Origin of the sequence: Mesorhizobium captivum, assembly GCF_033977165.1 — a bacterium.
GTDB lineage: Bacteria > Pseudomonadota > Alphaproteobacteria > Rhizobiales > Rhizobiaceae > Mesorhizobium > Mesorhizobium captivum.
Genome location: NZ_JAVIJB010000053.1, coordinates 1 through 40,953, shown reverse-complemented (window position 1 = coordinate 40,953; position 40,953 = coordinate 1). Strand labels below are relative to the sequence as shown.

Annotated in this window: 33 protein-coding genes and 1 pseudogene; 14 read left to right on the top strand and 20 right to left on the bottom strand. The window is 62.4% G+C overall.

Going from position 1 to position 40,953, the window contains the following annotated elements; all coding sequences use genetic code 11:
• Positions 1-395: 395 nt before the first annotated feature.
• Complete coding sequence (locus RFM40_RS29795; protein WP_320278771.1) at positions 396-1,463, bottom strand: M35 family metallo-endopeptidase; 1,068 nt, start codon at positions 1,461-1,463, stop codon at positions 396-398.
• A gap of 274 nt (positions 1,464-1,737) precedes the next feature.
• Between RFM40_RS29795 and RFM40_RS29790 the strand changes: the two genes are divergently transcribed.
• The 5 genes from RFM40_RS29790 (at position 1,738) to RFM40_RS29770 (ending at position 10,049) form a co-directional block, all read left to right on the top strand.
• On the top strand, positions 1,738-2,364 hold the full coding sequence (locus RFM40_RS29790; RefSeq protein WP_320278770.1) for a nuclear transport factor 2 family protein: 627 nt from the start codon (positions 1,738-1,740) through the stop codon (positions 2,362-2,364).
• Between the two features lie 48 nt (positions 2,365-2,412).
• A complete protein-coding gene (locus RFM40_RS29785; protein WP_320278769.1) occupies positions 2,413-4,275 on the top strand; it encodes a hypothetical protein in 1,863 nt (620 codons plus the stop codon).
• A 97-nt stretch (positions 4,276-4,372) separates the two neighbouring features.
• Positions 4,373-7,450, top strand: a complete 3,078-nt coding sequence (locus RFM40_RS29780) for an ATP-binding protein (protein WP_320278768.1) — start codon at positions 4,373-4,375, stop codon at positions 7,448-7,450.
• Between the two features lie 313 nt (positions 7,451-7,763).
• Positions 7,764-9,224, top strand: a complete 1,461-nt coding sequence (locus RFM40_RS29775) for a phospholipase D-like domain-containing protein (protein ID WP_320229888.1) — start codon at positions 7,764-7,766, stop codon at positions 9,222-9,224.
• A 24-nt stretch (positions 9,225-9,248) separates the two neighbouring features.
• Positions 9,249-10,049 carry an endonuclease/exonuclease/phosphatase family protein gene (locus tag RFM40_RS29770; protein ID WP_320229887.1) on the top strand — a complete coding sequence of 267 codons (801 nt, stop codon included), beginning with the start codon at positions 9,249-9,251 and terminating at the stop codon, positions 10,047-10,049.
• A gap of 36 nt (positions 10,050-10,085) precedes the next feature.
• On the opposite strand, the gene RFM40_RS29765 is transcribed toward RFM40_RS29770, so the two are convergent.
• The 3 genes from RFM40_RS29765 to RFM40_RS29755 all read right to left on the bottom strand — a co-directional run bounded on the left by RFM40_RS29765 (position 10,086) and on the right by RFM40_RS29755 (position 13,975).
• Positions 10,086-10,265, bottom strand: coding sequence for a hypothetical protein (locus RFM40_RS29765; protein ID WP_320278767.1), 180 nt, complete (start codon positions 10,263-10,265; stop codon positions 10,086-10,088).
• A 147-nt stretch (positions 10,266-10,412) separates the two neighbouring features.
• Entirely contained in the window at positions 10,413-12,923 is a 2,511-nt protein-coding gene (locus RFM40_RS29760) for a two-component system VirA-like sensor kinase (protein ID WP_320229885.1), read from the bottom strand.
• On the bottom strand, positions 12,920-13,975 hold the full coding sequence (locus RFM40_RS29755; RefSeq protein ID WP_320278766.1) for a cytochrome-c peroxidase: 1,056 nt from the start codon (positions 13,973-13,975) through the stop codon (positions 12,920-12,922). Before RFM40_RS29755 ends, RFM40_RS29760 begins: the two co-directional genes overlap by 4 nt.
• Positions 13,976-14,071: 96 nt before the next feature.
• On the opposite strand from RFM40_RS29755, the gene RFM40_RS29750 reads away from it, so the two are divergent.
• Positions 14,072-14,854, top strand: a complete 783-nt coding sequence (locus RFM40_RS29750; protein ID WP_320278765.1) for a response regulator — start codon at positions 14,072-14,074, stop codon at positions 14,852-14,854.
• Between the two features lie 42 nt (positions 14,855-14,896).
• Positions 14,897-14,989: pseudogene (locus RFM40_RS29745) on the top strand (endonuclease/exonuclease/phosphatase family protein); the annotation flags it as partial.
• Positions 14,990-15,051: 62 nt separating this feature from the next.
• Here RFM40_RS29745 and RFM40_RS29740 read toward each other — a convergent pair.
• Both RFM40_RS29740 and RFM40_RS29735 read right to left on the bottom strand, forming a co-directional pair.
• Entirely contained in the window at positions 15,052-15,483 is a 432-nt protein-coding gene (locus tag RFM40_RS29740; protein ID WP_320229882.1) for a YybH family protein, read from the bottom strand.
• Positions 15,484-15,674: 191 nt separating this feature from the next.
• Complete coding sequence (locus RFM40_RS29735) at positions 15,675-16,199, bottom strand: quercetin 2,3-dioxygenase (protein WP_320278764.1); 525 nt, start codon at positions 16,197-16,199, stop codon at positions 15,675-15,677.
• A gap of 75 nt (positions 16,200-16,274) precedes the next feature.
• Between RFM40_RS29735 and RFM40_RS29730 the strand changes: the two genes are divergently transcribed.
• Positions 16,275-16,892, top strand: coding sequence for a TetR/AcrR family transcriptional regulator (locus RFM40_RS29730; protein WP_126100592.1), 618 nt, complete (start codon positions 16,275-16,277; stop codon positions 16,890-16,892).
• Here RFM40_RS29730 and RFM40_RS29725 read toward each other — a convergent pair.
• Positions 16,889-18,865, bottom strand: a complete 1,977-nt coding sequence (locus RFM40_RS29725; RefSeq protein ID WP_320278772.1) for a BTAD domain-containing putative transcriptional regulator — start codon at positions 18,863-18,865, stop codon at positions 16,889-16,891. The genes RFM40_RS29730 and RFM40_RS29725 overlap by 4 nt on opposite strands.
• A gap of 166 nt (positions 18,866-19,031) precedes the next feature.
• Between RFM40_RS29725 and RFM40_RS29720 the strand changes: the two genes are divergently transcribed.
• Both RFM40_RS29720 and RFM40_RS29715 read left to right on the top strand, forming a co-directional pair.
• Positions 19,032-20,018, top strand: coding sequence for a DMT family transporter (locus RFM40_RS29720; protein ID WP_320229880.1), 987 nt, complete (start codon positions 19,032-19,034; stop codon positions 20,016-20,018).
• Positions 20,002-20,886, top strand: a complete 885-nt coding sequence (locus RFM40_RS29715; RefSeq protein ID WP_320278763.1) for a DUF1194 domain-containing protein — start codon at positions 20,002-20,004, stop codon at positions 20,884-20,886. Before RFM40_RS29720 ends, RFM40_RS29715 begins: the two co-directional genes overlap by 17 nt.
• 78 nt (positions 20,887-20,964) lie before the next feature.
• Here RFM40_RS29715 and RFM40_RS29710 read toward each other — a convergent pair whose 3' ends face one another.
• The 5 genes from RFM40_RS29710 to RFM40_RS29690 form a co-directional block, all read right to left on the bottom strand.
• Positions 20,965-22,956, bottom strand: a complete 1,992-nt coding sequence (locus RFM40_RS29710; protein ID WP_320278762.1) for a glycoside hydrolase family 127 protein — start codon at positions 22,954-22,956, stop codon at positions 20,965-20,967.
• A 28-nt stretch (positions 22,957-22,984) separates the two neighbouring features.
• On the bottom strand, positions 22,985-23,842 hold the full coding sequence (locus RFM40_RS29705; protein WP_320276362.1) for a carbohydrate ABC transporter permease: 858 nt from the start codon (positions 23,840-23,842) through the stop codon (positions 22,985-22,987).
• Entirely contained in the window at positions 23,842-24,768 is a 927-nt protein-coding gene (locus RFM40_RS29700; protein WP_320278761.1) for a carbohydrate ABC transporter permease, read from the bottom strand. The genes RFM40_RS29705 and RFM40_RS29700 overlap by 1 nt, the downstream gene beginning before the upstream one ends.
• A 183-nt stretch (positions 24,769-24,951) precedes the next feature.
• Positions 24,952-26,190 carry an ABC transporter substrate-binding protein gene (locus RFM40_RS29695; protein WP_430691750.1) on the bottom strand — a complete coding sequence of 413 codons (1,239 nt, stop codon included), beginning with the start codon at positions 26,188-26,190 and terminating at the stop codon, positions 24,952-24,954.
• 90 nt (positions 26,191-26,280) lie between these two features.
• Entirely contained in the window at positions 26,281-27,327 is a 1,047-nt protein-coding gene (locus RFM40_RS29690) for a LacI family DNA-binding transcriptional regulator (RefSeq protein ID WP_320278759.1), read from the bottom strand.
• A gap of 292 nt (positions 27,328-27,619) precedes the next feature.
• On the opposite strand from RFM40_RS29690, the gene RFM40_RS29685 reads away from it, so the two are divergent.
• Positions 27,620-28,543 (top strand): three-Cys-motif partner protein TcmP, encoded by a 924-nt coding sequence (locus RFM40_RS29685; RefSeq protein ID WP_320278758.1) that lies wholly within the window; start codon positions 27,620-27,622, stop codon positions 28,541-28,543.
• On the opposite strand, the gene RFM40_RS29680 is transcribed toward RFM40_RS29685, so the two are convergent.
• The 4 genes from RFM40_RS29680 to RFM40_RS29665 form a co-directional block, all read right to left on the bottom strand.
• Entirely contained in the window at positions 28,498-29,244 is a 747-nt protein-coding gene (locus RFM40_RS29680; RefSeq protein WP_320278757.1) for a DUF5131 family protein, read from the bottom strand. The genes RFM40_RS29685 and RFM40_RS29680 overlap by 46 nt on opposite strands.
• Before the next feature lie 143 nt (positions 29,245-29,387).
• Positions 29,388-30,002 carry a hypothetical protein gene (locus RFM40_RS29675; RefSeq protein ID WP_320278756.1) on the bottom strand — a complete coding sequence of 205 codons (615 nt, stop codon included), beginning with the start codon at positions 30,000-30,002 and terminating at the stop codon, positions 29,388-29,390.
• 30 nt (positions 30,003-30,032) lie between these two features.
• Positions 30,033-30,542, bottom strand: coding sequence for a hypothetical protein (locus tag RFM40_RS29670; protein ID WP_320278755.1), 510 nt, complete (start codon positions 30,540-30,542; stop codon positions 30,033-30,035).
• Between the two features lie 216 nt (positions 30,543-30,758).
• Positions 30,759-31,406 (bottom strand): class I SAM-dependent methyltransferase, encoded by a 648-nt coding sequence (locus RFM40_RS29665; RefSeq protein ID WP_320278754.1) that lies wholly within the window; start codon positions 31,404-31,406, stop codon positions 30,759-30,761.
• Positions 31,407-31,646: 240 nt separating this feature from the next.
• Between RFM40_RS29665 and RFM40_RS29660 the strand changes: the two genes are divergently transcribed.
• On the top strand, positions 31,647-32,717 hold the full coding sequence (locus tag RFM40_RS29660) for an aminopeptidase (protein WP_320278753.1): 1,071 nt from the start codon (positions 31,647-31,649) through the stop codon (positions 32,715-32,717).
• On the opposite strand, the gene RFM40_RS29655 is transcribed toward RFM40_RS29660, so the two are convergent.
• Positions 32,712-33,359: a class I SAM-dependent methyltransferase gene (locus tag RFM40_RS29655; protein ID WP_320278752.1), complete on the bottom strand. Its 648-nt coding sequence runs from the start codon at positions 33,357-33,359 to the stop codon at positions 32,712-32,714. The genes RFM40_RS29660 and RFM40_RS29655 overlap by 6 nt on opposite strands.
• A 369-nt stretch (positions 33,360-33,728) precedes the next feature.
• Here RFM40_RS29655 and RFM40_RS29650 point away from each other — a divergent pair, with 369 nt between their 5' ends.
• Positions 33,729-35,024: an outer membrane protein gene (locus RFM40_RS29650; RefSeq protein ID WP_320278751.1), complete on the top strand. Its 1,296-nt coding sequence runs from the start codon at positions 33,729-33,731 to the stop codon at positions 35,022-35,024.
• A 182-nt stretch (positions 35,025-35,206) separates the two neighbouring features.
• Positions 35,207-35,740, top strand: coding sequence for a dihydrofolate reductase family protein (locus RFM40_RS29645; protein WP_320278750.1), 534 nt, complete (start codon positions 35,207-35,209; stop codon positions 35,738-35,740).
• A gap of 41 nt (positions 35,741-35,781) precedes the next feature.
• Here the strand turns inward: RFM40_RS29645 and RFM40_RS29640 are convergent, their stop codons facing one another.
• The 3 genes from RFM40_RS29640 to RFM40_RS29630 form a co-directional block, all read right to left on the bottom strand.
• Positions 35,782-37,122 (bottom strand): HlyD family type I secretion periplasmic adaptor subunit, encoded by a 1,341-nt coding sequence (locus RFM40_RS29640; protein ID WP_320278749.1) that lies wholly within the window; start codon positions 37,120-37,122, stop codon positions 35,782-35,784.
• Positions 37,119-38,813, bottom strand: a complete 1,695-nt coding sequence (locus RFM40_RS29635) for a type I secretion system permease/ATPase (protein ID WP_320278748.1) — start codon at positions 38,811-38,813, stop codon at positions 37,119-37,121. The genes RFM40_RS29640 and RFM40_RS29635 overlap by 4 nt, the downstream gene beginning before the upstream one ends.
• An 82-nt stretch (positions 38,814-38,895) precedes the next feature.
• Positions 38,896-40,953, bottom strand: a 2,058-nt coding sequence (locus RFM40_RS29630) for an Ig-like domain-containing protein (protein WP_320278747.1), incomplete at its 5' end; no start/stop codon positions are given.

The window sequence follows — 40,953 nt, the reverse complement described above, 5'->3', positions numbered from 1 at the left end:
CCTGTGGCCCGCGGGTTCCTTCCTCGGGGACTTTCGTACGCCTGCCGGCGCCCGAAACTCTTCACGAGAGCGACCGGACCGCTTTCGGTTTGCGGGAGCGATAGCGGACATTCAACATGCGATCGCAATGTCTCGACCTGACCCGTTGCGATCATCAATTGGGCAACAAATGGCGTTCGCTAAGCAAGCGGACGATCCCAAATCTCACCGTCCAAATGATGATGCCGCGACGGCCCAGTAGCGATTGTTCCGAGTGCTCGTGGCGGCTCTTCTCCCAATTACCTTTCGCCGGAATGCTGATTTGCGTCAACGAGGCTGGATCCTCGGTGATCTTTGCTCATTTCCGATGGCAATACCCGCCGCATCCATGTTAGCTCAGTTGCGTGTCGTGTTCCTCACATCGGAAGCTCCGGGTTATCCTCCGCAAAGTATTCATGACTGTCAGCGTTTGATGTCGCTCTCGGCGGGTTGTCAACCGCGAGTACCTTGGCGGCATTCTGACCACCATAGGAATAGTCGCCTGTTGAAGCGACGACAAAAAAGTGACTAATTTCGTGTATAATCGTTCCAGACTTTGAATCCGTTCCTTTGATAGCGGCTAGCCAGAACTTGTGACAAACAAATATTCTGTAAGGTTGATCACGGTGCACATATGAATAGTCTCCTGGCTCGCACTCGCTGCCGTGGCATCCAAACGATATTGTTTTGTTTCCAAGAGCATCCAAAATCTTCGAGAAATTTCCGGTGACCTTTGCATACAGTCCTACGGTATGCGCCCCAAACCATGTCAGATATCGTTGGGAATTCGGCTGCTGGGCTGGAGGCGTGTCCTGCAAAACCTGCAGGGCAGCCGAGGCTATGTTGTTTGCTTCCGCCAGCGCAGCGCCAATATCATCCTGTTGAGAGCTGTCACACTGGTCGAATTTGGGCGCCGAGAGCGGTACCCGTTCCGGAGGAATTCGACCGGTGAGAAGCCTGAACGTGGCGGCGTTGCTCAAAACTTGGGCGCGTCTCAGGGCACCTGGACGACCAATCAGCAGACCCACTCCCTCTGTATCATAGGTAACCGCATAGTTCCCTGCTTCATAGATGGCGTAGTACAATGACAGATCGACGGGCACCGAAATCGATTGTCCGGGTTCAATATTGATAAAGTCAGCCTCTGTCGGTTCTCCACGCTTCACCAAACGGCCGATATACTGAATTGGCTGCGACCCTCTCGTCACAGAAAATATTTCACCCGAGACGCCGTTGATTGGCGTGGTCCAGCTGAGCACCCTGATCGGGCTGCGCGACCGGTTGGTGAGAGTAAAGTCAATAATAAGGGGGGTATCGTTTCCGTAAGAAGGCAGGCGCGATTGCAGAACTATCTCGATTTCCTGATTCTGCTGCGCGAACGCCAAAGGCACAACGCTAAAAAAACATGAAAGTAGCAATGCAATATTTCGGACGATACTCGGCATTTTATGCTCCTATATAACCACGCTTAGACTTTTTGCTTCGTCTACGTGAGTTTTTAGTTTGCGATAACATACCAGAAGCGCCCACGGCCTACCTTGCAAGTTAGGAATGAAATTGCTGCGGGCCGGGCATTGCAACTTACCGCAAATTCAAAAAAACAGGAACGCGAAATCATGTCCGTGGCCTTGCATGCCATCGATTTCGGCTGACACCTTTTTAGGGGTGGTATAAGATAGATAGGTACTTTCCCATCAAGCTCCATAAGAGGGGGCCAGCATGAGCGAGCGTTGGAAAGGCATAATCACTAACTGCGCGATTTTGAAGTATTTTGCCCTGATTTGTGGGTTCTGTTTAGCTTTCGGCGGCACTGCTCTAGCTGATTCATGCGGAACAGAGGCTCCTTATGGCTGGAATATCAAGAATCCTCCGGCCGAAGACCGCCAGGCAATTCTAGATCTTTTGTCCCGCTATGCCTGGACGATCGACGAAAGAAATGCAGCCGCGTTCGCTGGCCTATTTGCGAAACCGAAATCGTCTTACTACGAGATTTGCAGTACAAGCAGCAGTATCCTCAAGTTGACACTCGACCTTGGTCCGGAATCTCCAGACGATCTTCTTGAGCAGATGAAAATAATAGTTAAGAAACTGGAAACAGATCACCTCCAGACCCGGCATCTCGTGACCAACACCTTGTTCAATGTTGACGACACGGGCAAGACGGTGAACACCAAATCGATAGTCCTGGTCACTTTGCAGGACTCCCACTCTCCAGCACCGGTACTTGACTATTCGGCGGATGCCCGGGCGACTTTTGTAAAGGGCGACGACGACACGTGGCGATTTCAATCGCTTACAATCCACGCCGACTATGCTGCTGGCTCTGTCGCAGCCAAGAAGCGGTGACGCCCAGAGATCGGCTATGGGTTCACTGGCACGCTCCAGTGGGCTGAAATGCGTGCCGTTGCGCTGATCGCTGCTGTCCTCGGCATTGCGTTTCTCCTATTGTCCGGGACTATCGGGCTTCGACATGCAGCTTTCGTATCGACGCCGCGAGCCGGCGAGAGGCAAGGCTCCGATCAGGACGACGTGCATTCGAAGTCGTTCGCCAAAGCTGTTACGCGATGGAACCCTGACATCTTTTGGGCGCCGGCCTCGAAGAGCACCGACGTCATAACCAGGTCTGGCGATGAAGCGCGGGCGGTGTTCGGTCCTATTCCCGACGGCGATTGCGACAGCCCACAAATGAAGGTCATCCCACTGGAAGTTGACGGCAATGTCGTCGACCTCAAGCCCAATCCGACAAAACCAGGCTCTCCGCTGGAGTTCGAGCACAGGAACGTAAGCGGAGAGGTGGTAAAGTGGACGGCGACATTGCCCAAGTGCGACAAGCCTTCGCTGACTGGCAGCACGACCTACTGTGGGCTGAACTCACGTGTCGTAAGGGTCGTGCGCGGCAACGTTGAATGGCTGTTCCTCTGCAGAAAATCCAATATCAGCCAGGAGGTCAGCACCGATCCCTACTGGACGCGGTCGGATCCGAGGTTTTCTGTCTTCGGCACCATCGGGTTCAATCGGAAATCCGGAGAAATCGTCTTCTTCGACGGCCGCAAGGACCGGAGCGAGTTCGATTGGACAAAGCCCTTCGTTCCGCCGGGTGGGCGCAGCTATTCCGATGAAGTCGGACGGGCTGCGGCGGAGAAAATCTATGATCCGACGTTCCAGATCTCATGCCATGCATGCCATGACAACAAAAGCCCCTATGTGATCGATCCACACATTGCGCAGAGCAGGGTCGGTTTCCGTTCAGGCGGCGATTCCAGATCGACCGCCTTCAGCCTGGGCGATTTTCTACCGCGCCGGCCCCGGTTGCCGGGCGCGCCGTTCCGCGTGGTCGGCTCCGGCTACACCGGCACCTACCGCAATGAACTTAGCCAAGCCAGGACGGTCGAAGATCCGACGGGCAACTGCACGAGCTGCCACACGCTTACCACACAAGTCACGGGCCGCCGTTTTGCCGCGGACGCAGCGGGGTATGAGCCGACGGTCACGTTGCCAACCTGGGTTCAATTGCTCGAGTTGCACGAGGAACAGATCGTCTACGCCGAGATAGCCGCACACCGGACGGACTGGGCGGTCGGCAGCGGCGGCATCCATCCCTGGATGTTGCCGGGTTCCGGCAATGACCTGTCCTCCGGCACGCCGCGACTGAGCTCAGAAGACTGGCGGAAGCTGAGCGACTGTTTATGGGGAGCCGGCGGCTCTGGGTGCGGCTACCGCCCGCTCTACACTGGCTGCCCGGCGCCAGAGGCGGAGGATGGAGGCTCTTCGCTCGCCGATGCAAAGATTCAGGTTTTGCCTCCACCGCCCGGAGAGGGGATGAAGACGCGCCTCCTTCGCGTAAGCTGGACCTTTCGCAACAGCTACGGCGGTGTTCCGGAGCGCGACGATATCAGGATCAATGTGGCAATCAGCGCGGGCGCCATTCCGGCAACCGGGGATCCGCCGCAAAGCGGCGACTATCCGAGCATCGAGCAGGCAAAGGGCACCAGCATCGAGGCCATCTCCGGTCCAGTCAGCTCAGCCGGCTCCAGCTTGCTGATCCAGAACGTTTCGTTTGCCGGTCACACGAAATGGAGCGATCCGACGCCGTCGATGTCGCCGCGCACCTTCCAGATCGACCTGCCTGGTCAGTGCAACCGACGCACCTTGATCCGCTTGGTGCCCAAACGGTTCTGCTTCGACCAGAGCCAAGCGGCATTTAGCGAAGCAGATCATTTGATCTACGCCGATGTTCAGTGCGGCGAGCTTCGATGATCCGCTTGGCGCGATCGAAAGCGGCTGGTGAGCGCCGGGATTTGCGATAACATGACCGGGTGCTACATGGTCGCCGCACCAAGGAGGGTCCCGGAGCGTGACCACGCCGGATCCATTGGCTAGCCCGATTTTGCCGAGCAGCCCGGCGAAGTCTGTCGCAGAGCGGCGTTATCTCACCATACTGTTTTGTGACATGGTGGGATCAACCGAATATGCCGACCGCCTGGATCCTGAGGATTTCCAACGCCTGATCGAGAGCTTTCTGCAGACCTGCAGCAGCGTCGTCCGGCGCCGCAAGGGTGTGACAGCCAGTTACATCGGCGACGCCATGCAGGCCTATTTCGGCTATCCAATAGCTGGCGAGGACGACAGCGAGTTCGCAGTGCTGGCGGCACTCGAGATCGTCGATGCAGTGGCCACCATCTCGGCAAATCAGGGATATTCGTTGCAAGTGAGGGTGGGTATCGCGAGCGGCCAGGTCGTGGTGGGGGAGTTCGTCGGTGCGCCGAGCGGCGTGTCCACCGTCGCCTTCGGCCACGTCGCGCATCTGGCGGCGCGGCTGCAGGTACTGGCCAAGCCGAATACGATCCTTGTCGACGCGGCGACCTTCGAGGCCGCGAGCGGCGCGATTGATTTCACCAAGTTCGGCAAACATGAGCTGAAGGGATTCGCCGAGCCAGTCCAGGTCTGGCAGGTGCAACGGCAGCGCATGGTGCCGACCCGCTTTGCAAAGCGTGCGCATATGACCAAGCTGTGCGGCCGCAATGCCGAGCTGCGACTGCTGATGGAGCGCTGGGAGACCGTCGTACGCGACAGGCGCGGCAATGCGGTGTGGGTCTCGGGGGAATCGGGGATCGGCAAATCCCGGTTGCTCAACGAGGTCCAGCGGCGCCTGCGCAGCTTTCCGCAACTGACCATGCAATGTTCTCCGACCTTTGAGAACAGCACCCTTTATCCGTTCCTCGCAGAGTTGCAGAGGATCGCAACGATCGAGGACGGTGATTCGACGGAAGAAAAGCTGCGAAAGCTCAGCAACGGATTGTCGATCGGTTCGGTGTCCAGCGACGTCGCGCTGGCGATCTTCTCAAGCCTGCTCGGCATACCTACGACCAGGCCGGACAGGCTCGACGGAATAAGCGCCGAACGACAGCGAAACATCGCCGAGCAAGCGCTCATGGATCTGGTCAGTTATCTGGCGCGTACTACCCCGATCCTGATCCTGTTCGAAGATGAGCAATGGGCGGACGCGACCTCGCGCGAGCTTCTCGACAAAATCGTCGCCAGCCTGGCTTCGACTCCCGCGCTGCTACTCGTATCGAGCAGGAACAACGCAACCGTTCCATGGTTCGACAGGCCGGATGTGCATCACATCAGGCTTGAAGCGCTCGGCCGCGAGGATGCCGAGGCGATTGTCCATGACATTAGTCCGAATGCGCTCGCTGCCGATGTTTCAGTGGTGCTCGATCGCAGTGAAGGCGTCCCGCTCTATATCGAAGAGCTTGCTCGGAGTGTGGTCGAAACCGGATTGCGGCTGGACGCGTCTCAGCCGAAGCGTTCGTCTCTTACGAACAACATTCCAAACTCCCTGCAGTTCTCGCTGCTTGCCCGCCTCGACAGGCTGGGGCCCGCCAAGGAAGTTGCGCAGATCGCAGCGGCGATCGGCCGCAAATTCGATTTCGACGTCCTGCGCGAGATTTGCGATTGGCCCGACGCGGAGTTGCGCGCCGCAGTTGGCGACCTGATGCGCACGGGGCTGATCGTAGCCGAGCGAGGGACGGCCGGCGCGGGCTTTTCGTTCACCCATGTGCTCCTGCAGCAGGCCGCCAGAGGCACGATTCTGCACGAACGTGCACAGCATGTTCACCAATTGATTGCCGAATGTCTCGAACTGCGCGACCACAACGCAGCTTATCCCGAAGTGCTCGCTGAGCATTTCGCCGACGCAGGTCTGTTCGATCGCGCCGCTGACTACTGGCTGCTGGCAGGGCTGAAGGCGGCCAAGACCTGGGCAAAAGCTGACGCGGTGCGTACCTTCAGGAAGGGCCTTGAAGCCGCGAAGCTCTTGCCCGAATCCGACGATCGCAGCCGCAGGCTGCTTCGCTTCGAACTGGAGCTGGGCGACGTGCTCTACGCGGCGCAAGGCTACGTGACGGGCGAAGGCAGTGCCGCCTATCAGCGGGCCATAGCACTGAGCGGGAAGCTTGGCGAACCGGAATCGACGATCAGGGCGCTCGACGGGCTTTTCGGCACCCATTTCAACTCGGGCCAGTTTGGCAAGGCCCTTGCGGCCAGCGATGAGTTAATCCGGGTCGGCGAGCAGGGCGGCTACCTGAACGCGCTCGTCATAGGTTTGCAGTTCAAGGGGATGACTCTGTTCTGCCAGGGCGAGCTGGTGGCGGCCCGGCAATATCTTGAGCGCGCTCTCAGCCACAAGGGCAGTGCAGACAAGGTCGGCAGCGACTTCCCGAGCATGGCCATGATCTATCTTTCCTGGACCTTGCACATCCTGGGCTATCGCCATCAAGCGCTGGAACTCTACCGAGAGGCGGAGGCGACCGTTCGGCAGCAGTCCGCATATCGCTTGGCCGCCTGCTTGGGAAACGGGTGCGTGTTGTTCGCCTTCCGCGAAGAGAGCAGTTTGATCGCCCGACTGGCGGATGAACTCCTGCCGCTGGCGCAGGAAAACGGCTTCAATCTCTGGGCAAGGGTGGCGCGCTTTTTTGGCGGCCTGGCTGCATCTGGCCTCGATGACAGTCCGGGGGGAAGCCACATGATGACATTGACCGAAAGTGACCTTGAAGATCAGGAGGTCGACAAGTCGTGTTATTTAGGTTTGCTCGCCAAGGCTCTCATGAACTCCGGGCAATTCGATATAGCGGCGGAGACCGTTAAGAAAGGTCTGCGCGAGGCCGAAAAGATCGGCGAGCATTACTTTACAGCTGCCTTGCTTCGCATTCGCGGTGAGATCGAACTTGCAAATGGAGCAGGAGACAGAGCGGCGGAGGCTTCTTTCCGCGAGGCGATTGCCTTTGCGCGGCAGCAGGACGCCAGGAGTTGGGAGTTGCAGGCGACCAATAGTCTGGCGAAGCTATTGCGGTCACAGGGTAGGTTCGAAGAGGCCCGTGCGGAATTGCGGGAGGTTAACGATTGGTTCATCGCAGCAGACGTGGCGTAGTCAACGGTGCATCACGTCTCTGCCGGCAATCTCGACCGGCGCGGCTTCGGGAAAAGACAGCCTCGGTGCAACCGCGACTTACAGTCTTACGCAGATCAACGTCCGCTTTCTGGTAGAGATGGCATTGATCTGAATGGCCGACATCGGCGCAAAGCTGCCGTTCGCGTCGGAAGACGGACGTCGGCTGAGGGTCACAAGCGACGATCACGGAAGTAGCCAATCCGGCCTCCCGATCACTCGCCAAGAGCTTGTCCTCGTCTTGCTTTGACCACCCGCATTGCCTTCCGCTCGTCCTCGCTCGATATTCGGGCCGATGTTGCAGGCGATAGCGAGTCACTGGTCTACACTTATCCTTCTCCTGTCGTTGGCGATGGCGGCCGTCGGCATCGTCCACGCCATCATGACGAAGGAGGACGTGCGCGCCGCCACGGGCTGGGTCGGCGTGATGCTCTTGTCGCCCTTCCTCGGCGCGATCATCTATGCCATCGCCGGCATCAACCGCATCCGCCGCGCGACGATCAGCGCCATGCGGCCGGTAACCGGCGAGGCCGCCGAGGCAAAGCATGACCGCGACGTGGCCATGGAGGCGTTGATCAACGCCCAATATGGCCAGCGTTTCATCGGGCTGAAGACGCTGGGCGACAGGGTGGCGCGACGCCAGCTCAGCTCCGGAAACACGATCGCCGTGCTTGAAACCGGCGACGAAGCGTATGCCGCTATGTGCCGGGCGATCGACGGCGCGCAAAAAAACGTGCTTCTCGAGACCTATATCTTCGACAATGACGCGGTGGGACAGATGTTCGTCCAATCGCTCTCCGGCGCGGTCAAACGCGGCGTCACCGTGCGCGTGCTGATCGACGCCGTCGGCGTGCGCTATTCGGTGCCCAGCATCCTCAAGCAGCTCAGGGAGGAAAACGTCGCCGTCGATCTCTTCAACGGCAACATCGTCATGGGCTTGAGACTTCCCTATGCCAATCTCAGAACCCACAGGAAGATCCTGGTCGTCGACGGCACGGTGGCGTTCACGGGAGGCATGAACATCCGCAAGGGATTCTCGGCCGAATTCGCCGGCTCCGACAGTTCCAGGGATACGCATTTCGAGGTTACCGGACCGGTGGTGGCCGACCTGTTCTCGGTCGCCGCCGAGGACTGGCGCTTCGCCGGCAACGAAGCGCTGAAGGACGATATCTGGCAAGTCGAACGAACCGCACCGCCGCCCGGCCAGCCGATGCTGGTCAGAGCCGTGGCGACGGGCCCGGATGCCTCGAACGAAACCAACCACAAGCTCATGATGGGGGCGTTTTCGGTCGCCCGCAAAACGATCCGCATCATGTCGCCCTATTTCCTGCCGGACCGCGAGTTGATCAGCGCGCTGACCACGGCCGGCCGGCGCGGCGTCGAGATCGACATCGTCGTGCCGGCGGTGAACAACCTTTTCCTTGTCGACCATGCCATGACGGCGCAGTTCGACCAGGTGCTGAAGCACTATTGCCGCGTCTGGCGCCACGAAGGCCCGTTCGACCATTCCAAGCTGATGGCGATCGACGGCGTGTGGGCCTATGTCGGCTCGTCAAACCTCGATGCCCGCTCGCTGAGGCTGAATTTCGAGATCGACATGGAGATTCTGGATGCCGACTTCGCCACCGAGATCGAAGCCCGTATCGGCGCAGCGATCGCTTGCGCGCAACCGGTGACGCTGCAGACGCTCAAGGCTCGCCCGTTTGCCATTCGTGTCTTCGACCGATTGCTGTGGTTGGGATCGCCCTATCTATAGACGAGGAAGACGAGCAGCAGACCCATGCAGAGAAACGGACGCAGCCTTCCGGAGACCGTGCTCCTGTCGATCCGCGGCAGAAAAGCACGCAAGGCGATGTCGACGCCGCGCAAGCGGACTGAAGGCGCCGAGATGGTGGTCGCCTCCTACAACGTCCACAAATGCATTGGCGTCGACCGCAAATTCGACCCCGAACGGACCGCGCGCGTCATCCGCGAAATCAGCCCCGACGTGATCGCCCTGCAGGAGGCCGACAACCGCTTCGGCGACCGCGCCGGGCTGCTCGACCTCAACCGCCTCGAAATCGAAACCGGGCTGGTGCCGGTACCGATCACCGGAAACGGGAAGGCACATGGCTGGCGCGGCAACGTGCTTCTGTTCAAGCGCGGCACCGTGCGCGACGTCCACCAGATCAGGCTGCCGGGCCTGGAGCCGCGCGGGGCGCTGGTCGCCGAAATCGATCTCGACGAGCACCGGACGCTGCGCGTGATCGCGGCCCATCTCGGCCTGTTGCGCCGCTCACGCTCCGAACAGGCTCGCGTCGTGCTCGATATCATGAGCAGCTTGGACGAAAGGCCGACGCTTCTGCTCGGCGATCTCAATGAATGGCGGCTCGGCAACCGCTCGGCGCTCAACACGCTGCACACAACCTTTGGCCCCTCGCCGCCGGCGGTGCCCACCTTTCCGTCGGGCCTGCCGATGCTGGCGCTCGACCGTATCATGGGCAACCGGCACGGCATGGTCTCAGCCGTGGAAGCGCATGACACGCCGCTCTCGCGCGTCGCCTCCGATCATTTGCCGCTGACCGCGTTCGTGCATCTCTGACCTGCAGGGCATTTCTCGCAGAGAGGAGATGGCCGCTCAGACGCCCGCCGCCTCCGGCCATGGCGGCATATTCGTCCATGCGCCGACGAAGGGCGGCGTCATCACGCAGGCCCGCTGCTCGACCGCTTCGCGGCACAGCCGTTCGGCCAAGGTGTCGATCCCGATCTCGTCGGCGGTCGCAATGCCCAGGCGCTCGGCAGCTGATTGATCGGCCACGATTTTTCCCGATCTAGAGGTTTCGGATCGCGGCCCAGGTCACGGCGGAACTGTCGGGGAAAGCCCGCTACGGGCTGATTTCAGGAGGCGGGAGTTTGGTTACAATCGCAACGGGGATGGCAGCCGGTCGGCCGGCCGCTGTCGGCGTCAATGCAGATGGCGCGCGAGGCATTGCGCGACCGCGGCCGACAGCAGCGGCTTCTTGATGACTTCGCTGATGCCGGCCGCGGTCAGCTGGCGCGATCTCAGCGGCCGGCCGTAACCGGTCATCAGCACGACCGGCAGATCCGGCCGGATCCGATGCAACTGGCCGGAGAACTCGATGCCTGTCATGTCAGGCATCACCTCGTCGGTCAGCACGAGGTCGAAGCGCTCCGGATCGGTGCGGAATGCGCTGAGGGCAGCCGGGGTCCGGTCGAAGCCGACCGGCTCGTAGCCGAGTGCGGCCAGCATCTCCTCGGCAAGCTGCATGAGCGGCCTGTCGTCGTCGACGACAAGGATCGTCTCACCGCTGCCGTACTGGATCGGAACGTCGGCGGCCTCACCCTCGTGCGCATCCTCGGCGGCGCGCTCGACCTGCGGGAAATAGATCTCGAACATCGTGCCTTCGCCGACCTTGCTCCGCACATCCAGCGCGCCCCCATGAGCCGCGACGATGCCGTGCGCTGTGGACAGGCCGAGCCCGGTACCCTGCCCCGCCGGCTTGGTGGTGAAGAACGGTTCGAAGATGCGCTCGAGCGTCGCCTGATCCATGCCGCTGCCGCCGTCCCTGACGGCAAGGCGGACGTAGCGGCCGGGAGGCAGATTGCCGTGCGACAGCATGCTGGCCTCCGCAGGAGCCGTCGTGTCGAGCTCGACCCGCAGGACGCCGCGATTGTTCATCGCCTGCCCCGCGTTTGCGCCGAGATTCATGACCACTTGCTGAAGCTCGGTCGGGTCGCCCATCATCACGGCATCGGCGGCGGCAAGATGCGTCTCCACCGAAAGCGTGGCGGGGAACGAGGCGCGCAGCAGGTCGACAGCTTCCGCGACCACGGGCTGCGCGGTCAGCGCGCGATGCCGCCGTTCCCGGCGGCGACCGAAAGCAAGAATCTGCTCGGTGACGTCCTGCGCCCGCTCGCCTGCTTTCATGATCTGCTGGACATAGCGCCGCGCGCGCGAATCCTTGAGCAGCACCGCCAGCGCCATCTCGCCGTAGCCGAGGATGGCGCCGAGGATGTTGTTGAACTCGTGCGCTATGCCGCCGGCCAGCGTTCCGATCGCTTCCAAGCGCTGCGACTGGTTGAGCCGGGCCTGCAGCGCCTCGCGTTCGTGCTCGCTCCGCTCGCGCGCTATGGCATTGGCGAAAATCTCCGCGGCGGTGCGCAAGAGGGCGATGTCGTCGTCCGCCCAATGCTTTTCGTGAGTCACGGTATCGAGAGCCAGGAAGCCCAGCCGCTCGCCGGTGTGCGACAGCGGTATGCATAGCCAGGAGCGAAGCCGCCAGGCCTGGAGGCGCGCCTTCTCCAGGCCATCCGGCAGCTCGCCGACGCGAGGGACTGAGATGCAACCCTGGAGCACGTTGTCCGTGAGTGTCCAGCGTGAGGCGAGTTCGATCATGTCGTTCGCCGAGCGCGCCGGCACATCCACGCCCCGGCGGCGATAGGCATAGCCGCCGGACGGTCCGGCGTCGCCCGCGCGGCTGACGACGATCTGTGCTCCGTCGAGCCCGGACTGCGCCACCAGGCGCGCAAGGCCCTTGCCGATATCGGAGCGGATGCGATCGCGCGGCAGGTTGATGAACTGGGACGAGATCGACGCGACCAGGCCCTCGAATTCCAGCCGCTGGCGCAGGATTTCCGCATTGCGGCGCAGGCGCGCGAGCAGATAGGCCACATAGCCCACCAAGACCAGCGCGGCGATGTAGAGCAACGTCTGGAACAGCGCCGCCCGCGCCGCCACGCGCCCATGCGCCGCAAGATAGGCGTCCTGGAGCGCGCGGGCCCGCTCGCCCGTCGGCGCGCCCTGCAGGCGCGAGACGAGACCATCGACCTCGGGGAGTCTCGACACGATGAGCCGGCCGTGGGAGCCGAGCGACCGGACATCGCCCGCACGCGCGGTGTCGATCGAGGGGTGCTCCAGGCGGTCGAGCGCGGCGGTCACGGCCATCGCCTCTTCCGGCTGGGGATCGCCGATGAACCGCGACATGGCGATGGTCAGGGCTCCGATCTCAACCGTGCGAAGGCCGTTGCCCTCGGACGCAAGCCGACCGCTCATGTAGTTGAAATAGTTCAGGGAATTCTGCAGTAGCGCGTTGGCCGACTTGAACGTCTCGACAAGCGTCTCCTCGTCGCGCACCGCAGCGATGACCCCAGCCACGCGACGGTCGATGTCCGCCCGCGCCTCGCCGCTTGCGACGTCGCGGGCGGCCGGCAGGGCCAGCGTCGCCTCGTCCAGCCTGTCGATCGAGCGGACGAGTGGGTCGTAGTCGTGCAGCAGGCCCGTCCGCGCCCTCAGCACATCGCGCTGGAGCGCGGCGTTATAGAGAATGACGGTCCTGAGAGCGTCGAGGGTACGCTCGTGGCGCGCGGCATCGGGCGCCGCACCCTGCACCAGAAGATAAGTGAGCACGATGAGCAGGCAGGCGACGACCGGCGCCAGGATGGGGAGCGATTTCATTGCCGTGGACGATCGGCTGTACTGGTCAAAGGACGGCCGCGATACCGGCCCGTCAACGTGCCGAGGAATTCGACGATGAGATCGGCGTCATGCTGATCGAGCTCCCGGCCGAGCTGGTTGCGCGCCATGATCCTCACCGCTTCGCCAAGGGAGGCGGTGCGGCCGTCGTGAAAGTACGGCGCCGTTACCGCGACATTGCGCAGGCTCGGAACGCGAAACACGTGTCGATCGGCTTCGACGCCGGTGACGGCGAAGCGGCCGAGATCGGCCGCGGTAACGGTTTTCTGGCCGGCAAATGGGTCCTGGAAGATGCCGAACTTCTGAAACAGGTTGCCGCCGATATTGACGCCCTGGTGGCAGGCGACGCAGCCATAGGCCTTGAACAGCCGATAGCCCTCTTCCTCGTCGCGCGTGATGGCATTGCGCTCGCCCTTGAGATAGCGGTCGAAACGGGCATCGGGCGTGATGAGCGAGCGCTGAAAGACGGCCAGGGCGTCGAGGACATCAGTCCGTGCAGGGGCGGCGCCGTAGAGCTTCGCGAACCGCTCGGAATAGCCGGGGTCCGAGCGCAGTTTCGCCAATACTTCCTCCCAGCTCGTATTCATGAGCCTCCTGTCGAGCAGGGCCGCCTCGTTCTGCTCCTCGAAGGAGCGGAAATTGCCGCGCCAGTTCAGCCGGAAATCGAGTGCGGCGTTGAAAACCGTCGGCGCGTTGAAATCGAGCCGGCCGCCATCCTGCGCCACGGAGCGAGCCTGGCCGTCGTCGCCGCCGAGATCGAGCCGGTGACAGGAACTGCAGGCGAGCCGGTCGCCATGCGAGAGCCGGGGATCGTTGAAGAGGCTTTCGCCAAGCGCGGCCCTGGCCGGATCGGAAGCTTGAACGCCCGCCAGCGGAGCGATCGGCTCAGTTGCCTCGGGAGCAGGCCGACCGGCCTGGATCCATGCAAAAGGGGCGGCCATTGCCAGGCAGAGCGGAACAAAAAGCCCCGCCCGAACCTTACCAGTCTGCTTATGCGCCATCGAATGAGCCTTCGGGCCGGCCAAGTAGATCATCGGCGCTTACCAATAAATCGCCGAAAATCGATGTTTAATGACGTTCTATAAAAGCAACGGCCAGGCCATGGGTTCCATGCTTGCGGACGGTGCGACATGCCAGCCGAACGGAACACGCGTCTCGAAGAACAGGCAGAGGGCAGGATAAAGTCGGGAGCGGCGGGACGGCATATCCTCGTCGTCGACGACGACCCTGACATGCGCGCCATGCTCGTCAACTACCTCGAGGGCGAGAACTTCAGGGTCAGCGCCGTCGCCGACGGCCGGGCCATGTCGCGCGTCCTCCACGAAAGGAGCGTCGACTTGATGATCCTCGACATGAAGCTTGCCGACGAGGATGGGTTCGACATCATGCGGAAACTCGGCAGCCCGCCGGAAGCGCCCATCATCATCATCACCGGCCACAGGCGTGACGAGGTGGATCGCGTCGTCGGCCTGGAACTTGGGGCGGACGACTACATAACCAAGCCCTTCAGCCTCAGGGAACTGCTAGCGCGCGTTCGCGCCGTGTTGAGGCGGTCGGGCGCGGCGACGCAACGGCATGCGCGCGGCAAGAAGCATAAATGCTACCGCTTTGCCGGGTGGGAACTCGACATGCGCACGCGCCGCCTGACGTCGCCTGCGAGCGAGGCGACGCCGCTGACCGCGGGCGAGTTCAACCTGTTGGCGGCATTCCTGCAGTCGCCGCAGCAGATCCTCAGCCGCGAGCAGCTTCTTGCCGCAAGCAGGATACACGACGAGGAGGTGTTCGACCGCAGCATCGACGTGCAGATCCTGCGCCTGCGCCGCAAGCTGGAAGCCAACCCGAGCGAGCCGAAGCTCATCATTACCGAACGCGGCGCCGGCTACGTGTTCGCGGCGGCGGTGGAGGTGATTTGAGAGGTCGGCGGGGCAACAAGCGTCGAAGTAGCGATCCTTTGGAACGGCATGGTCTCAGCCGTGGAAGCGCATGACACTCCCCTCTCGCGGGTCGCCTCCGATCATTTGCCGCTGACCGCGTTCGTGCATCTGTAGCAAGGTAGATGCGCAAACTGCGGCTCTCATCGAGTAAGACCCAGACGGGTCCGGCAACCCATCTACTCTCCGACTATGGACGCCGGCGGGCGGGCTGAGGTTATCGGATCGGCATGACGAAGGACGATCCTCCACGCGCCTTCTTCCCGCCGGAATATGGTGGTGACCCGAAGCGCAATCGGCAACAGTTTGTCGCCACCACCGACTTTGGATCGGAACCGCTCGATCTCGATGGTGTATCCCAAGTCCGCCGTCGCGTACTCGGAGATGCGCTCAAAGCCGGTGGCCTCGCCGTCCCGGTAATTGGTGGCAGCCCGTTCCATGGTCGCGGCGGCCTTTTCCCACCCCTTCGCCGGCGGCCCGAACGGATTAGCGATAATGACGTCATCCCGTCGCGAATAGAGAGCTTTCAGAGGTTCAGGATCGCCCTTCACAAAGGCATCTAAAGCGAGATGATCCTGCTCGACAAATTTCTCAAGGTCAGAGGCTAACATCTTAGCGCCCTCAGATGATCGGAAAGAGAACTTTATTCGAAAAGTCGACCCCCCGCTCGCGCTATCTCACGTCCTGGCGCTTCTGCCCGTCAATGAGTTCACGTCTAGAGCGGGATGCTCATCCCGCTCTATCTGTTTGCTTTAGCGGCATTTTCTGTGACGCCAAGTGATCGACTTGGCTGCAAAATGCTCTAAGCGCCGGCCGCTGCATGGCTGGCCGCAGGTGCCATCGGCGGCCCGACGATTTCGGCCCCATAGCGGGCGCTCACACGCTTCAAGGCCTCGATGTCGGGCGGCGTCGCCGGCGGTAATCCTTCCGCCTCGGCCGGCCGTCCGCCGTCGATGAAAACCCCTTCACCACCGCCAGGCGTCAGCAGCGTCAGCATCCGCACAGGCTTGTCGCCTTCGACCACGAATGTGTGGGGAACGTTTCTCGGCAGGAACACGAATGAGCCCGCGGTCGCCCGGAAGGTGCGATCGCCGCATTTCATCGTCAATTCCCCCTCTAGCACGTAGAAGGACTCGTCCTCACAGCGATGGATATGCAGCGGCGGCGAGAAACCCGGCGCGATGAGCGATTCCAGCAGGCCGAAGCCACCTCCGGTACTGGCCTCGGTGGCCTTTACCGTCATGCGGTTCCTCAGAAACCAGATTGCTTCTCCCTCGCCCGGCCCCAGGAAACTGGCTTCGGCGGCGGTATGGTTGGAGATTGTCATGAAAGCCCCTTTCAAAGAGTCTGATATCATATTGCACTCTTGTGCAATTAATGCACTTCGGTATACTCAGCTCGTATGAATGTCAATCCGCACCCCCGCGCCGCACAGAAGCGTCGCACCCGCAAAGCGATCGTCGATGCGGCGATCGCGCTGCTCGCCCGCGGCGAGACGCCAACCGTAAACGACGTCGCCGCCGCGGCGGACGTCTCGCGGCGAACCGTCTATCTCTACTTCCCGAGCTTCGATCAGTTGCTGCTCGACGCGACAGTCGGCGCGCTCGCCCAAGCGTCGGTCGATCGCGCCATCGAGCAGGCGAGCGACGATGGCGAGGCCCGCGTGGAGCATCTGGTCCGCGCGCTGCATCACGTCAGTCCCGAGATCGAAAAGCTCGGCCGCTCGCTGATCAAGCTCACGGTCGATGGAGAACCGCCGGCGGAGGGCATGCCGCGCCGCGGCTATCGCCGGGTCGAATGGATCGAGTCCGCTTTGTCGCCGTTGCGGGATCGGTTGGACCCGAAGCGCTGGAACCGGCTCGTCGGCGCGCTTGCCATGGTGATCGGCTGGGAGGCACTGATCGTCCAGCGTGATGTCTGCGGCCTCGGCGCCGCGGAGGGCGAAGCCCTGTCGTTGTGGGCAGCAAACGCACTTGTGCGGGCCGCGCTCGAGGATGAGCGCGATGCTGGCGCGCCTTAGGAATTGGGAAGGCCGGCTCTCGCCAGCATTTCGAGGAACCGGGCGTGATGATCGTCCCGCACGTAGCGCGGCAGGAACCCTGGGCAGACATTTTCGAGGTTGAGATGGGGCAGTTGCGACAGGCAATGATGGATGGCGCGTGAGGCTTCTTCATTGTTTCCGGTCGCCGAAGCCGCGGCCGCCCAATAAAGGGCGCCGCGGACGAAACCCGGCTTTGTCCTCACCACCCTGCGGGCGACTTCGAGCGCCCGGCGGTCGTCGCCGCCGGCGAACAGCGCCACGGCCAGACCATGATGGCGCCAGAAGTCGATTACATCATGCGCGCCGAGCCGTATCGCTTCATTGGCCTCGCGCAGCGCCTCGCTCACCTGGCCACGCAGGCCGTAGAGCTCTCCGAGATCACCGTGGCCACTCGGATAGCTCGGATTGAGGCTGACTGCGTGGCGGCATTCGACGATCGCCTCGTCGATCCGGCCATCGCGCAAATAGGCAAACGACAGGATGCAGCGGGCGATTTCATCGTCCGGCACCGCCCTTACCGCGTCCTCGGCAAGCCGGATCGCGTTGTCGACATGCTCCCGCTTGCCTGGCAGCGCGCCGAATGCAAGGCCCATGGTCGTCGCGATGGACAGTGTTCGCTTTGCCCGAGCATTTTCGGGCGCAATCGACAGGGCCTTTTCGGCGAGTTCCTTCGACACCAGGAGCGAGTCCCGGGTCATCTCGAAGTACTTCATCAGAGCTTCATTCACCAACCTGCGCACTTCGGGGGTGCCCGCCGGGCTCTTGTCGCGGACCTTCCAGCTGGTCAGTTGAAGCTCGAGGCTGACCGCCAGCACAACTGCCTGCGCGATCCTGTCCTGGAATTCGAGCGCATCCTCCGAGTGGCCATCGAATTTCTGCGCCCAGACATTGTGGCCATCGGCAGCGTCTACCAACTGAACGTTCACCCTCAGTTCGTCCCCGGACCTCTGGATGCTGCCGTTTAGCATGTAGCGAGCCCGCGGGGCTGCCGACGCCTTGGATTCCTTGCCGTCCTCCTTAAGCGGCGGGAGCCCTGAGAGCACGGCGTAGTCGGCCATCTCGGAAAGCGCCGTGGTTATGTCATGGACCAGACCCTTGGCGAAAAAATCGTCGCCGCGCTCGCCCGTCAGATTCACGAACTCGGCGACCCCGATGGATGGACGGCCGAGACGCTGAACGGCAGCAACGCTATTTGCCGATTGCTTACTCGACGAGACATCGGCAGCAGAGATGGATTGCCAGAGCGCTCGTGTCTCCGGGCCGACGTCGACACCGAATTCCTTCTTCAGCACGCTTCTGCAAGCCTCGAAGGTTCGCAATGCCTTGTCTCGCTGGCCGCAGGCTGCAAGCAGTTCCATCTTCAGCCGATAAGATTCCTCTCGCGTCGGTTCCATGGCCAGAATTCGATCAGCCACGGCCAGTCCGTTTTCAGCATCCACGAGACGGGCGAGCTTCTCCATCGAGAGAAGCGCGCGGCTCAGCAGCCTTTCGCGCTCCAATGCCGCCCAATCATCGAAAGCGTTGCTTCCTAGGTAAAAGCCATCGAGAAATGGCCCGGTGTAAAGTGCCAAGGCAGTTTCGAGCTCCGGCGCGGAACGGGCCGACAGGCCCGTTTCGAAGTCCTCGACGTCAACCCGCACCGCGTCCGGCCTGAGGCCGATAAGCTCCTTGCGGGAATGGACGATATCCATGCCCGCTCGCGACAGATCCCGGCGCAGGACGCTGAGCGTTTGCCGCAGACTGTTGCGCGAGTGCTCGCTGTCGCTATCGCTCCACAAGAGGTCAGCCAGCCGCTCCCGTGGTGCCGCCATGCCCGGACAGCGGGCGAGATAGGCGAGGATCGCTGAACCTCGCTTTCCGGTCAGCCAGACGGGACCCCCGGCTTCCTTTTCAATCTGGAAACCACCGAAGAGTGAGACTTTACTGCCGGAGACGCCTGCCCCATTTCGCATTTGCTTGAACAGCTTTTCAGAATGACGAAATTCTAACTCAAAACTAACGCAACGGAAACTCCGCAGCCCCGCCCCCAAGCGCTGCCGTGACGATACATCAATTAGGCTTCGCTGAATTAGGGATGACTGAAACCTGCCACAGGTTTCCGGTCCGGGGGTGCGGCGGATGTCGAAGCTCACAGCCAACTTGTTGCTGCTGTTTGCCGCCGCGCTGTGGGGCTTCGGCAACGTGGCGCAAAAGACGGTGCTCGATCATCTCGATGCATTGAGCGCGGTTGGCCTGCGCTGTCTGATCGGTGGGCTGCTTGTGCTGCCGTTCATCTTGACTGAAAGGCGGCTGCCTGCCGGCGATGGCCATTTTTCCAGCCTCATCCGAGTGGTCGTGCTGTTTGCCGTCTCCATCATGCTGCAGCAGCTCTGCTACCTCGGCGCCACCGTCACCAATGCAAGTTTCCTGATAAGCACGGCAACAGTGATAACGCCGCTGGCCGCCTGGCTGCTCATGGGCGAACGTCCGACGACAGGTCTCATACTTGCCGCCGGATCGACCGTCGTCGGTTGCCTGTTTCTTTCAGGTGGGATTGCCGGTCTCGGCGGCGGCGACATCACCGCCCTCCTGTCGGCCGGCTCCTATGCGCTCTGGGCGGTCGAGCTCGAGCGGCACATGCAGACCCATGCCCGTCCCTTCACGGCAGCGGCCGCGCAGTTCCTCGCCGTCGCCGCGCTCGCGCTTCCGCTCGGGGCGATGCAAGGCAACCTGTCATTCGCGGCGGCTTCCGAGGCTGGCCCCGAACTGGTGGTGCTCGGGGTGTTCTCCACAGCCGTCGCTTTCGGCATACAGATTGCCGCCCTGCGCTTCACATCAGCCAGCCACGCCGCCGTGATCGTCAGCGCCGAAAGCGTCTTCGGCGCCATGGGCGCGGCGATCTTCCTCGGCGAACAGTGCTCGGCGGTGGGAGCGCTGGGCGCGGCGATCATCCTCGCTTCGATCCTGTCGGTCGCGATATCGACCCGAGCGCCGGTGCGCCTCGCCTCGCGACCCGACGCCGGCGCTTCCGACGCGGGAGCCCGCGCCTTTGCAGGTGCACCAGCCGGCTGGCGAACTCCTGCCACCGCCGCTCACGAGGAGGCGTTCCATGATCCTTGCCGGTGATGCGCCGCGCTCGTCCGCCAACCGAGACAAACCTGTTGTTGAGATGGAGGGTAGAATGTTCGAACGCCTTCAAAGCAAACCGGACTCGCGGCTTGATGCCGAGCCGGCAAAGCGCGCCCATTCCGCGCTGGGGCTGGCGGCGCTCGCCGCCTTGGCGCTGTGGGAACCAAGCGCAAATGCCGCGAATGTCGATAGCCCGATGCTGAACGTCGACGTCGCGGTCGTCTTCGCGGTGGACTTCTCCTCCTCAATCGATCCCAAGATTGCCGATCTGCAGCGCGAGGGCCATGCCGCGGCACTCACCGCGCCCGAGATCATCAGGGCCATCTCCCAGAATTACCTCGGCTGCATCGGCGTGGCCTATTTCGAATGGTCGAGTCCCGGCCACACGCGCACCGTATTGCCGTGGACCCGCATCTGCGGACTGGAGGACGCCAAGGCGGCCGCGTCGGTGATCAGGACGAACGGCGACACCGGCTATCTCCGTCGAGGCCGCGGCGGAACATCGGTCTCGGCGGCCATCGATGTCGGAAGCCTTCTGCTCGACCAATTTCCGGGCAACGCGATGAAGAAGGTGATCGACATCTCTGCCAACGGCGAGAACAATGACGGGCTGCCCGTTCAGCCGAGCCGGCAGAACGCCATTGCCAAGGGATACACGATCAACGCGATCGCCATTCCGACGGACGACGAGGACCCCGGGCAGCCGCTGGCGTCCTACTTTGCGCAGTCGGTTATCGGCGGCTCCCAGGCCTTCGTGATTTCGTCGGCGGGGCCGCGCGACTACATCACGGCGCTGCGCCGCAAGCTGGTGACGGAAGTCAGCATGAACGTGGACCCGCACATTGCGGCAACGGGCATTCAATAGGCCTGCACGGCCGCCTTTGATCGGGGTTGGTGCCGGCGCGCCGCATCGCGACCGATGCGGATGCAGCGCCGGCGGCCCTCACCCTTCCCTCAGCCAGACCAGCATCTCGCCGGGATCGCGATTGTCCCAGGCAAAATACGGGACCGCCTTGAGTTTCGTCTCCTCGGCGGCCGGCGGCTCGGGGCGGTAGAGATCGCTGCCCCAGTTTTCCGTCTCGGCCCTGCTGCCGATGGCCGAAAGCGTGACGATGCCGCCGAGCAGGTTCGGCTCGCGCTGTGCCTCCAACTTGGCCTCGCGCGGTAGTGCGATGCAGTGCAGCCCACCGCCATTGTCGGTTTCCTCGACGCAATAAATCAGCGGCCCGCGCGCGAGTGCGACGCGGCCGATGTCCTGGCGCACTTGCGGGTTGGCGAAGAGGCGGGCCATCGACATTTCGAGGTCGAGCTCGACCCGGTCGCCCCGGCGCCATTCGCGCCGGATCGCGGCGTAACCGTCGATGGTCACCGCTTCGAGGTTGACCATCTTGCCGTTCACCCGCAACGCCGCCTGGCGGCACCAGGCAGGCACGCGCAGGTAAAGCGTGAACGCAATCGGCGCCTCCGTCTCGACCTCGATCGCGACAGCGCCGTCCCAGGGATAGTTGCTTGTCTGGACGAGGCTGACGGGCCGGCCGGCGATCTCGAAGCGGGCCGTCGAGTCACCATAGAGATGGACCGCCAGCGCATCGTCGGCAAGGCCGTAGAAATAGCTGCCGATCGACGCCACCATGCGGCCGATATTGGGCGGGCAGCACGGGCAGCGATGCCACTTCCAGCGGTGGTGGCCGCCCCGGCTTTCCAGCGGGTTCTCGTAGAAGAACAGCGAGCCGTCGAGCGACAGACCCGAGATCGAGCCGTTGTAGAGCGACCGCTCCATCATGTCGGCGTAGCGGGCATTCGGCCCCATGCCGAGCATGCGGCTCGCCCAGAACACGAGCCCGACCGAGGCGCAGGTCTCGGCATAGGCGGTTTCGTTGGGCAGGTCGTAGTCGCTGGTGAAGCCTTCATTGTGCGCCGACGGCCCGAGGCCGCCGGTGACGTAGAGGCTCTTGGTCGTGAGATCGTCCCACAGCCGCTCGAGCGCCACTTTAAGCGTATCGTCGCCATATTCGGTGGCAATGTCGGCCATGCCGGAATAGAGGTACATCGCCCGCACCGCATGGCCGACCACCTTGTCCTGCTCGCGCACCGGCTTGTGCGACTGGTTGTATTCGTAAGTCTTGAAGTGATAGGCCTTCGGGTCGGCGCCGCGGGCACGGGCCTCCTCGTCGAAATAATGCGGCTGCTGGCCGCGCTGATCGATGAAGTATTTGGCCAGCTCCATGTATTTGTTCTCGCCGGTCGCTCGCGCCAGCTTCACCAGCGCCAGCTCGATCTCCTCATGGCCGCAATAGCCGTTCCGCTTGCCGGGCTCCGGGCCGAACATCGAGGCGATGTGGTCGGCATAGCGGCACATGATGTCGAGCAGCTTCCGCTTGCCGGTGGCCTGGTAATAGGCGACCGCGCCCTCGATCAGATGGCCGGCGCAATAGAGCTCGTGGCAGTCGCGCAGGTTCGTCCAGCGCAGGCCGGGCTGGATGCGCTGGTACCAGCTCGACAGATAGCCATCGGGCTGCTGCAGCCTGCCGTACATGTCGATGACGGCGTCGATCTTCTTCTCCAGGTCGGGATTGCGGCGGCGGTAGAGCGAATAGGCGGCGGCCTCGATGGTCTTGCCCCAGTCGGAATCCCAGAACATCTGCGTCGTCACTGTCGAGCCGGTGAACTCGGCGCCCTGCGCGTCGGCCTCGTCCGGCGACGGCGAATGGAAAGGAATGACGACGCCCGGCGACGGCCGGTCGGGATCGATCTGCTCCAGCATGCGCGCCTCGACGCAGCGGTCGTAAAGGATGCCGGCGGTCTTGCTAGCTACCGCATCGACGCGGTCGCCCCAGAAGCCGCGGACATCGACCTGCGGCACGGGAAGCGGCCGGAAGGCGAGCTTCGGCTTGGTCTCGGTCTTGCTCGACGTGGCGGGCTGCGATGCGGTCATCGATTTCACTCCATTCGAATGCGGCAAATTACTTGACGGCCCCGGCCATGAGGCCGCGGATGTAGAAGCGCTGCAGCGCCAGGAACAGGATCAGGCAGGGCACCATCATCACCGTGACGCCCGCCTGCACCGCGCCCCAGTCGATGGCGCCGAAGCGGCCGGACTGAAGCGCGGTCATCATCACCGGCAGGGTGAATTTGGACTGGTCGGTCATCAGCACCAGTGCCGCCAGGAACTCGTTCCAGGCGCCGAGGAAGGCGAACAGCGCGATGGTGACCACGCCCGGCCAGACCAGCGGCAGCATCACCTTGACCAGCATGGTGACGTTGTTGGCGCCGTCCATGCGCGCGGCCTCCTCGATCTCGCGCGGCACGGCGTCGAAGGCGTTGCGCATCATGAAGATCGAGAACGGCAGCTGCAGCGTGACGTAGACGCAGACCAGACCGGTCAGCGTGTTGTGCAGGCCAAGCCTGGTCAACACGAGAAAGATCGGCGTCAGGATCGACTGGAACGGGATCATGATCGTCGACAGGATGAGGATGAAGAAGAAATCCCGGAACGGGAAGCGGAAGCGCGAGAAGCCGTAACCGGCCAGCACGCTGACCAGCACGGACAGGATCACCGTCATCGCCGACACGTAGATGCTGTTCTGCGCCGAGGCCCAGAGCCCGTCGCCGAAGCTGTTCAGCGTCTGATAATTCTCGATCGAGAAGCCAGTGGTCGGCCAGGGCGGCAGCGGCGGCTGGCGCGCCTCCTGCGCCGGCTTGAAGGTCGACAGTACGGTCCACACGATCGGCGCCAGGAACAGCACCGAGGCGATCATGCCTGTGGAATGCCTTGCGAGGCTGAAGGCCGCCTTGCGGTTCTGCGACATCGCCTCGGCCATCAGTCGAGCCCCTCGGGTTTGCGCAGCAGCCAGAGCTGGACGAGGCTGAGCGCCACCAGGATGACCAACAGCACCATGGAGAGTGCCGCGCCGTAGCCGAGCTTGAACGACACGAAGGACTGGTTGAAGATCCAGTAGACGGCCGTCAGCGTCTGGTTGCGCGGGCCGCCGCGCAGGATGATGTAGAACTGGTCGAAGGCGAGGATCGAGCCCGCCACCGACAGGATCAGTGCCAGCGCCAGCGTGCGGCGCATCAGCGGCAAGGTGATCGCCCTGAAGCGGGCGAACGGCCCTGCCCCGTCGATGACGGCCGCCTCCTGCAAATCCTGCGGGATCGACTGCAAGCCGGTCATCAGGATGATCATGGTGAAGCCGGCGACCTTCCAGACCACCATGGCGATGATCGACCAGAAGGCCGGCTGGAAGGTGGCCAGAAGATTGACCTTCTTCCCGGTCAGGCCGAGGTCGAAGGCGGCCGGGCTGAACAGGCCGGAATCGACATTCAAGAGCCACGACCAGAGGAGGCTTGCGGAAGCAAAGCCCACCACCGCCGGCATGAAGAAGGCGGTGCGGTAGAGATTGGTGAGCGGACGCGGTCTTTCGATGAAGATCGCCAGCGGAAAGGCGACGGCGAAGATCGCGATGGTGACGATCACCGTGTAATAGGCGGTGAATTTGAGCGCGTTCCAGAACCGGGTGTCGCGCAGGATCGCAAAGTAATTGTCGAGGCCGATGAAGGCATGCTCGCCCATCAGCGGCCAGTTGTGCAGGGACATCCACGCCGTCATGCCGAGCGGGATGACGAAGAAGACGACGACGAAGGCGACGGCCGGCAGGACGTAGAGCAGGCCCACCCATTGCCGACGGCTGATGCCGACCAGCTTTCGGGCGCGGGCGGGGGCGGAGGTTGCGGTGATGGCGGTCATGCGTCTTCTTCCGTTGGGCGCGCCGTGGTTCCCCTCCCCCTTGAGGGGAGGGTCCGGCCGCAGGCCGGGGGTGGGGTCCTCGGTGAAGCGCGCCGACGGGGAGATAGCGTCGAGCACTTCGCGGGCGACCCCACCCGGACCTGCGGTCCGACCTCCCCTCAAGGGGGAGGTTAGGGCCGGCGTCTACTTGTTCGGCGCCTGGTCGATGATCGACTGCATGGTCTCTTGCGCGTTCGAAATTGCGCCGTCGACATCGTCGCCGAAGAACACCTCGTTGACCATCTGCGTCCACGGGCCGTTGGCGGAGTTGATCAGGTCGTTGAACACCACCGTATAGGGCGTCTTGCCCTTGGCCATCGCCTCGGCCGCCACCTGGTAGCGCGGGTCGAGGTCTTTCAGCGCATCCTTGGCAATGTCGCCGCGCACCGGCAGGCTGCCGTATTTGGCGAGGATCGTCTGGCCCTCCAGCGAATAGGCGAAGTCCAAGAACTCCTTCACTACGTCGATCTTCTTGGTGCCCTTGGTGACGACGAAATTATCGCCGCCGGCAAAGGACGACCAGCCGCCATCCTTGCCCGGCAGGAAGGTGATGCCGTAGTCGATGTCCGGATATTGCGTGTTGAGCGCGCCGATGGCGAAGGCGCCGGACGGCGAGAGGCCGATCTTGCCGCCGGCGAAGGCGGCGAAGAAGTTGGCGCCGGTGTCGGTCTGCGCGCCTTCGGGCACCAGGCCCTTCTTCACCATCGAGCGGTAGAGGTCGATCGCGCCGCGCAGCTGCGGGCTGTCGAGCGTCGCCTTCGAGCCGTCCTCGGAGAGGATGTCGCCGCCCGAGGCCCAGATCAGCGGCGTGAAGGTGAAGATGTTGCAGCCGCCGCAATTGCCGGAGAAGTAGAAGCCCTTGATGTCGCCGCCGAGCGCGTTGACCTTCTCGGCATCGGCTTCGATCTCGGCCCAGTTGGTCGGCCCCTTCTCGGGGTCGAGCCCGGCCTGCTTGAACAGCTTCTTGTTCCAGATCAGCACCGAACTGTCGGCCGAGAACGGCAGGCCGTAGATGCGACCCTTGTAGGTGCCGGTCTTCACATGCGCCGGCGAGAGGCTGGAAAAATAGGGCAAGGATTTCGCCCAGTCGGTGATGTCTTCCAACTGGCCGGCGGCGGCGAAGGACGGCGTGTAGATCAGGTCGAGCGACAGCGCATCGGGCGCGGTGCCGCCGGCGGCCGCGGCGCCATATTTCGGGATGATCTCGGCATTGGGGATGATGTCGAGCTTGATCTGGTCCATATGCGCCTTGTTGAAGGCGTCGACGATGCGCGGCATGAAGTTCGAGCCGTCGGCGCGCACCCAGATGTTGGCGGTCTCGGCGGATGCGCCCTGCAGGCCGCCGCCGATCACGGCCGCGGCAAGCGCCAGCTTGGCAAACATGGTTTTCACGGTATTCCTCCTCATGGTTCTCCTCCCTGTTCGGCCGCGCCGCCCGGCGGGTGCGGGCAGCTTGGCCTTGACTTTCACGTCTCAACCGCCCGGCGGACGGCCGCATGACTGACGCACCACCAGCCGGCACGGCAGTTTCCTTATGCCCGGCGCGGCCGGCTGGCCGCCCACGAGCGAAAGCAGCGCGAGCCCGGCCTCGCGGCCGAGCGTCGAAAGATTCATATCGACCGAGGTGAGCGGCGGGCGCGTCGCCTCGGCCACGATCTCCCAATTGTCGAAACCGATGACGCCGACATCGTCGGGCACGCCGATGCCGCGTTCGCGCAGCGCGTCGATGACGCCGCGCGCGATCTGATCGTTGCCGCAGAAGACGGCATCCGGCCTTTCTCTCCTACCCTCGAACAGTTTTGCGACCGCCTCGTGGCCCCAGCCTTCCGACCAGGCACCGAGCAGCGGCTCGCTCACTGGCAGGCCCTGTTCCTTGAGTACGTCTCGGTAGGCCTCAGCCCGCGTGTGCACCACCGCAAAACCCGCCGGGCCGCTGACATGAGCGATGCGGCGGCGCCCGAGCCGGCAGAAATGCTCGACGGCGAGCCGCGCGCCGCCGGCATCGTCGGAGACGAGCCCGACCGCGCCGGGATCCGGCTGGGTGAAGGCATAGACGACGGGCACGCGCAGGTTGGAGAGGTCGACCGGCAGATGGCGGTCGATGCGTTTGCCCGTGGCGATGATGCCGTCGACGCGCTTGTCGAGCATGGCTTCGACATGCAGCTGGCCGAGCCGCGTGTCGTCCTCGACATTGCAGAGGAACACCGACACGCCGTTGTCGACCAGCGCATCGGAGACGCCGGCCATCAGCGGCAGCGAGAAGCGGCCGTAAGTATCGTTGGTGAGCAGGCCGACGGTGAAGCTGCGCTTGCGCAACAGGCTCTGCGCCAGGTGGTTCGGCCGGAAGCCGAGCAGCCGCGCCGTCTCGCGGATGCGCTCGCGCGTCTCGGCCGTCATCCGCCCCTGCCCGTTCAGCGCCTTGGACGCCGTGGCGACACTGACGCCTGCCGCGGCCGCCACCTCGCGCAGCGTGACCGGCGGCTTGGCGGAAACTGGCGCTGGCTCGGCGTCGGAAGACATATTTCGAGGCGCATTCCTGAGTTGGGAAAAGGTTTTCTCTTATCGTCTTGCGCGAAGATGACGGGTGAGGTCAGCGGGCGCGAGGCGATTTGGGAAAAGGTTTTCTCAGAGGGAGATTAGGGGAAGGTGGGGAGGTTTGCAAGGGGTGCGATCGTTCGCTGCGAGTATCGTTTCTCCCAGCGTCGGTCAACGCATCACATTCAGTGCAAAGCTGCAACAGCTCTGACGTTGCACTCGGCATATAGACAGTCGTTTCAATCTGCGTAAGAATAGATGATGGCCAAGGGGGATCGTGCCATTGAAGGCGCATATATTTGGTGGGCCAGACACTTCCAAGAAGCTTCGCTGCTTGCAAGAATATTTGCGAGCGTTCGCGACGGCTTTGCAGGATCAGCAATTTGCCTGCATCTACATCGATGCTTTTGCCGGCTCAGGCACTCGAACAGAGGTCCGTCCGGGGCTCCCTCTTTTCGGAGGAGAACATGCACAGCCTGAAGAGGTGACCACGCCAGGTTCCGCAAGGATCGCGATCGAAGTCGACCCCCCGATGCATTCCATCGTGCTTATCGAACAAGACAGCTCTCGGTTTGCGGAGCTCCAGGCCCTGAAGGCTGAATACCCGGATCGCCAGATAATCCCTCGGCACGGTGACGCCAATGCGCTCGTTCAGCGCCTCTGTCGGCGCACCCATTGGCGCGGATCGGAGACCGTCGGTCGCGGAATTCGTGGCGTTATCTTTCTTGATCCCTACGGCATGGAAGTATCGTGGGACACCGTCCAAGCCATCGCAGAAACGCAAGCGTTGGACTGCTGGTATTTCTTCCCGCTTTCGGGCCTGTATCGAAACGCTCCCCATGACCCCGCAAAACTCGATGCGGGCAAGCAAGCGAACCTCGATCATGTGCTAGGGGCTACCGATTGGCGCGAGCGATGGTACGATCATCAGAGTGCGCCTCGCGATATGTTCGAAACAAGCGGGCAGGCTGTTCGTCGAGCAGACGTGGACGCCATTGAAGATTACGTGAAAGAGCGGTTGCAAACAGCCTTCAAAGGCGCGGTTCTTGACCCCGTTCGTCTCCATCATAAAAACGGGGCACCGCTGGCATCGCTGTTCTTCGCCGTTTCAAACGCTAGCCCGCCAGCAGTCGCCCTTGCGACGAGAATGGCATCTCATATCCTCAAATCTGGCAGATCATCCCAAAGCCGATCTCGGTAAACACGACCGGTCGCTTTTTTGTTCTTGCCGCCCCATTGCTTGAAGAAAAATGCCGCATCCGCATCGGTGCATCGATCGAATATCTCATCTACCCAACGCGTCTCTAGCGGCCTTGCATTCGGCCCACTTTCTCCCCCGACGATCGCCCAATGTATGTCCTTGAGGTTGGCGCCTGCGACAGACCCAATTAGAGGTTCAAATGAAACAAATCTCACTGCGGCCGGCACCTGCCGCAACTCGTCAAGCCGATGCAGGACACGGCTATCCTCGACACTAGTGCCGAGCCAGACGTTTGGCAGCTTTTTGAGAGCTGGAACGATTTCTATCATCCTGTCTGGTCGTTTCGTCAGAATTTGATACGTGTGGCGTGGCGTGGCAGCCATCACGCGCCACACCTCGCCGATGAACTCGATCGGCACGTCCGAATGAAACAGGTCGGACATCGAATTTACAAAGACGCGCCGCGGCTTCTTCCATCCCTCCGGTATGGACAGTGACGCGTGGTCGAGCCTGATCCTCCCGGTCCATTTTGCTCTACCGCCAGTTTTGCGCGTTAGGCCCGAATATTTGCGGGCACCCATGGCTTCCAATCGGGCGGCCATCCTCATGGCATAGCAATTCGAGCAGCCTGCGGTGAGAATTGTACATCCAGCGACAGGGTTCCAAGTCGCGTCCGTCCATTCGATAGAAGTGTCGGCCATGGAGCCATCCTGCTGCTTTTCCAGACAGATACTGGCACAAACAGTGTAAACGTCATTCTAAGGCTTTTTTTTTGGGGGTCACCGCTGAGCCTTGCGCCAACCCGCCGCCAGGGCCTCTTCCTCGCTGCAAAACCGGCGTTCGCTCAGAGCTTGCACGCCACCTGTTGCTCGGCTCCGGCCTGAAGGGTGCCTTTCCAGAGGCAATCTTGGCGCGAGGCACGAGTGACGCGAACAACTACGTCGCCGACATCAACGCGGTACTTTCCCTTGTCGGTTGTCCGAACGCGCTCCCCGTTGATTTCGACAAGATAGTCGACCGGCGGAACAGGATCGACGACCACGGTAATACTGGGCAGCCGCTCCAGTTGAAGCGAGATCAACTCGGGTTTGAGCGTGCTGGCAACCGTTGCAAACTGGTTGGAATCATCCCAGGCAAATCGCACTTCACCAGTCGACCACTTAGCAATCACCCCTTGTGACTTGACGGAGAAGTAGCCTGCATCCTTGATCGCTAGAGCGACCTTCGAAGTGTCATCGTGGTTGATACCTGCATAGGTCGCTGTGGAACTGAAATCCGTTGCAATGGCCTTCAGAGCGGCTTTGTGCGCGGATGAAGTGACCACCTCGCCGCTCTTTGTCTCCCACGCTGTTATCTGGACCTCGTAATTGAATTCCTGGATCACGCCTTGCGCCCGAGCCACGGGCGCGAGCCATCCCAGCACGAGGCAAGCTGCTACAATACAGTTTGCTCTTGTCATCGCCGTGTCTCCTCACCCTTACACAGCAGTTCAGGCATGCGTACCTCCACCGGTCGCCGGCGCTTCTCCAACCCGCTGCAATGCGATAGAAACGACGAGAACGCCAATGAGTACTATTCCGAGCATGAAGAACTCATAGCTGGTCGAGTATCGGTACTGAAGGAAATCGGCATCGATCTTTTCCCAGCACTCATTGAACCATAGATTCGCTACCCCGGCCTTCCACCAGATGCCGTAAAGTATCGCCTGTGCTAAACAGATGATTGATCCGGCCAAGAACGTGACGTTCCATGGAGTCATCCGCAAACTGCCCTGCGGCCCAATCATAAGCGCAGCGCCTAGTCCAATTAGGCCTGCCGCAAGAGTAAGTCCAAGCTGAATAATGCTATCAAGAAATTCGACCGTCTTCTGATACTGCTCGCTCGGAACTGTCGTATCACAAACACCCACGTGCATCGCCGGCACTTCGAGAAGGCGCGACAGTGAATAGATGACGATTGACCCTCCGACTATAACGGTCACGCCCCATTTGCGGTTCATTCTCCCTCCCGCCTCAAGGGCCCGTTCCAATATCTACTGGCAAGCCTACTTCCACCGTTGCTAAGTATTATCAAATTTTATTGCTTTCATCTAACCTGTCACCGATAACGGCGCAACAAAGATTCTCGCGGATCGCACGTCAATTCGCCTTAGATACCGCTCAGGTGTACGAACGCCACTCGCCCGGCTCTTCCTTTGGGCGCGAGTGAAACTCGCCTACAGCTTCCTAAAGAACCCAGACAAAATATTCGGGCCCGCTTCGCCGGGCCGCAGCCTGATGCCGTCCTCGAAGCAGTTCAGCGTCACGCATTCGAAGCCGCTGTGCGCGAGCAGCGCCACCAGCGAGTCACGGTCGAAGTGGTGCAGGTGCTCGTTGGGGAGACGCATGCGCCATGTGCGAAACCAGGCGTCGCCGTCGGCGACTAGCTCACGCCAACGGCAATAGGGGACGGCGACGGCCAGGTGCCTGGTCTTGAGGCGGCCGAGGAAACCCAGATCCGGGATGTGTTCGAGCACGTCGAATATGGCGACGAGATCCCACGAACCGGCGAGCGCCTCGTCCCAACCGACAAAGCGGACGCCCGTGGGCAGCGGAAACTCGGCGATGTCGCAGCCGGCGCAGTCGGCGACCCCGGTTGTCTTCGCGGCCTCGATGAACGTGCCGGTGCCGTATCCAATCTCCGGCACCGAGCGGGGAATCTCGCCGGTTAATCCCAACACCCAGCCAAGCCGCTGATAGCCGAGCTTGATGGTCCGGTCGCTCAGGTCCTCGTAATAGGAAATATACTTTTTGTCGTACTTGATCGGCGTGAAGTCGATCTGGTGGATCACGCCAAATCGGTCCACCTCGTAATTGTCCAACATTTGCCAGCGCCCTCCGGGTTCCGAAATCCTTACAGGGCGGAGCTGAACGCAGCGTAACTGGCCGGCCCGGCTCGCCGACGGCACCGCATTTGCCAATCCAGCCAAAGTCGAAAAGTCCGACCCGCTGCACCCTGCGCATCTTGACGAAAATCGGTGCGCCTGTTTGAGATCGGGATCGAGGCATTTGCTCCATGGGGGAGATGAGCAAGCAGTGGGCAAACTGTGAAGCACGTTCTTCGAATGTTTGCCGCGGCGATCATGGCGTCCGGGGTGACCGGCTGCACCAGCATTTCCTACTACGCGCAGTCGCTGGAGGGTCACGTTGAGATCATGGCCGCGCGGAAAAATGTCGGAAAACTGATCCATGATCCTTCGACGCCCGCGGCGCTGCGCAGCAAGCTGACGTCGGCGAGCGCCATACGACGGTTTGCGACAGATGAACTGGCGCTGCCCGAAAACAACAGCTACCGCAGCTATGTCGATATCCGTCGCGACGCTGTGACCTGGGCGGTTTTTGCCGCGCCGCAATTCTCGCTGACGCCGCGAACATGGTGCTTTCCGGTCTTCGGCTGCGTTCCGTACCGGGGTTACTTTACTCGGAAATCTGCGACTGAAAGCGCTGTCGAACTTCATAGGCAGGGGCTGGACGTCTATGTCTCAGGCGTCACCGCATATTCCACGCTGGGCTGGTCAAGCGACCCGCTGCTAAGCACCATGCTGCGTCAGGACGACACCTATCTCGCAAGCCTTGTCTTTCATGAACTGGCGCATCAGCGCCTCTACGTGAATGATGACTCTGCATTCAATGAGGCTTTCGCGGTCGCCGTCGAAACCACCGGCACAAGGAAATGGCTGCGCGCCACTGGCGATCGCGCCGCATTGCGCCGCTACGAAGCCAACCGCAAGCGCAGCGCCGATTTTCTCGGACTGATATCGAAAACCCGGGACGAGTTGAGGCAGGTTTATGGAAGTCCCCGTAACCCGCAGCAGATGGCGGCTGCCAAAGCAGCCGCCATCGACAAGCTGCGGATGCGCTACTGGCAAATGCGCGACAAGCGCTGGGCCGGATACCGGGGATACGACGCCTGGTTCGATGCCCCGATCAACAACGCAAAGCTCGCCGCGACTGCTGTCTACGGCGAACAGGTTCCAGCGTTTCTTCGCTTGTTCGACCTGTGTTCCGGCGATTATCCAAGGTTCTACGCTTCTGTTCGACGGATCGCGGATTTGCCCAAACCTTCCCGAGCCAAAGCGCTCGAGGTTGCGGGTACGTGTGAACAGGCACGGAGGCCGATGGAAACCGGCCTATAGCTTTCTAAAAAAGCCGGACAGAATGTTCGGACCCGCTTCGCCGGGCCGCAGCCTGATGCCGTCCTCGAAGCAGTTCAGCGTCACGCACTCGAAGCCGTTGTGGGCGAGCAGCGCCACCAGCGAGTCACGATCGAAGTGGTGCAAGTGCTCGTTGGGGAGGCGCATGCGCCACGTGCGGAACCACGCGTCGCCGTCGGCGCCAAGCTCGCGCCAACGGCAATAAGGGACGGCGACGGCCAGGTGCCGGGTCTGAAGGCGCCCGAGGAAACTCAGATCCGGGATGTGTTCGAGCACGTCGAACATGGCGACGAGATCCCACGAGCTGGCGAGCGCCTCATCCCAATCGACAAAGCGGACACCCTTGGGCAGCGGAAACTCGGCGATGTCACAGCCGGCGCAATCGGCGACCCCGGTTATCTTCGCCGCTTCGATGAATGTGCCGGTGCCGTATCCAATCTCCAGCACTGAGCGAGGAATCTCGCCGGTTACTCCCAGCGCCCAGCCAAGCCGCTGATAGCCGAGCTTGATGGTCCGGTCGCTCAGGTCCTCGTAATAGGAAATGTATTTTTTGTCGTACTTGATCGGCGTGAAGTCGATCTGGTGGATCACGCCAAATCGGTCCACCTCGTAGTTGTCCAACATTTGCCTGCTGCCCTCCGGATTCGGAAATCGTTACATGGCGGAGTTGAACGCAGCGTAACTGGCGGGGGCCGGCTCGCAAACTCCGGCATGCGGCGAGATCTTTCGCGCGTGGAAAGCGCTGCAGATCTGCCTCTTCGAGGATGAGCGAGCATGCCCGCGAGTCGCAATTTGCTGCGGCCGGTTCAGCTACAACCGAGCGGCAAGGCCAGCCGCGGTGGCTTTCCACAGCCGACCTGACTTTTTCTGGGAGCATCTCCCGGATCTGCCTGTCGTTGCGGCAGTTTGCCTATTGGTGTGGCATTTCTGCAACCACTAGTTTAGACAACCCCTGCTAGAAAGCGCCCGGGTTCATAAAGGGGCTACGGGGCTATGCTTACGCGCTTTTCAGCGAAATCTATTCTTTTGGGCGCCGTTTCGGCGGTTGCTTTGGTGTCCGCCGCTCATGCCGCAGACGTCGTGCAGCCGGTCGAGGCGTACGGCTTCAACTGGAGCGATCTCTATGTCGGCTTCGGTGTCGGCGCCGGCGCCAATGTGCATGAGATCAGCAGCGATTTCATTCCGGGCATTTCACTCAACGGCATCGGCGGCGAAGGCATCTATGGCGAAGCGACCGTCGGCTACGACTACATGGTCTCGCAGCGCTTCCTGCTGGGCGCCCTGCTCGACGCTCATGTCGGCACCATCAAGACCTCGCTCGATGCGTTCGGCCTCAACGCCGACGTCAAGGAGACCTACGGCTTCGACGTCGGCGTGCGTGCCGGCTATCTCTTGACGCCGAGCACGCTGGGCTACGTGCTGGGCGGCTATGCCTGGCAGAAGTACAAGCTCGACACCAACGCCGGCTTCGGCATGGACTGGGATCAGGGCGGCTATTTCGTCGGCGCCGGTGTCGAAACCGCCATCAACGCCAACTGGACGCTCAAGGGCGAATACCGCTACACGCGCTTCAGCACCACGGACGATTTGCTTTCGCAGTTCGGCGCGCCGGATGGCGCGCTCAACCTCGACACCTCGCGCCATACCTTCCAGGTTGCCGCCAGCTACCGCTTCAACGCCGGCAATGGCGGCGGCACGAGCTTCGAGACGCCGACCTATAATTGGACCGGCTTCTATGTCGGCGGCGGGCTCGGCGCCGGAGCGTCCGTGCACCAGATCGATGTCCCGCCGGCCGGCGTCGAGTTCAACGGACTGGGCGGCGAAGGCGTGTTCGGCGAGGCAAGCCTCGGCTACGACCAGGACTTCGGCAGCTGGGTGGCGGGCATCATGGTCGACGCGCGCTATTCCGGCATGACCTCGGAGCTCGACCTCGGCGGCGGCCAGATCAACCTCGATACCGACTATGGCTTCGACGTGCTCGGCCGCGTCGGCATGAAGGTCAACGAAGCGACGCTGGCCTATGCGCTGGCCGGCTACAGCTGGCAGCATTTCGATCTCAACGCCTCCGACCCGATCGGCGACATCATCGACTGGGGATCGAGCGGCTTCTCCGTCGGCGGCGGCCTCGAAACGGCCGTGTCGGACAAGATGACGGTCGGCATCGAATACCGTTATTCGCAGTTCGAGAAGCACGACTTCTCGGCGGATCTCGGCGCGCCGGACGGCAGCATCACCTCGACGCCGTCCTTCCACACGGTGCGGATCGACGCCAAGTACAAGTTCAATTAAGCCCTCCAGGCAAAACCTCGGAAAGCCCTCCACCGGCGGGCTTTTTTCTTTTCAGCCGCGCCATCTGTCGCCCGTCCGCGCCTCACCCTATGTTTCGGCAGCAGCCGCCCGTGACACTCGCTGGGAGGAGAGCATGCGCAGTTCTCGCTGCGGGTGGGTTGCGTCCGACAAGGGAGAAGATCATGAGGAAGCTCATCGTCACCGAGTTCATCAGCGTCGACGGCATCGCCGAGGTCGAGAAGCTGCCGAACGTCACCTGGAACGACGAGATGAACAAGTTCAAGGAGGACGAGCTTGCCGACAGCGGCGCCATGCTTCTCGGCCGCACGACCTACGAGATCTTTGCCGGCTCATGGCCTAAGGAAACCGGCGACTTCGCCGACCGCTTCAACGCGCTGCCGAAATATGTCGTCTCGACTAGGCTGAAGGCGCTCGACTGGCAGCCGGCCGAGCTGCTTGGAGGCCCCCTGCCCGACGCCGTTGCCAAACTGAGGCAAGGAAGCGGTGGCAACATCTATGTGCACGGCAGCTTGAGCATCGCCAGGCAGCTTCTCAGCCACGGCCTCGTCGACCGCCTCCGGCTGCTGGTCTACCCCGGCGCCGTCGGCCAGGGCAAGCCGCTTTTCCCGACCGAGAAGCCGCTTGCGCTGGAGCTGATTTCAGCCGTGCCGTTCAGCAATGGCTTGGTGGCGCTGGAGTATCGGCCGGGAAAGTGAGAGATGCACGCTGACGCCCAATCCGGTTGGTCGGCCGCCCCTCACTTCTGCCGGAACGCAGTGTGCAGCGACGTCGTCAGCGGGCCGAGAATATAGTCCAGTGCGGTGCGTTCCTCGGTCACGATCATGACGGACGCCGGCATGCCGGGATAAAGCTGGATCTGCGGGGCGGCGGCGAGTTCCTCCGCGTCCACCGCAATGTCGGCGACATAATAGGGAAAGCCGGTCTTGGCATCGGTGACGCGGTCGGCCGAGATACGGGTGACGCGGCCGTGGATGACCGGCGTCGCGCGCTGCTTGTAGGACGTGAAGCGCACTTCGGCCGTCATATCGGCGCGCAGGCTGGATATGTCCTCGACCTTGACCTGCGCCTGGACGATCAGCGAATTCCTGGCCGGCACGATGTCGAGGATGGTCTGGCCGGGGGAAACAACCGCGCCGGTGGAAAAGACCGTGAGATCCATCACCTGGCCGTCATAGGGCGCGCGCACTTCGGCACGGTCCACGGTTGCCTGTGCGGCAAACATCTTCGGCACCAGATCGGCGAGGTTGGACTGGGTGTCGATCAGCATGGCTGAGAGTTTTGCGCGACGCTCGTTGGTGAGCTGCGCGATCTGGCTCTCGAGCTCGGCCTTGCTCTGGCGGTTTCCCGCGATTTCGCCGAGGGCCTGGTCGATGAGGCCCTGCAGGTCGGACGCCGAGCGGTCAAGCTCAAGGATACGCGGCTTGGTTGTCAGCCCGGCTTTCAGAAGCTTGTTGAGACCTGCCTTTTCATCCACGGTCGATTTGAGCTGGGCGCGAAAGGATTCGACGCGCGCCTGCTTGCCGTCGATCTGCTCGTCGAGCTCGGCGATCCGCTTCTGCAGGATCTGCCTGGCGCCGGCCATGGAAGCGCGCTGGCTTTCGAGGTCGGCAATCTGGTTGGCCATCGCGTCCTGCAAATAGGCCTGGTGCTCGGCGGTGATGTCCTTCGGAAAGGCGACCGCCTCATGGCCGTCGAGCTCGGCGCGGATGCGGGCATCGGTGGCGCGCAGCAGCGCATATTGCTGCGAATAGAGGTTGAATTCGGAACGGGCGCGGGTGTCGTCGAGCACGACCAGCACATCGCCGGCTTTGACCATGTCGCCGTCCTTGACCCGGATTTCCTTCACCGTGCCGCCGTCGAAATGCTGGACGCTCTTGCGGTTGCCCTCGACCTTCACCACCGCGTCGGCAAGCACCGCTCCGTTGAGCGGCGCGAGAGCCGCCCAACCGCCGAACACGCCGAAGAAGAGCACGATGATAAGCGCGCCGACCCAGACCGGTCCCCGGATCGAATCCGGGTTGGCGCCCCCGCCGTCGGCGCCCGAGAGGCTGCGATAGGTGGCGGCAACGTCGGTCATTGGGTCGCCACCGCGATGGGTGCGGCGCGCTGGTTGAGCAGCGCCACGATCTCGTTTCGCATGCCGAAGGCTTCGACCGCACCGTCCCGCAAGAGCAGGATCTTGTCGACATTGGCTAAGGTCGAGGGCCGATGCGAGACGATGATCACCGTGCTGCCGCGGCGCTTGAGCTCCAGCGCGCATTCGCTGAGCGCGCGGTCGCCGTCGGCATCGAGATTGGAGCTTGGCTCGTCGAGCACGATGAGGTTCGGCATGCCGAACACGGCGCGGGCCAGCGCGATGCGCTGCCGATAGCCGCCGGACAGCACCGCGCCGCCCTCGCCGATCTGCGTCTCGTAGCCTTGCGGCAGGCGGATGATCATCTCATGCACGCCGGCGAGCCGGGCGGCCTCGATCACCTCGCGGTCGACGTCGGTCTTGAAGCGGCCGATGTTGGCCGCGACCGTATCCGAAAACAGCTCGATGTCCTGCGGCAGGTAGCCGATATGGTCGCCGAGCGACTCCCGCCCCCATTGCGTGAGGTCGGCGCCGTCGAGCCGCACCGTGCCGCGGCTCGGCTTCATGATGCCGGCGAGATGACGGGCGAGCGTCGACTTGCCGGCGCCGGATGGACCGACGATGCCGAGCGCCTCGCCGGCATCGAGCCGGAAGGAGACGTCGCGCAGCAGCACCTTCTGCAGGCTGGGAATGGCGAAGCTGAGCTGCTCGACGGCAATCTTGCCGGTGGGCTTCGGCAGGTTGAACGAGCGCTCGCCCTGCGCGCCGCCGTCAAGCAGCTTCTCGACCCTTGCAAGGGCGGCCCGCGCCAGGATCAGGCCGCGCCAGAGGCCGACGATCTGCTCGATCGGCTGCAACCCCCTGCCCAGCAGCAGGCTCGCCGCGAACATCGCGCCGCCGGTGATCTGCCGCTCGATGACCAGGTACGCGCCGAGGCCGAGGATCAGCGACTGCATGGTGAGGCGCAGGAAGCGGATCAGGCCCGACATCAGCGCGGCGCGGTCGCTGGCCTGCCCCTGCTGCCGGAGCGCCAGGCCGCGGTCGCGCCCCCAGCGGCGCACGAGGCCCTCGAGCATTCCCATGGCGCGAACGACTTCCGCGTTCCTGAGGCTCATCTCGGTGAAATTGTAGTTGGCCGTGGCGAGGTCGTTGGCCTGCTTGAGCGGTGCCCGGACCATGTATTCGTTGAGCACCGCCATTGCGATGAGAAGCAGCGAGGAGGCAAGCGCGAAGAAGCCCAGCCATGGATGCAAGAGGAAGATGATGCCGATGTAGATGGGCGACCATGGCAGGTCGAACAGCGCGTGGATGCCGCTGCCGGTGATCACCTGGCGGAACGTGTCGAAATCCCGTATCGGCTGGCTTTGCGCGGCGCCCTGCGACGGCGTCTCGACCGATGCGGCCAGGATTTTTGCCGAGAGCAGCCGGTCGAGCCGCGCGCTGGCCCGCGTCAGGATCGCGGCGCGGACAAGGTCGAGACCCGCCAGCGCCAGGAAGGCCGCGAGCAGCACCAGGGTGAGCATCACCAAAGTGGTCTCGCTGCCGCTGGTGACCACACGATCGTAGATCTGCAGCATGTAGAGCGGGGATGCGAGGTAAAGCAGATTGATCGCCAGGCTGAACACCGCCGCGAAGAGGAAATAGCGGCGGCAGGCGCGAAGCGCATCCCTCACAATTCTAGACTTGCCGTTCAATTCCAGAACCCCACTCGATACTCGTCAGGTCGTCGCTCTTCAGGCGCGTGAGCCGCCGGACACCGGCGGCTCACGCATTGCTTCAAACGAACTCGCTCGTTCCGCTGGCCACGCCCGTCAGCGAGAATTCCGCCGGATTGTAGGTGACGACGGTATGGCCCTCGCCGTCATCCGCAAGTTTGAAGCCGTTAGCATCATAGGTGCCGAGCAGATGCAGCGTCGCATTGTGCGCGCCGTCCGAGACCGTCAGCGTGCCGCCGCTGCCGTCCTGGTTCGCCTGGTAAACGGCCGTCGTGCCGGCGCCGAACGAGATATCGTTGAGGTCCAGCTTGTCGTCATTGGTGATGCCGCCGATCAGCCCGCTGTAGTCGAAGGAATCGTCTAGCTCCAGCGTGCCGGCCGCATCATGGGCGAAGGTGACATCCGTCGACGATGCGCCGCCGAATTCCAGCTTCGACAGATTGCCGATCGTGGCATCGCCCTCGCCGGTGACCGCGCCGTGGATGGCAATGTTGCCGCCATTGGCCCACAGCATGCCGGAATTCTCGACCCCGCCGGCAACGACCAGGCCACCCGAGCCGGTCGCTTCCAGCGTGCCGGAATTGGCGACGACGCTGCCGCCGGTGTCAATGATCAGGGCATTCGAACCGGAGGCGATGATGGTGCCCCTGTTGTCGAGGCCGAGCATGCCATCGCCCAGCTGACCGGCGCCCGAGATCGTGTTGTCGACATTGGTCAGGGTGACGTCGAGACCGGTACCGGAAATGATATTGAAAGCGCTGTCGGAGAGCTCGACCTGCCCGCCGCCCTGCAGCGTCACACCGTGCTGAATGACCTGCAGCAGGGTTTCGCTGCCGGTCGAGTTCAGCGAGATTGTGCCGCTGTTATTGACCGTGCCGCTCAGCGGCAACAGCGCGCCGTCGCTAAGCGTCATGGCACCAGGATTGTTGACCACCGGCGTCTGGTCGAAGACGAAATTGCCGGCTCCCAGCGTCGAGGAATGCACGCCGTCGAGCGTGATCGACTGGCCGTCAGCAAGCGTGATCACCGCATTGCCATTGGCGTCGTCGGCGGTATGCGCCTGTACGTCGGCGAAGCTCTGGAAGCCGGAATAGCCGATGAGGTCGATCTGGTCGGCCGCCGCATCGAAGCTGTGCACGGTATCGTTGCCGATCGGCTGCGAGAAGACGAACAGATCGTTGCCGCTGGAGCCGGTGAGCACGTCGTCGCCCGACCAGGCGAAGATCGGCGAACCCGGGGCATAGGCCTCGACATTGTCGGCGATCGATGCGCTTCCCGTCGTGCCGTCGGCGTTGGTCCAGGTCATCGAGACATCGAGCACCACCGCGCCGGCGAAACTGGCCGGCGTGGTGACGGTCAGCTCGTGGACGGCGTTGGTCTGCACCGTCCAGGACCCGTCGGCGTTCTGCGTGGCGCCATCGATCGTCCAGCCCGACGGTACGTCCTTCACCGTGACGGTGACGGTTTGGCCGTCGGAGAGGTCGGTCAGCGCGAGGTTGATCGGCTCGCCGGCGGTGCCGGCGGGCAGATTGAAAGCCGGGGTGCCTATTCCAGGATTTCCAGCCAAGTCGGTCCAAGATGATGTCCCGGTGCCGCTAGACAGAACCTGTACGGTATGCGCGCCACCGCCAACTGGCTTTGTGACATCCAAGGTGTAGATGTCATGTCCGGTACCATCGACGCCGACATGGATGAAGGTCCCGGCCGTCGCGGTTGCTCCTACGAGCACTATGTCATTAAGGTCGAAGCCCGAAACGGCTTCGCTGAAGGTAAAGGTGATTGTCTGCTTGGCACCGCTGTTGTTGTGCGAAATCACGACTGTCGGAGCCGTGGTATCGCCGCCTGTGTCGATGCTGACCGTGTCGGAGCCAGCACTACCGGTATTGCCAACCGCGTCAGTGTAAGAGGCGGCCGCCACAGATACGGACCCCGTCGCAGTAATCCCGTCGGTCGCTGTGAAGGTGGCGTGGTAGGTGGTTGCGGTATCCTGCGTGAAGCCGCTGATGGTGCCGTGCGTGGCGGTGATGTCGCTCGCATCGAAGCCGACCGGCACCTCCGAGAAGGTGAAGGTGACGACCGAGCTGTTGTCGCCGTCGCTCAGCGCGCCGTCGACGATGTC

Excerpts from the sequence above, each read along its gene's own strand:
- RFM40_RS29795 (WP_320278771.1), bottom strand. The coding sequence starts at position 1,463 with ATGCCGAGTATCGTCCGAAATATTGCATTGCTACTTTCATGTTTTTTT.
- RFM40_RS29790 (WP_320278770.1), top strand. The coding sequence starts at position 1,738 with ATGAGCGAGCGTTGGAAAGGCATAATCACTAACTGCGCGATTTTGAAG.
- RFM40_RS29785 (WP_320278769.1), top strand. The coding sequence starts at position 2,413 with ATGCGTGCCGTTGCGCTGATCGCTGCTGTCCTCGGCATTGCGTTTCTC.
- RFM40_RS29775 (WP_320229888.1), top strand. The coding sequence starts at position 7,764 with ATGTTGCAGGCGATAGCGAGTCACTGGTCTACACTTATCCTTCTCCTG.
- RFM40_RS29770 (WP_320229887.1), top strand. The coding sequence starts at position 9,249 with ATGCAGAGAAACGGACGCAGCCTTCCGGAGACCGTGCTCCTGTCGATC.
- RFM40_RS29760 (WP_320229885.1), bottom strand. The coding sequence starts at position 12,923 with ATGAAATCGCTCCCCATCCTGGCGCCGGTCGTCGCCTGCCTGCTCATC.
- RFM40_RS29755 (WP_320278766.1), bottom strand. The coding sequence starts at position 13,975 with ATGATCTACTTGGCCGGCCCGAAGGCTCATTCGATGGCGCATAAGCAG.
- RFM40_RS29750 (WP_320278765.1), top strand. The coding sequence starts at position 14,072 with ATGCCAGCCGAACGGAACACGCGTCTCGAAGAACAGGCAGAGGGCAGG.
- RFM40_RS29740 (WP_320229882.1), bottom strand. The coding sequence starts at position 15,483 with ATGTTAGCCTCTGACCTTGAGAAATTTGTCGAGCAGGATCATCTCGCT.
- RFM40_RS29735 (WP_320278764.1), bottom strand. The coding sequence starts at position 16,199 with ATGACAATCTCCAACCATACCGCCGCCGAAGCCAGTTTCCTGGGGCCG.
- RFM40_RS29730 (WP_126100592.1), top strand. The coding sequence starts at position 16,275 with ATGAATGTCAATCCGCACCCCCGCGCCGCACAGAAGCGTCGCACCCGC.
- RFM40_RS29725 (WP_320278772.1), bottom strand. The coding sequence starts at position 18,865 with ATGCGAAATGGGGCAGGCGTCTCCGGCAGTAAAGTCTCACTCTTCGGT.
- RFM40_RS29720 (WP_320229880.1), top strand. The coding sequence starts at position 19,032 with ATGTCGAAGCTCACAGCCAACTTGTTGCTGCTGTTTGCCGCCGCGCTG.
- RFM40_RS29715 (WP_320278763.1), top strand. The coding sequence starts at position 20,002 with ATGATCCTTGCCGGTGATGCGCCGCGCTCGTCCGCCAACCGAGACAAA.
- RFM40_RS29710 (WP_320278762.1), bottom strand. The coding sequence starts at position 22,956 with ATGACCGCATCGCAGCCCGCCACGTCGAGCAAGACCGAGACCAAGCCG.
- RFM40_RS29705 (WP_320276362.1), bottom strand. The coding sequence starts at position 23,842 with ATGGCCGAGGCGATGTCGCAGAACCGCAAGGCGGCCTTCAGCCTCGCA.
- RFM40_RS29700 (WP_320278761.1), bottom strand. The coding sequence starts at position 24,768 with ATGACCGCCATCACCGCAACCTCCGCCCCCGCCCGCGCCCGAAAGCTG.
- RFM40_RS29695 (WP_430691750.1), bottom strand. The coding sequence starts at position 26,190 with ATGTTTGCCAAGCTGGCGCTTGCCGCGGCCGTGATCGGCGGCGGCCTG.
- RFM40_RS29690 (WP_320278759.1), bottom strand. The coding sequence starts at position 27,327 with ATGTCTTCCGACGCCGAGCCAGCGCCAGTTTCCGCCAAGCCGCCGGTC.
- RFM40_RS29680 (WP_320278757.1), bottom strand. The coding sequence starts at position 29,244 with ATGGCCGACACTTCTATCGAATGGACGGACGCGACTTGGAACCCTGTC.
- RFM40_RS29675 (WP_320278756.1), bottom strand. The coding sequence starts at position 30,002 with ATGACAAGAGCAAACTGTATTGTAGCAGCTTGCCTCGTGCTGGGATGG.
- RFM40_RS29670 (WP_320278755.1), bottom strand. The coding sequence starts at position 30,542 with ATGAACCGCAAATGGGGCGTGACCGTTATAGTCGGAGGGTCAATCGTC.
- RFM40_RS29665 (WP_320278754.1), bottom strand. The coding sequence starts at position 31,406 with ATGTTGGACAATTACGAGGTGGACCGATTTGGCGTGATCCACCAGATC.
- RFM40_RS29660 (WP_320278753.1), top strand. The coding sequence starts at position 31,647 with ATGTTTGCCGCGGCGATCATGGCGTCCGGGGTGACCGGCTGCACCAGC.
- RFM40_RS29655 (WP_320278752.1), bottom strand. The coding sequence starts at position 33,359 with ATGTTGGACAACTACGAGGTGGACCGATTTGGCGTGATCCACCAGATC.
- RFM40_RS29650 (WP_320278751.1), top strand. The coding sequence starts at position 33,729 with ATGCTTACGCGCTTTTCAGCGAAATCTATTCTTTTGGGCGCCGTTTCG.
- RFM40_RS29645 (WP_320278750.1), top strand. The coding sequence starts at position 35,207 with ATGAGGAAGCTCATCGTCACCGAGTTCATCAGCGTCGACGGCATCGCC.
- RFM40_RS29640 (WP_320278749.1), bottom strand. The coding sequence starts at position 37,122 with ATGACCGACGTTGCCGCCACCTATCGCAGCCTCTCGGGCGCCGACGGC.